This window comes from Leyella stercorea, from assembly GCF_021531355.1.
Classification (GTDB): domain Bacteria; phylum Bacteroidota; class Bacteroidia; order Bacteroidales; family Bacteroidaceae; genus Prevotella.
In genome coordinates this window covers 1-44,501 of record NZ_JADYTS010000014.1, presented here as the reverse complement: position 1 = coordinate 44,501, position 44,501 = coordinate 1, and the positions used below count along the sequence as shown (strand labels likewise).

General features: G+C 50.6%; 24 protein-coding genes and 2 tRNA genes. 13 read left to right on the top strand and 13 right to left on the bottom strand.

Features of this window, described 5'->3' with window-relative positions; all coding sequences use genetic code 11:
- Positions 1-62: 62 nt before the first annotated feature.
- The 8 genes from I6E38_RS05285 to I6E38_RS05250 all read right to left on the bottom strand — a co-directional run bounded on the left by I6E38_RS05285 (position 63) and on the right by I6E38_RS05250 (position 17,224).
- Positions 63-1,187, bottom strand: a complete 1,125-nt coding sequence (locus tag I6E38_RS05285) for a glycoside hydrolase family 88 protein (RefSeq protein ID WP_235393013.1) — start codon at positions 1,185-1,187, stop codon at positions 63-65.
- 192 nt (positions 1,188-1,379) lie between these two features.
- Positions 1,380-4,409 carry a chondroitinase family polysaccharide lyase gene (locus I6E38_RS05280; RefSeq protein ID WP_407936644.1) on the bottom strand — a complete coding sequence of 1,010 codons (3,030 nt, stop codon included), beginning with the start codon at positions 4,407-4,409 and terminating at the stop codon, positions 1,380-1,382.
- 77 nt (positions 4,410-4,486) lie between these two features.
- Positions 4,487-5,506 carry a DUF5017 domain-containing protein gene (locus I6E38_RS05275; RefSeq protein ID WP_235393010.1) on the bottom strand — a complete coding sequence of 340 codons (1,020 nt, stop codon included), beginning with the start codon at positions 5,504-5,506 and terminating at the stop codon, positions 4,487-4,489.
- 44 nt (positions 5,507-5,550) lie between these two features.
- A complete protein-coding gene (locus I6E38_RS05270; RefSeq protein WP_235393009.1) occupies positions 5,551-7,287 on the bottom strand; it encodes a RagB/SusD family nutrient uptake outer membrane protein in 1,737 nt (578 codons plus the stop codon).
- A 39-nt stretch (positions 7,288-7,326) separates the two neighbouring features.
- Entirely contained in the window at positions 7,327-10,521 is a 3,195-nt protein-coding gene (locus tag I6E38_RS05265) for a SusC/RagA family TonB-linked outer membrane protein (RefSeq protein WP_235393008.1), read from the bottom strand.
- A gap of 916 nt (positions 10,522-11,437) precedes the next feature.
- Positions 11,438-15,436, bottom strand: coding sequence for a hybrid sensor histidine kinase/response regulator transcription factor (locus I6E38_RS05260; RefSeq protein WP_235393007.1), 3,999 nt, complete (start codon positions 15,434-15,436; stop codon positions 11,438-11,440).
- A 23-nt stretch (positions 15,437-15,459) separates the two neighbouring features.
- On the bottom strand, positions 15,460-16,170 hold the full coding sequence (locus I6E38_RS05255) for a tRNA1(Val) (adenine(37)-N6)-methyltransferase (protein WP_235393006.1): 711 nt from the start codon (positions 16,168-16,170) through the stop codon (positions 15,460-15,462).
- Between the two features lie 25 nt (positions 16,171-16,195).
- A complete protein-coding gene (locus tag I6E38_RS05250) occupies positions 16,196-17,224 on the bottom strand; it encodes a diacylglycerol/lipid kinase family protein (RefSeq protein WP_235393005.1) in 1,029 nt (342 codons plus the stop codon).
- A gap of 209 nt (positions 17,225-17,433) precedes the next feature.
- Between I6E38_RS05250 and spt the strand changes: the two genes are divergently transcribed.
- From spt to I6E38_RS05230, 4 genes are all read left to right on the top strand, one after another.
- Entirely contained in the window at positions 17,434-18,621 is a 1,188-nt protein-coding gene (gene spt, locus I6E38_RS05245; protein WP_235393004.1) for a serine palmitoyltransferase, read from the top strand.
- Between the two features lie 172 nt (positions 18,622-18,793).
- Positions 18,794-20,215: a 23S rRNA (uracil(1939)-C(5))-methyltransferase RlmD gene (rlmD, locus tag I6E38_RS05240; RefSeq protein ID WP_235393003.1), complete on the top strand. Its 1,422-nt coding sequence runs from the start codon at positions 18,794-18,796 to the stop codon at positions 20,213-20,215.
- Positions 20,216-20,425: 210 nt separating this feature from the next.
- Positions 20,426-21,595, top strand: a complete 1,170-nt coding sequence (locus tag I6E38_RS05235; protein WP_235393002.1) for a porin — start codon at positions 20,426-20,428, stop codon at positions 21,593-21,595.
- Positions 21,596-21,621: 26 nt separating this feature from the next.
- Complete coding sequence (locus tag I6E38_RS05230; protein ID WP_407936643.1) at positions 21,622-23,469, top strand: alpha-L-fucosidase; 1,848 nt, start codon at positions 21,622-21,624, stop codon at positions 23,467-23,469.
- Positions 23,470-23,576: 107 nt separating this feature from the next.
- On the opposite strand, the gene I6E38_RS05225 is transcribed toward I6E38_RS05230, so the two are convergent.
- The 4 genes from I6E38_RS05225 to I6E38_RS05210 form a co-directional block, all read right to left on the bottom strand.
- The gene (locus tag I6E38_RS05225; RefSeq protein WP_235393001.1) at positions 23,577-25,874 is read right to left on the bottom strand and encodes a cytochrome c biogenesis protein CcsA; all 2,298 of its coding nucleotides are present in this window, start codon (positions 25,872-25,874) and stop codon (positions 23,577-23,579) included.
- Between the two features lie 216 nt (positions 25,875-26,090).
- Entirely contained in the window at positions 26,091-27,617 is a 1,527-nt protein-coding gene (locus I6E38_RS05220; RefSeq protein WP_235393000.1) for a peptide MFS transporter, read from the bottom strand.
- 60 nt (positions 27,618-27,677) lie between these two features.
- Entirely contained in the window at positions 27,678-28,394 is a 717-nt protein-coding gene (locus I6E38_RS05215; protein WP_407936645.1) for a porin family protein, read from the bottom strand.
- Between the two features lie 68 nt (positions 28,395-28,462).
- Complete coding sequence (locus I6E38_RS05210; RefSeq protein WP_369681297.1) at positions 28,463-29,839, bottom strand: amino acid ABC transporter substrate-binding protein; 1,377 nt, start codon at positions 29,837-29,839, stop codon at positions 28,463-28,465.
- A 130-nt stretch (positions 29,840-29,969) separates the two neighbouring features.
- On the opposite strand from I6E38_RS05210, the gene I6E38_RS05205 reads away from it, so the two are divergent.
- The 6 genes from I6E38_RS05205 (at position 29,970) to I6E38_RS05180 (ending at position 41,449) form a co-directional block, all read left to right on the top strand.
- Positions 29,970-30,680: a T9SS type B sorting domain-containing protein gene (locus tag I6E38_RS05205; RefSeq protein ID WP_235392997.1), complete on the top strand. Its 711-nt coding sequence runs from the start codon at positions 29,970-29,972 to the stop codon at positions 30,678-30,680.
- Positions 30,681-30,742: 62 nt separating this feature from the next.
- The gene (gene uvrA, locus I6E38_RS05200; RefSeq protein ID WP_235392996.1) at positions 30,743-33,580 is read left to right on the top strand and encodes an excinuclease ABC subunit UvrA; all 2,838 of its coding nucleotides are present in this window, start codon (positions 30,743-30,745) and stop codon (positions 33,578-33,580) included.
- Positions 33,581-33,662: 82 nt separating this feature from the next.
- Positions 33,663-34,364, top strand: coding sequence for an ABC transporter ATP-binding protein (locus tag I6E38_RS05195; protein WP_235392995.1), 702 nt, complete (start codon positions 33,663-33,665; stop codon positions 34,362-34,364).
- 39 nt (positions 34,365-34,403) lie between these two features.
- Complete coding sequence (locus tag I6E38_RS05190; protein ID WP_235392994.1) at positions 34,404-38,477, top strand: glycoside hydrolase family 2 TIM barrel-domain containing protein; 4,074 nt, start codon at positions 34,404-34,406, stop codon at positions 38,475-38,477.
- A gap of 174 nt (positions 38,478-38,651) precedes the next feature.
- Positions 38,652-38,725 (top strand) — tRNA-Pro (locus I6E38_RS05185).
- A 168-nt stretch (positions 38,726-38,893) separates the two neighbouring features.
- A complete protein-coding gene (locus I6E38_RS05180) occupies positions 38,894-41,449 on the top strand; it encodes a glycoside hydrolase family 84 protein (protein WP_235392993.1) in 2,556 nt (851 codons plus the stop codon).
- Positions 41,450-41,553: 104 nt separating this feature from the next.
- Here the strand turns inward: I6E38_RS05180 and I6E38_RS05175 are convergent, their stop codons facing one another.
- A complete protein-coding gene (locus I6E38_RS05175) occupies positions 41,554-43,002 on the bottom strand; it encodes an aminoacyl-histidine dipeptidase (protein ID WP_235392992.1) in 1,449 nt (482 codons plus the stop codon).
- A 142-nt stretch (positions 43,003-43,144) separates the two neighbouring features.
- On the opposite strand from I6E38_RS05175, the gene I6E38_RS05170 reads away from it, so the two are divergent.
- The 3 genes from I6E38_RS05170 (at position 43,145) to I6E38_RS05160 (ending at position 44,334) form a co-directional block, all read left to right on the top strand.
- Positions 43,145-43,339 (top strand): hypothetical protein, encoded by a 195-nt coding sequence (locus I6E38_RS05170; RefSeq protein ID WP_235392991.1) that lies wholly within the window; start codon positions 43,145-43,147, stop codon positions 43,337-43,339.
- Between the two features lie 42 nt (positions 43,340-43,381).
- Positions 43,382-44,002, top strand: a complete 621-nt coding sequence (locus tag I6E38_RS05165) for an OmpH/Skp family outer membrane protein (RefSeq protein ID WP_235392990.1) — start codon at positions 43,382-43,384, stop codon at positions 44,000-44,002.
- Positions 44,003-44,261: 259 nt separating this feature from the next.
- A tRNA-Met gene (locus I6E38_RS05160) sits at positions 44,262-44,334 on the top strand.
- Positions 44,335-44,501 lie beyond the last annotated feature (167 nt).

Here is a 44,501-nt window from a genome sequence, read left to right as displayed (position 1 = left end):
CCCCCTGACCCCTCCCCCGCAGGGAGGGGTCAGGGGGTGGGGCTTTGGGTTTTATTTGTTTATTATCTTCTGTTCAATGCCTCCAAGAAGTAGTAGTCGGCATAGTTCAGTGGAACGTCGATTTCGGCACCGTGAGGAATACTACCTACAGAGTGCATCAGCAACCAGCATCCGTTCTTGCCAAGCTCAGCGAGGTAAGCCGGCGAAGAGAGTGATGTCATGATGCGGTCAGCAAGAGCATGGTAGCCATTCTCGGGCAGATACTTGTCCATCTCGTACAGAGCTGAAGCGATGCAGGCAGCTGTAGAAACGTCGCGCGGCTCGTTGGGGATGTTAGGAGCATTGAGATCCCAGTAAGGAACGAGGTCGTTCGGCATGTTCGGGTGGCGCAACATCATGTTGAGGGTGCGTACAGCCTGGTCAAGATACTTCTGGTTCTTGGTGTAGCGGTAGCAAACTGTGAAGCCGTAGATAGCCCAAGCCTGGCCGCGTGCCCATACACTCTCGTGAGCGTAGCCCTGAGCAGTGTGCTTGTGCAGAACCTCACCGGTGTTGGGGTTGTAGTCGATTACGTGGTAGCAGCTGCCGTCCTCGCGGAAGTGGTTCTTCAGAGTAGCGTCAGCGTGGCTTGTTGCCACCTTCCAGTATGTAGAGTCGCCGCTAAGCTTTGTAGCCTCAAACAGAAGTTCAAGGTTCATCATGTTGTCGATGATAACCGGACAAGTCCATCCGCGCTTCGACTGCCATCCGCGGTCAACGTTCCATGACTGGATAACGCCTGCTCCCTTGCGGAAACGTGTGCTGAGCGACTTGGCTGTCTGAACGATTACCTTCTTGTAAGCCTTTGAAGGATTGATGCGGTAGCCGTTGAGGTAGCTGCTGCCAATCATGAAGCCAACGTCGTGGTGCCATGTGAGGTACTGTATAGAGTCGAGGTTCTCGGTGAATCGCTTAGCCTGGTCTGCCCACTGCTTGTCGCCTGTGAGCTTGTACATTTCCCAGAGGTCGCCAGCGAAGAAGCCTGAGCACCAGTCGTCGATAGGAACACAAACCAGACGGCCCAACTTGTCGATAGTACGTGGGTTGTTCACCTTGCCCTTGCGACCTACCTGGTCGAGCATGAGAGTGTACTGACGAGTAGCGAAGTTAACGTCGTCGCTTGCTATCTTGTCCATGCGTTGCTTCATTTTCTCGCAGCCAGTCTTGCAGCACAATGTCTTGCCACACTCTGTCTTCTCCTTGCAGCATTCTTTCTTAGCTGTTGTCTGTGCAGACATCGGAAGGAAAGTAGCTGCCATGAATAAGGCAGCAATTGTCTTGTTAATGTTATTCATTTGTTTTGTTATTAGTTTTTTATTTCTTTATTTCTTTATTACTATTTATTTCTCCAGCTCTACATTGAAGCTCAATCCGTCGGTGCATACAAACTCGATAGTTGTCGACTTCTTGGTCTGTTCTACGAGTTTGATGGCTTCGTTACCAATGAAGTTCCACTTACCGCGCAGTGTCACGCGAACGGGAATCTCCTGGCTTGCGTTGCTGCGCCATTTGCGGCTGTATACGCTACGCTCCACACGTTTGCCGTCCTTGTATATGTCGTCGTTTGGTCCGCGATAGAGCGCCAGGTCGGGCTGTGTCACGGTGAGCAGCATCTTCTTGGAGTTTATCATGCGTACCATAGCCAGACATGTGGTGTCTGCCTTGAGTAGCGGACCGCCAGGCAGTACGTCCTTCGGAGTCTCGAACAGTACATACGATACGGTGTGAGTAGCGTCAGAGCTTACGATGTGAGCCTCGTTGTCGGCGCGCAGTACCTTGTAGGTAGGAGCGGCAGCGAAGGCGTCAATCTTCTCGCGTGTGGTCTGTGGAATTACAGCATACTCGTACGAAGCGTTCTTCGGAGCCTTACCGTGGTCGAAGTAGAGCGATGCCCACTGTCCCTCGGTCTGCTTGTCGGTGTTCTGCATGCGCGACTCCTGCTTTACAAGTCCGGTGAACTTCACAGGCTGCGGAGTGTAGTATCCCGTTCCGGCGTGGTCGAGCCACGACTTGCCGTTGCCTGCTGTGTAGTTCTTCCAGTAATTCTGAGCCTTGGCGTCGGTAGCAGCCATCTGGAATACAGTAGTCTCAGTGTCGTGCTTAGAGTCGGTATTCTCAATGCCAGTGCCGAGACAAACAATCACGTTGTCGAAGAAGTGGAACGACTTGCGTGCTCTGTGCGATCCGTCGTACTTGTCATGCTCGTGCAGCTTCATTCCAAAGTTGCCGTTTACGCCACGCTGTGAGAGTCCGCCAGCGAAGGCTTCGTCCGACATCAGCATCTCTTCTACACCTGAGAATGTGTCCACGTTGCGCACCTGAGCCTTCAGTTCAGCCCAAGGCAGATGGATTGATGTAGTACCCGGTATGCGGTTCCAGTCAAATCCCGGCTGCTGCCATCCGCTTGTCTTCGGTGTGACATCGGTTCCAGCAGGTGCGGTCAGAATCTGCAAGCTTCCGAAACCGAGGTAGCGACCGTAGAGGTTCTCGCCGATGTAGTGCTCGGCATCCCACAGATAGCGGCTGTGTCCGCGTACCACTGCCGACCAGTTGTTGCGTCTCTGTACTGATACGCAGGCGTAGCCTAATGCCATGTTGCCTTCCGGATCGTTCTCAGGAGTGCTACCCATTGTAACAATCTTCTGCTTGATTTTCTTGTCAAGTACCGTTTTTACGTTGGTTGCGAGTCGCAGATAGGCATTACCCATTTCGCGGTCGAACTGCTGCTTGCCGTCGGGTGTGCCTGAGAGTGCCATGTAGCCATAGTGTATCGGCATGAGCTTGCCCTTGCCGTCGGGATGTCTGCCCGACATTGAGAGCGGGAACTCCAGCTTGTTGCAGTAGAAACGCATAGCCAGAAGCGAGTTCTTTACAGTCTGATGAGCCAGTTCGCCTACAGCAAAATCGGTTCCGCTGAACAGGTATATCATCTGTGTAGCTCCGCTCAGACCTCCGATGGCGTATGCAGGATAGTTGTTGCAGTGATGATAAGCCGAACCGTCAATCTTGAACGAGTCGTTCAGTCCCTGAGCCGGACGGCAACCCCAGTCGAGCCAACGGCTGCAAGAGCGCAGATAGCGCAATTTCTCTGGTGAATCGTCCATGAGCAATATGCTTGCCATGCAACCCTGTGCGGCGGTGTTGAATGTGTCCATGTCCATGCCGTTTTCAACCGGCTTGGTGTACAGCTCGTTGGTCTGCGAGTACCATATCATGGTGTTCACTGCCTCCTCAAGCTTTCCTTCCTCGCGCAGCACCTCCTTCATAAGGAAGTAGGCTGAATACATGTTGCGCAGCGAGTAGCCGTAGTGGTGAACATTGCCCCAGCAGCTGCCCCAGCAAACACCCTGGTCGGTGATGTTGTCGTACATGAGTAGGAACATCTTCTTCAGTTCTGCCTTGTCGGCAGCTTCGGTAGCGTTGTTCCAGGCGAAGGCAATCTTCTGCATGAGGTTGAAATACTCAAGCATTTCAAATCCGGTGCGGGTCAATATGTTCTTGTCCCACGGCTTGATGATGCGCTCGTAAGCCTCGGCGTGGCGTACATACCATATAGGTGTACCGGTGATGTTGCCGTTCTTGCGGTTGATGTTGTACTTGGCAAACTTCGAGCGAATCTCGTCCATATGCTTCGGATAGAGCTTGGCAGGAGTATAAATCAGTTCGCGGAAGCGCTGCTCGATAACCTTTATCTGTTCGCGGTTCTGCTGAGTGAGTTCGGTCAGAGGAATGTCGGGCTGTGTGTTGTAGTTCTTCAGTACTACCAGCCAGTGGGTTTTGGTCTTCTTGTTGACAAACGGAATCTGCATATCGGCAGTCTGCTGACGCGGGTCTACCTTGATGGCAGTGATGAGATGGTCGAAGTAGAGCTTACCCTTAACATCGGGAGCATCGATACGTATCTCGTTCATGCCCACTTCGGGAGTACCCTCCATGTCGCGCTCGTAGCAAACCCATATACCGCGCCAACCACGGAAGTTGATGTTGACAGGGAAAGAGGTGCACTGCTTGCCGTTCTTCAGGAAGTTGAAACGGATTTGTTTGTCCTTTTGAGGTTGTTCGTTGTACACCCACACGATGAAAGCCGACAGATAGTTGTCGACACCGCTCTTGTCGAGCGGCTCAAACTGCAAGTCCTTCTTTATCGACAGCGAGGCACCCGGTTGGAATGTCCACTGCAATGAAGTCTTGCCGTTTCTCCAATGCGCGTCACTCAGTTCAACGGCCGACTTGCTGGTCTTGATATACGAGAGTTCCTGCTTGTTCTCAAACGAGAACATACGAGGGTCGTCGTACATCTGGGCTTGTGCTGTTGCACATACGCCGCTTAAGCCGATGACGGTGGCGAGTATGTTGTTTTTTAGGTTCATTTTGATATCGGATTTCGTTTCTTTTATGAGCTTAAGGAGTTAAAAGGAGGGTGTGATTGACACACCCTCTCTTTATATTACTCAACAACCTTGATGGTCAACTCCTTCATCATTCTTGAATCATGCTTGTAGTTGACTCTTGTTGCGATGAATGTAGCCTTGTATTCGCCCACCTTATTATATGTATGGGTATATGACTCAACATTCTGTGTTATGTTCTTGATGACTGTGCCCTGATCGGGATCGCAGTAGGTAGTGATCAGACCGTCAGAAACGAGCCAGCCGTTCTTGTTGCCAGTATTTTTGCCACCACCAGCGATGTAGAAGCCACCGTTCTGTGCATTTACCAAGTTCCAGATGCCGGCTGTGTTGTTGGTCATTGTGCCATACTCGCGGTTGGTCTTCATGCCAGCCTGGCTCTTGAGGTTGTGGTTGCACATCATGTTGACAGCTGTAAATCCGTACTGGCTCGGCATAAACTTCGACACGATACCATCATTGCGTACGTTCTCGATGTACATCTCCGAGAAGTTGTAGCGCGGCATTGAGTTCTTGGTGTCGTCAATAGCCTGGTAGTGTATAGCCAGTGTCATAGGCTTGCCAAGATACTTTGTTACGTCGACAGTGTATTCCTTCTGAATGCTTGGCTTGTCAGGAAGTTCGCTCTTTGCAACGAGCTCGTTCCATGCAAACTGCTCAACGAGTACAGAGTCCTTCTTGAAGTCGTTCTTTGCGAGGCCTTCGAACTGGTCGCTTACGAACATCTCAAGAGTGTTTTCGTATACCTTGCCGTACTGTGTGCCAATCTTGAAGTGCAGAGTTGCTGACTCGATATCCTCAGGAGCTACTTCAGTGCGCTGACGATGTGCGTATACTGCACCTGGCTCGCCGCTGTAGAACATAATGTTGTCGGGGTCGCCTGAGAAGTTGAACACTACTGGTGTGCCAGCCTTTACCGTTACGACGTCGCCCTGCATTGACACGCCGTCCTGTTCAACGCGGATGCCCATCTTGACGTCTTCTGTCAACTCGTTGTCGCAACTTGTTATCATTGCGGCACCGAGCAGGAAGAATATATAATATTTAATTTTCTTCATTTTTCTGTTTTTTTACTGGTTTCTAATTTCAAGTAACTGATACTTTACCATCCTGGATTGTTCTCCTTGATGAGCTTGTTTACAGACAGCTCCAGGGCAGGGATTGGGAAGTAGTTGTATGCTTCAGATATGTTGAAGTATGTGTGTACGTTGTTAGGACCGAGGTTCCAGTTCTCGCCCGACTGTGCACGCTGTACAAGAGCGTTCATGTTCTGTACATACTCACCCCAGCGAATCAGGTCGAAGCGGCGTGTCATCTCGAAGCAAAGCTCCATAGCGCGCTCGTCCTTGACAGCCTGACGGAAGTCTTCAGTGTTCTTATCCTTCTTGATAAGAGCGATGCCAGCACGTCTGCGTACCTCGTTGATGCACTTGTAAGCCTCGTCGGTAGGCTGGTCGTGTGTCTCGTTCTCACACTCGGCAATCATAAGCAGAACGTCAGAGTAGCGAAGAATCGGGAAGTTGATAGCTGTGAGGTTCTTGTTCTTCTTGTCGGCCTCATACTCGCGGCGCCACTTGCCACAGTTGCGGTCGTAGAACTTAGAAGCTGTCTTCTTCTCACGGTCGCCGATAGTAGCACCCGGCTCTGTCTCGCCATACTGGTATGACTGGTTCCAGTACTGCTTCTTAACCTCTTCCAACTTGCCAACCTCAAACTCACGGCCGTCTACAGCACCACCCTTTTCCGATTGTGTGTACTTGAACGGAGCGATTGACCAGTTCATACGGTTGATGTCGTTGTTCTCAGTATAGAGTTCATAGAGTTTCGGTGTGCTCCAGAAGAAAGCGTAGCCGAAGCCCGGGTCTTTCTTGCCTACAAGTGCAGTCTTGCTTGAGAGGTCCGGACCCTGAATACCGATGATGTTACCGATACGGCCCTCAGTTACCATTGTACCCTTGCCGTCGCCTGCAAACTCAGCCTCCCAGATGCTCTCGTTGGCTGTAGAGTTGTAGCGGTCGGCACACTGGTCGATGAAGTAGTCCCAGTATTTAGGAGCAAGCTTGTGGCCGCCCTGTTCCTTCACCATCTTGGCAAACTTGCCAGCCTGAGTGAAGTACTCCTTTGTCTCAGCCTTGTTCTCAGCCACCTTCATGCGGTGCCACTCACCGGCGCGGAACATATATACACGTGCCAGGATGCCCCATGCTGCCGACTTTGAAACGCGTCCCGGCTCATAGCCCAGTGACGATGCGTCAGGAAGGTCGGTAGCGCTCTCTTCCATTTCCTTGCAGATGAAGTCGTAGATAGTGGCTCTCGGTGTCACTGCACGCTGCAGGTTCTTCACGTCAAGCACAGGCTCTGTGTAGAAAGGAACGTCGCCCCAGCACTCTACGAGGTTGAAGTAGTAGAAGGCGCGGAGGAAGCGTGCCTCGGCTGTATAGCGCTTGAGGTTGGCTGCGTTCATGCCCTGGATATCGTTAATCTGGTCAAGCAGGATGTTGGCGCGGTTTACACCAGCATAGAGTGTATACCAGAACGAAGCTACGTATGAGTCGCTCGATGTAGCGTTGTTGCAAATCAAGCCACCGTTCATCGGAGCACGGTTAGCACCACCGTAGTGTTCCAGGTCGTCACCGCCTACGAGGTAGTAGTAGTTGCCACCGTAGTACGACTGCTGTGTGAGGATGGCGTAGATGCCGGTCAGAAACGAAGCAGCCTCGGTTTCTGTCTTGAGATAGGTGTCCGACGTAGCGCTTGTCGGTTCCTTGTCAAGGAAGTCGCAGCTGCCCAGTGAGAGCAGCGCTGCGAGCAATATGATTGTTGTTTTAATTGATTTCATATATATAATATGTGTTTAATAGTAATGCATTTTAACTTCTTAGAAACCGAGGCTTACACCGAAGCTGAACTGACGGGCGCGTGGATAAGCCGAGAAGTCGAGTCCCGGAGTAAGGGCGCTGTTGCGGATAGATACTTCAGGATCGTAGCCGCTGTAGTTGCTGATAGTCCAGAGGTTCTGAGCTGCGAAGTATACGCGCAGGTTGTCGATGCGGAAGCGTGTGAGCAACTTCTTCGGTACTGTATAGCCCAATGTGAGGGTCTTCAGACGAAGGAATGAGCCATCCTCGATAACGCGGCTTGAGAACACGCGGTTTGAGCTTGATGTTGTGGCACGAGGAATGTCGCTATACGGGTTGTCCTCTGTCCAACGGTCGGCATACGATGCAAACTGGTTGAGCTCGCGGGCCTTGTTCCAGCTTGACTCGAAGAATAGGCGGTTGGCGTTGAGCACGTCGTTGCCGTACGACCACTGGAAGAAGATGCTGAGGTCGAAGTCACCGTATGTGAAGTTGTTGGTGAAACCGCCTGTGTGTACTGGCAGACCATTACCGATGATTGTGCGGTCGTTGTCGTCGATGATACCGTCGTCGTTGAGGTCGCGGTATTTAGGCATACCCGGCTGGGTGTTGTTCTCGCTTGTGTAGTGAGCTACTGTAGGCTTCAATGTGTATGTGTCGCCCGACTTGTCGAAGTCCTCATACTTGTATGTGCCCTCGTAGATGAATCCGTACATAGAGCCCATTGACTGGCCCACCTTAGCGATGTAGCTCTGCTGGGTGTTGAAGTTCTGGTCGAACGATGCTGCTGTAGTCAGAGTGGTCTGACCCTCGGTCAGTGCCAACACCTTATTCTTGTTGAATGCGATGTTGAAGTTGGTCTCCCAAGTGAACTTCTTGTTCTTGATGTTAACGGTATTGAGAGTGAACTCGATACCCTCGTTGCGTACCTTACCGATGTTCTTCATAGCGCTTACGTAGCCAGAAGAAAGCGGCATGTTGGCGTTGAGCAGAAGGTCGCGTGTGGTCTTGCTATAGAGGTCGAGTGTTACGCCGATGCGGTCGTTGAGGAATCCGAGGTCGAAACCGAGGTTCCACTGTTCGGTAGTCTCCCACTTGAGGTCGTGGTTGCGCAGAGTAGAAGGTACTGTACCTACGTTGTTCACGTTGCTGCCCTCAGGGAATACACCGCTCGGAGTAGCGCCGAGGTAAACCTGACCGTTCCACTGCTTAACTACCTTGTAGAGTCCGTATGAGTCGTACTCGCCTACACGGTTGTTACCGGTGAGACCCCACGACAGACGAATCTTTGCATTGTTCACATATTTATTATATGGCTTCATGAAGCCTTCCTCAGCCACGTTCCAAGCTAATGAGCCTGAAGGGAAGTAGCCGAAGCGATTGCCCTTGCTGAACTTTGACGAACCGTCGGCACGCATTGTGAATGTAGCGTAGTAGCACGACTTGTAGTTGTAGTTGAAGCGTCCGAAGTAAGACATCATCGACCATGAGCTCTTCAGTGAAGAGGCACCAGTAGGAGTACCCTGATCCATACCCGACATGCCGAGGCTTTCGTTCGGGATGTTGATGGTCTTGTACGAATAGTAGTCGTAGTCAGAGTTCTGCAATGAGAAACCGAGCAATGTGTTGAAGAAGTGCTTCTTCTTGATGTTGGTCTGATAGGTCAGGGTGTTCTCATTAAGCCATGTAGAGCGCGAAGAGCGTGTGACGCGAGCGTTCACCTTATCATTCGAAAGCGGTCCACCGTAGCGGCTCTTCGAGTTGTTGAAGTTGTCGTTGTTGTAGCCAGTGTCGGTATAACCGCCCGAAACCTTCAGCTTCATACCCTTCATAATCTCATACTCCAAGAAACCGTTGAACTGTACGTAGGTATTCAGAGTATGGTTATAAGCGTTGTTGAGGTCCATGTATGGGTTGAAACGGTAGTCGCTTGATGTGCTTACCGATTCGTCGACACCATTGTTAAGAAGGTATGACAACGGAGTGCTGGGCTGTGTTACCGGACGGTAGCCCCAAACGCTGTAGAACAAGTTGTTCATACCCGAGCTGGCGTTCTGCGAAGGCGAAGCACCCTCCTGGTTTGTACGAGAGTAGTTCACGTTGAGGTTGATGCGCAGCTTGTTCTTCTTGATGTTGGTGCCCATACGACCCTGAACGCGGTTATAGTTTGAGTTGATTACAACACCATCCTGGTCGAAGTAAGACAATGAAGCGTTGTAGCGAATGTCCTGGCTACCACCAGTGAGGCTCACGTTGTGGCTCTGGATAGGAGCCGAGTGGAAAATCATGTCCTGCCAGTTGTACTGGGCGATGTTGCGATAGTCGTCGAGTGTCCACTGCTTGCCCTCATATTCCATAAGATATGTGTTAGCAACAGCGTCGGGATACATTTCGTTCTGGAGCTTAACGAATTCGTAAGCGTCCATCATTTCCATCTTCTTTGATACAGTCTGCCATCCGTAGCTGCCGTCGTATGTTACCTTTTCCTTACCGGTCTGGCCGCTCTTGGTAGTGATGATGACAACACCGTTGGCACCACGTGCACCATAGATAGCCGATGCCGAAGCATCCTTAAGGATGTTGAGCGACTTGATGTCGTTAGGGTTGATGCTGGCTGCTACAGAAGCATTCTCAACTGGGAAACCGTCGATAACATAGAGAGGGGTGTTGGCCTGTGTCAGTGAGTTGTTACCACGGATGGTGATGTTCATCTGTCCGCCAGGCATACCTTCGCCTGAAGATACGTTGACACCGGCAATGCGTCCACCAAGAGTCTGGTCGATTGATGACACCGGAGTGTTGGTGAGCTGGCTTACGTCTGCCTTGGCAACAGCGCCGGTAAGGTCGCGCTGGCGAACCGGCTGATAGCCCACAACTACGATTTCACCAAGAGTCTTTTTGTCTTCTTCCAGTACGATCTGCATTATCTTACCTGGTGTAGCCTTCTCTTCTTTGGTGTTATATCCGAGGAAAGAGAACTGCAGCACAGTGCCGCGCTTCACGTTGATGGTGAATGCACCGTCGATGTCGGTAACGGCTCCAACATTGTTGTTGCCCTTCACCTTGATGCTAACTCCCGGCATTGTTTCGCCGGTATCGTCCTTGACAATTCCCGACACCTTTTCCTGCGCCATTGCAGTGAGCGATGTAGCGAAAATCATCATAAGCAAGAATACCAGAGTCTTGATTGTTTGGATTTTTACTCTAATTTTCATTTCTTGAAGGTTTAAAGATTATATTAATTGTTGTTTGTTTCGGGTTTTCGTTTGCAAATTTATTATAATAATGTCGCGTGTGGGTTTAGTATAATACATATAAGTTCTTTTTGGGTACAACAAATTGTTTTGCTTTGTTTTTAGTATTATTTTGTATGCTCATTGTACAAAATTGAACTCTGTGTTCCGTTGCTTTTTCTGTTTTTTTTACTTCTAGGTTTTAGGTAAGTTAGCGTTGGATATGTATGTGCTCACGTTGCAGCATTTGGATATTGCTTTTCTTGGCTTTATCGTAATGCAAATATACAAAATGTTATAGAAGAAGCAAAAAATCTGGGCATATATTTTTAATCAATCTTCATTTTTAAGAACTGCCTATTGTGTAGCCATGTGTATGATTTTGTAGTTGCTAATATTGCGAAATGGGTTGTAAATTCTGTGTTCTACCACCATTCTTACATGCCGTTCTTGAGTGTATTAGCTCCTTGAAATATAATATTTGTATTTTTTGTCGCTCAATACTATGAGTTGAATGCACGAGAAAATTCTTGGTGCGAAATTCTTGAGTTTTGAGCGTTTTTGCTTATTTGTTTGATATACAGTGGCTTATGTGGGTTGTGAACCAATGCATATAGTGATAGTGAGCCTGCGATGTTTCTATTTTGTTGTAAATGTAGCCCTTTTGCACTCCAACGGGAGTCCTTTTGCACAGCAAATGTAGTCCATTTGCAAAGCAACGGGACTACATTTGCTATGCAAAAGGGCTACATTTGACGTATGAGCCTGTTTAATGAGCATAAAAAAAGCAGTAAAACAGTGTTGCAAATCTCTAGAATGAGATTTTGATTTGTAACACTTTTTTACTACTTGTCTTATATTTGCGTCGGAATTTCAAGTTTTAGTCCGACGCTCGTTTTTATTCCGGTTTTTCCGGTTGTTGGCTGTCGGCATTGCGATAGGCCGACGGCTGAATCTTATATGTGTCCTTGAAGCACTTGCAGAAGTAGCGTGGCGACGAGAATCCGTTGGCGTAGCTTACTTCGGCAATGCTCAGGTCGTGACGTTCGCGCAGCATATCGGCAGCCTTGCGCAGTCGCAGATTGAGTATAAAACTCTTTGGTGTCTCGCCCGTAAGGTTCTTCCACTTATTGAAGAAGGCGGTGCGTGACATGCCGATTTCCCTTGCGAATGTATCTACGCTAAACTCCGAGTCTGAGTAGTAGCGGTCGATGATGGCCATGGCACGGTCGAGCAGGTCCTTGTCCATGGGGTTGGTGGCGAGCATGTCAGCCTCGTGGTGCGGATGCTGGCTGAACTTGCGCTGCAGCAGACGGCGCATGTTGATAAGGTTGTTGCATCGCGACACGAGCACGTCGTTGTTGAACGGCTTTGTAACGTAGTCGTCTGCACCCGTCTTCAAGCCCTCCAGCTTCTTCTCTACAGCTGTGCGTGCCGTGAGCAGAACCACCGGGATATGACAAGTGGTGAAATCGTGCTTTATGGTCTTGCACAATTCCAGTCCGTCGACGTTAGGCATCATCACGTCGCTGAGGATGATGTCAGGCATTTCATCGCCTATCATCTCCAGAGCTTCGGCTCCGTCTACAGCCGTACGTGTGCGGTAGAGTGGGGCGAAGAGCGTAGAGAGCAGCTGACGTATGTCGTCGTTGTCCTCAACGATGAGTATTATCGGACGCTCGTCGTGTCCCTCAGGGGCGTTGTTTGTATTGTCTCCGGATGTGTCATGGCCCGTTGCAGCGTGGTCGGTGGCAGGTGTCAGTTGCTTGATGCTGTCGGTGCGCACCGGTTCGTCGGTAGTCTCTTCGGGTGCGAAGGCATCGCGCTGGGTTGGCAGCGTTATGGTGAACTTGGTGCCCTTGCCCTGCTCCGATGCCACCTCGATAGTGCCATGGTGCATGTCGACAATACCCTTTGTGAGGTTGAGTCCTATGCCGGTGCCTATATCGGCTACAGTTTCGATGTTGCGAGCCTGATAGAATCGGCTGAACAGATGCGGCAGATCCTCCTTGGCAATGCCCGAACCGTTGTCGCTAACTGTTATCACAGCCTTAGTATCGTCGGTTTGCGCTGCTATAGTCACCATACCGCCCTGCGGAGTGTGCTTGATGGCGTTGGATACGAGATTGCTCACCACCTTCTGCATCTGTTTCGGGTCGAACCACATAGGCAGTTGGTCGGGCACGTCAATCTGTAGGGTGATGTCTTTGCCCAATGTATACTCGGTGAAGAGCGTGGCAGTGTTGCGCAGCAGGGCCGACATGTCGGCGTGGCGTGCGTGTATGTGGGTGTGACCCTGCTCCTGCTTACGGAAGTCGAGCAATTCGGAGATGAGGCTGCGCAGCTGGTTGCAGTTGCGGTATATGCCCGTCAGCTTGTTACGTGTGTCGCCCGTGCACTTCATTTCCTTTATCAGCGAGTCAGCCAGGCTGATTATCACCGTGAGCGGAGTGCGTATCTCGTGCGACACGTTAAAGAAGAAGCGCAGTTTCGACTGGTTCTGCTCCTCAATGTCGCGTACACGCTGTTTCTCAAACTTGAGCGATTCGGCGAGGCGTATGCGGTCGCGGTATTCGAGCGTGAGCCACCAAACGGCAGCACCGATACACATTATATATATAATATACGCCCACCATGACAGGTACCAAGGTGGCAGAATGCGTATCTTGAGGCTTGCTGTGGCTATGTCGCTGTCAGGACATCTCAGTTCGAGGGTGTATGTTCCTGATGGCAGACCGCTGAACGACAGTATCTTTTGGCGTGCAGGAATCCACTGGTTTGACAGTCCTTTGAGGCGGAACTCTACCGGACGGTCGTTAGCCTTGACGAAGTTGGTGGTGAAATATTCCACGCTGAACACCGTCTGGTCGTGATCCAGGGTCAGTTCTTTGGTGTATCGCAGGTCGTATTGGAGAATGTCAGTTCCGTCGTTGGGCTCAATCTCCTTGCCGTTGACGTACAGCTGGCTGAATCCTAAGCGGTATGGAGCCGTTGTCTTGTATAGGTCGCGCTCATCGAACATCACCATGCCGTCGATGCCGCCAATGAGCACTTTGCCGTCGTGGGTCACGTACAGACCCTTCTCGTTGATTGATTCGAGCGGAATGCCTACGGCACAGTCGTAGTTGCGTATTTCGCGGTTGCGAGTGTTGAGCACAGCAAAGCCGTGGTTAGTGATGAGCAGCATGCTGTATTTGTCGAGCGATGATGGTGTGGCGGCATATACGCCGTCGCCCTTGAGTCCGTCGGCAGCACCGTAGGTGGTAAACTTGGCTTTAGCCTCGTCGTACATATTGATGTTGCCACTTGCTGTCGACAGCCATACACGTCCCAGGCGGTCGTTGGTGATGTGGCATACGTAGTTGTTGCTGATTGTGGTGGTGTCGCCAGTCTTATGTACGAAGTGGGTGTGTCGACCAGTGCGCATGTCTACCCGGAACACTCCGTCGCCGTCGGTGGCTATCCACAACTGGTTGTGGCGGTCGATGCACAGACTTGGAACTGCCAGCAGTCGCTCTTTGGGCAGAATGCGTGCGAATCTTGGTTTGCCGCCCTCGTCGGGATTGATTGAAGCCACGCCGTTCTGTGTGGCTACAATTATGCGTCCGTTGTATTCTATTATGTCGCGTACAATGTCGTCGGGCAGCGACGTGCGGTCGTTTCGTATGTTGCGATAGTTGCTTACGCGTCCCGAAGCCAGGTCTACACGGTAGAGTCCGTCGAGGTGCGAGCCTACCCACATCGTGTTGCGTCGGCGGTCAAAGTGCAGTGCCTTGATGTTGGCTGTAGGAATACCGCCGAATCGTCTGAACTCTTGGGTCTTGCGGTCGTATATGTTCAGTCCGCCGCCCTCAGTGCTAATCCACAGGCGTCCGCTTGCGTCCTCGGTCATACATCCCACTACGGGGAAGCTGAGTGCGCCCTTCTGCCGGGTCGATGCACGATAGCGTGTGAATATTTCGTATTCGGGGTTGACATAGTTGACGCCGCCGAAGTAGGTGCCTATCCACAGAGTGCCCTGCTTGTCGCGTATGATGCTCCATATACTTGAGTTGGTGAGGCTGCCCACCTGGCCGTCGGCAGTGAACAGACGGTGCTGTCCGTTGGTGGGGTTGTATCGTATCAGTCCGTGGTAGGTGCCTATCCACATGTTGCCCTGCAGGTCTTCGCAGAATGTACGTACAAAGTTGCTCACAAGCCACGAGCCAGCCTTGATGTTGGTTGTCTTGCCGTTGGGTGCAATAGTCCACAATCCGTTGTTCCAGCTGCCCACCCAGATGTTGTGGCGCGAGTCCTCGTATATGGTTGTTATGTGTGCGTCGTTGATGACATGCTTCAGTTTGCCGCCTTGCAGGAGGTACAATCCGCCGCTCACGGTGCCTATCCACAGTCGTTTACGGCTGTCCATAGTCATCGTAGCTACTGTTTCGCAAGCCGGTAGGCGTGCGTACAGCTTCTTTGTCTTGCCTTTGTCGGTGGTGCGGTATACTATGTTCTTGTCCGACATGTACAGAGCGTCGCTGTAGCATATCGACATGTTGCCGCTGCGGTGTAGAGTGGTGAAGCGCTGGGTGTGCACGTCGAGGCTTGCCACGCCTTCCGAGCACGACAGATAAATGGTATGATTGCCGTCGCCAACTACCTGGCGCACGTTGTTGCAGAATAAAGAGTGTGGGTTGTTGGCATCGTAGCTATATACATGTATGGAGTTGCCGTCGTAGCAGTCAAGTCCCATACGTGTTGCCATCCATATCGTGCCTCCCTTGTCGGCAAACACGCTGTTTACCGATATTTGCGACAGTCCGTTGGCTGGTGTCAGGTGGTTGAAGTATATGTTTTGTGCGTGTGCCGTCAGACTGCACACTATACAAATAAGGAAGGTTAATATATGTCTCATAGTCAAAAGTCCCGTTGTAAAGGTTATTTTATGTAAAAGTCAGAAGTCAACTGTTGATACCATTCCGATCGGCTGCCGTCAGCTTCTTGCAGGCAATGTTCTTCGGCGCAGAACTCGTGCTGGCACGAGGCGTGGCGGAAAGCCACAAGGCAGCGTTTGGGCTGTTTGCGTTGTGTGGTGCGTATGTCGCATCGTCTCGACATTGTCAGGTTGGCCATATATGCTTCTGCGCTGAAGGCGCTGAGGCAGTCGCTTGGTATGACAGCGCTGAATTCGCCGTCGGCGCTAAGCAGCCGTGCCACTGTCTGAAACAGTTGGCGGTAGGGTAGGGTGTCGGCATGTCGTGCCACTGCTCGCTGCTGGTTGGGGTTCTTTAGCGAGTCGGTGAAGAATGGAGGATTGCACACGATGGCATCGAATTGTCCGTGAGTTTCGGCGGTGAGTTTTTGTACGGGTGATTCTATAATGCCTATTCGGTCGGCAAAAGGCGTGCGGTTCACGTTGTCGCGTGCCTGCTGCACAGCATCGTGGTCGATGTCTACGCCCGTGATGGCAGCATCAGCACATCGCTGTGCCATCATCAATGCTATCAGAGCAGTGCCGGTGCCTATGTCGAGTATACGCTGTCCGCCATTAGCCCATGCACCGAGTAGCACACCGTCGGTGCCAACCTTCATGGCACACCTGTCGTGCTGTATGTCAAATTGCTTGAATGTGAATCCTTTACTGCTCATTGTTGGGTCAGAATATACACGTATTTCAAATGTTCAGCCTTTTTTGTATTGCCTTGCTCCATTGTTGAAACTTGCGTCGGCTTTGGGCTATGCCGTCACGTATTTCGTTTATTTCGTTAAACAATTCGGCGGCAGCGTTTTGCAGAGCATTGGGCTGTCGTTCGCTGCGGTCGGCCATTGTGTTCACGATAATGTTTATTCCCTTCGGCTTCAGTTCGATGTCTATGTCGGCACCAGTCATTACTGGGTCGCCGTCGTAGTGTATCACGCCCGGCTTGTCGCGGTGAATGTGCAGGTGTCGTGTGCGGAACGTCTTTATCTTCGAGTTCTTGTCGAGTGTCTTGCTGAACATCTCGATGCTTATCTGCGGAGCTTCGAACACGTCAAACGGTTCCATTATGATAACGTCCATCAGTCCGTCGCTCATCGATGCTTGCGGTGCTATGTATGCATTGTTGCCATACTGCGACGCATTGGCGCACGAGATAAGGAACGCCTTGTACTGAAGCGTACCGTTATCGTCCTCGATGGTGTATGTCTCGGGCTTGTATTTCAGTCCCTCGCGCAGCACATTCTCTACATAAGTGATAGGTCCGCGCTTGCCCGCCTCGGCAAACTTCATGCTTACGAAGGCGTCAAATCCCATACCGCATGTGCAGAAGAAGGGATAGTCGTTGATGATACCGTAGTCGAGCTGGCGCACTTCGTTTCTGTTTATTACGTCGATGGCCTTGCGTACATTGAGCGGCAAGAGCAGATGGCGTGCCAGTCCGTTGCCCGAACCGCATGGTATTATGCCCAAGGCGGTGTTGGAGTGTACAATAGCGCGTGCCACCTCATTGACTGTTCCGTCGCCTCCTACGGCTACAACAACGTCAACGCCGTCGTCCTTTGCCTTGGTTGCAATCTCTGAGGCGTGTCCTGCATATTGGGTTATGGCAATCTCGTATTCGAACTTTGTTTTGTCGAGATATTGGTCAATAAGCCCTGGTATGGCAGCCTTGTCTGATGTGCCGGATATAAGGTTTATTACGAAAACGGCTTTTTTCTTCATACGTGTTGTTGAGATTAATTATTGTTACAAAATTAATAATTTTTGGTTTCTTGCACGGATTTCGACAATTAAAAATCTAAAAATAGCACATTTCTTGAGAAAAGCACCCTTTTTTAGGTTCTTTTTTGTAACTTTGCAGCCTGAAATAAACAAATGGAGGTATTTAACACCTTTTTTAATGTATAAGAATACCTTTTTTAATGTATAAGATGGGACAATTACAGGAAAAGTACAAGAGCTATCGTCTTCCACAGAAGTATATGGCAGAAGGCGTGTATCCTTATTTCCGTGAGATAACGAGCAAGCAGGGTACAGAAGTAGAGATGGGCGGACATAAAGTGCTTATGTTCGGCTCAAATGCATATACCGGACTCACTGGCGACCAGCGCATCATCGATGCAGCCAAGGCCGCTCTCGACAAATATGGTTCGGGATGTGCCGGCAGTCGCTTCCTTAACGGTACACTCGACTTGCACGTACAGCTTGAGAGGGAACTCGCCGAATATGTTGGCAAGGACGAGACTTTGTGTTTCTCGACAGGTTTCTTCGTTAACTCTGGCGTATTGGCGGTTGTAGTGGGTCGTGGCGACTATATCATCTGCGACGACCGCGACCATGCGAGCATCGTCGACGGACGCCGTCTGTCGTTCGCTACACAGTTGCACTACAAGCACAACGATATGGAAGACCTCGAGCGTGTGCTCAAGAACCTTCCGCAGGAAGCTATCAAACTGATTGTTGTCGACGGTGTGTTCTCTATGGAGGGCGACCTCGCCAATCTGCCTAAGATTGTAGAACTGAAGCATAAGTACAACTGCTCGATTATGGTAGACGAGGCTCATGGTCTCGGCGTATTCGGCAAGGAGGGACGCGGCGTTTGCGACCACTTCGGACTGACCGACGAGGTAGACCTCATCATGGGTACCTTCTCTAAGTCAATGGCAAGTATCGGTGGATTTATCGCTGGCGACAAGGACACTATCAACTATCTGCGTCACACATGCCGCACATATATCTTCAGTGCATCAAACACTCCGGCTGCCACAGCCGCTGCTCTTGAGGCATTGCACATTATCCAGAAGGAGCCAGAGCGTATCGAGAAGCTGTGGAACGTAACACGTTACGCTCTGCGTCGCTTCAAGGAGGAGGGATTCGAAATCGGCGAGACCGAGAGTCCTATCATCCCGCTTTACGTACACGACGTAGACAAGACATTCCTTGCTACAGCCAAGGCTTTCGAGTATGGTGTGTTCATCAATCCGGTTATTCCGCCGGCATGCGCTCCGCAGGACACTCTCGTGCGTTTTGCCCTTATGGCCACTCACACCGAAGAGCAGGTTGAGCGTGGTGTACAGATTCTCAAGCGCGTATTCACCGAGCTGGGCATCATAAAGTAAAAATCATTTTACATACGCTATACAATGGGCTGCACGCCTTCATCACTTTGCCGTCGAGTGCGGTGAGTATGAGGACGTGCAGCCCGTTTTGTTGTTTTTTGCAGGTGTAGGCTCCTATATATCAATAAAAATGCCTAATTTTGCATTTAGAAAAAATAGAAAAGAAACATATATGTCAAGAAAAAAGAAACCGCTGCCGATACTCGAGAATGTAACCATCGAGGCTGTGGCAGCCGAGGGCAAGTCGTTGGCACACGTCAACGACATGGTGGTGTTCGTACCGTTTGCCGTTCCGGGCGATGTTGTCGACCTGCAAGTGCGCAAGAAGAAGCATAGCTACTGCGAGGCAGAAGTGATTCGCTTCATCAAGAAGAGCGACGTGCGCGAAGAGCCGATGTGCGAGCATTTCGGCATCTGTGGTGGCTGCAAGTGGCAGAACCTTCCCTATGCCGAGCAGCTCAAGGCAAAGCAGCAGCAGGTGCACGACCAGCTCCGTCGCATCGGCAAGATTCCATTGCCCGAGTTCCGCCCCATCATGGGTTCGGTACACATCAAGGAATACCGCAACAAGCTTGAGTTCGGATGCTGCAACAAGCGCTGGCTCACACGCGAGCAGATAGCCGAGGGCACACAGTTTGACAACATGAACGGCATCGGATTCCACATCACTGGCGCATTCGACAAGATTCTGCCTATCGAGAAGTGCTGGCTCATGGACGACTTGCACAACCGCATACGCAATGCCATACGCGACTATGCTTTCGAGACGGGCATGACATTCTTCGACTTGCGTCAGCAGCACGGTCTGTTGCGCGACATCATGATACGCAACTCCAACACCGGCGAGTGGATGGTGCTCATCCAGTTCCACTACGACGAGGAGGGCGACGAGCAGCGTGCCAAGGGATTGCTTCAGCACATTGCCGACAAGTTCCCCGAGATTACCTCGCTCATGTATGTTGACAATCAGAAGTGCAACGACACATTCGGCGACCTCGACCTCTCGGTGTTCAAGGGCAACGACCATATATACGAGACAATGGAGAACCTGCGTTTCAAGGTAGGACCTAAGAGCTTCTATCAGACCAATACCGAGCAGGCTTATCATCTGTATTCTGTAGCACGCGAGTTTGCACAGATCACCGGCGACGAACTCGTTTACGACCTCTACACCGGTACGGGTACTATCGCCAACTTCGTGGCTCGTCAGGCTCGTGAGGTTATCGGCATCGAGTATGTGCCTGAGGCTATCGAAGATGCTAAGGTCAACTCAAATGTCAACAACATAGCCAACACCAAGTTCTATGCTGGCGACATGAAGGATATTCTCAACGACGAGTTTATAGCCGAGCACGGACGTCCTGATGTAATCATTACCGACCCGCCACGCGCTGGTATGCACCCCGACGTTATCGAGACCATATTGCGTGCCCATCCTAAGCGCATCGTATACGTTAGCTGCAACCCTGCCACACAGGCTCGCGACTTGCAGGCTCTCGACGTGGCATATAGCGTGAAGGAAGTGCAGCCCGTGGATATGTTCCCGCATACTCCGCACGTAGAGAACGTGGTATTGTTAGAAGAAAAGGCTTAAGCAATGCAATTTTGAATTTTGAGTTTTGAATTTTGAATTATCGGTTGCACCGATTTTGAATTATCTATTTATGATTTGAGAGTTGTTATATATATAATTCTTAATTGGATAATTCATATTGTGGCTTTGCAGAAATAATTCAAAACTCAAAATCCAAAAAACAAATATAAAAACTCAAAACCCAAAATTAAACAACAATCAATACTAAAAATGAAAAAGCTTTTATCTCTCGCTCTTGCTACGCTTGCCACTACGGGCGCGTTGGCTCAGCAGGACAAACCGAAAATCTCGGTTGTTAGCGACATCAAGTTCAGCGGCTATGTAATGTCGCAGTATCAGTACAGCGACAAGGAAGCCAATGACGGCATCAAGGACATAAACACCTTCAACATCCGCATGGTGCGTATGGCTCTTGAGGGCCGACTGATGCAGGATTTCTACTGGAAAGTTCAGCTTCAGGCCAATGGCAACACAAGCGACCTCGGATCGTCGCCACGTATGGTAGACGCCTTTGCCGAGTGGCAGAAATTTGATGCGTTCAAGGTGAAGGCAGGACAGTTCAAGCGTCCGTTCACATTCGAGAACCCGATGCACCCCATCACGCAGGGATTCATGGGCTACTCGCAGAACGTAAGCAAGTTGTCGGGATTCAGCGACCGTGTGGGCGAGCATGCCAGCAACGGACGTGACATAGGTGTACAGATTCAGGGCGACATCATCAAGAATCAGGCTGGTCGCAACCTCGTACATTATCAGGTGGGCGTGTTCAACGGCCAGGGTACAGGTCAGAAGGATGTCGACCAGCGCAAGGACATCATCGGTGGCTTGTGGCTAATGCCCGTTAAGGGATTGCGTATCGGTGCTTTCGGATGGACTGGTTCGTATGCCCGCAAGGGAACTTGGAATGTTACCGATGCCAATCATAAGCCTGTGCTCGACGAACAGGGCAATAACGTTGTTGAGAGTGGCGTGCGCTCGCTTAAGAAGAACCGCTATGCCTTCAGCGCCGAGTATGCTGCCAACGACTGGACATTCCGTTCGGAGTACATACACAGCCAGGGCTACGGATTCAAGACAACATATAAGACAGGTAAGGAGACCGACTGCAACATCAACTATGCTGCTGGCGACAAGGCCGACGGTTTCTATGCGCTCATGATTGCTCCGGTAATCAGCAAAAAGCTATACGCTAAGGCTCGCTACGACATGTATCGTCCGCGTGCCGAGTGGAACACATCGAAGACCAACTACGAGATTGGTGCCAACTACTGGATAGGCAAATCTATTATGATTGCCGCTGAGTATGTTCGCGTCAACGATCGCAGTCTCAACAAGTCAAACTACAACATGTTTGACCTTGAGTTTGACGTGAAGTTCTAACACTACTTAAATACACATTTACCACTATGAACAGAAAACAAATCAGAAAATCATTGGCCATGTTGGCGTGTGCTGCCATGCTCAGTGTGAATGCGTCGGCACAGAAAAACGTGAAAGCCCCCGAGCCAGTGCTGCCGCTGCCCGAGCAGAAGCAGGTAGACTGGCAGAAGATGGAGACTTACGCCTTCATCCACTTCGGATTGAACACATTCAACGACCGTGAGTGGGGATATGGCGACTCCGACCCTAAGACATTCAACCCTACACGCCTCGACTGCGAGCAGTGGGTGAAGACACTCATTGCTGCCGGAATGAAGGGCGTGATATTCACAGCCAAGCATCACGATGGCTTCTGTCTGTGGCCTTTTGAGGGCAACGACTACAACGTGAGCAAGTCGCCATGGCGTGGCGGCAAGGGCAATGTGGTGCGCGAACTGGCTGACGCCTGCAAGAAGTACGGATTGAAGTTTGCTGTATATCTCTCGCCGTGGGACCGCTCGCGTGCCGAGTATGCTACGCCCGACTATCTGCCTTACTTCTACGCACAGCTGCGCGACCTACTAACCAACTACGGTGAGGTGTTTGAGGTATGGTTTGACGGTGCCAACGGTGGCGACGGCTACTATGGCGGAGCCAAAGACCAGCGCACCATCGACCGTAAGAACTATTACAATTATCCGCGTATATTCGAAATTCTCGACGAGATACAGCCTAATGCAGTGGTATTCGGCGACGGCGGTCCCGGATGTCGTTGGGTAGGCAACGAGAAGGGATTTGCCGGCGAGACCAACTGGTCGTTCCTGCGCAAGGGCGAGGTTTATCCTGGCTATCCAAGACATACAGAACTGACATACGGCCATGCCGACGGCAACCAGTGGACAGCTGCCGAGTGCGACGTATCGATACGTCCGGGATGGTTCTATCATCCCGAAGAGGACGGCAGAGTGAAGTCGCCCGAACAGCTTGTCGACCTCTACTACCGCAGTGTAGGCCACAACGCTACATTCCTGCTCAACTTCCCGGTTGACCGCGACGGACTGATTCACCCCATCGACTCAGCCAACGCTATCGCATATCACAACATCATACAGCGCGAACTGAGCAACAACCTCGTGGCTGGCATGAAGGCACGTGTGAGCAGCGAGCGTGGCGGACAGTTCACAGCTAAGGCTCTGACCGACAACTCTTGGGATACATACTGGGCTACTCCCGACGGTGTGACAACCGGCGACATCGAGTTCCGATTCAAGAAGGCACAGCGCATGAATCGCATCATGCTGCAGGAGTACATCCCATTGGGACAGCGCGTGAAGAAATTCAGCGTTGAATATCTCGACAACAAGGGACAGTGGCAGACTGTAGAGCAGCCTGAGGAGACTACAACAATCGGTTATAAGCGTCTGTTGCGCTTCGCTACAGTAGTATCGAAAGGCATACGTGTACGCATTCTCGACTCACGTGGTCCGTTGTGCATCAACAACATTGGTGTGTACGACGGTGGCAAGGATGCCCAGCTCACATGGAGCAAGGCAGCCGAGAGCATAAAGTCGCTGCCGTTCACAGTTGTGAAGAAGACTGCCGACGAGGTAATCATCGACCTTGGCGAGGCTAAGGACATCACCACACTGCAGTATCTGCCCGACCAGAGCGACCACCGCAAGGGTCTGGTTCATACCTACAGCATCAGCACATGCGACGCTAACGGCAATGTACAGAAGACTCTGAAGAAGGACGAGTTCTCAAATATCCAGAACAACCCGATTCTGCAGACCGTGACATTCCCGACAGTGAAGACACGCTACCTGAAGTTCAAGGCTGAGCGCATGGTGAAGGCTGGCGAGAAGATGAACTATGAGAAATTAGGAATAAACTAATAACGAATAATGTAAAGGTTAAAAAACAAATTATTTAAAACAAAAAACTCGTTGTACATCCTTAATGGAAGTGCAACGAGTTTTTTTGTTTTTATACATATTCTTCTTTATGCGTAGCTGTGCATACCGCCCAACACGTAGTTGACACCGAAGTATGTCATTATAATGGTGAGGAAAGCCACAATCATGAATATGTGGAACACCATAGGGCGGCGCAATGCGGGCAGTGTCTTGGGATGAAGTGCCGCAGCGTATATCATGAATGTGATGAGTGCCCAAACCTCCTTGGGGTCCCATCCCCAGTATTCGCCCCACGACACGTTCGCCCAGATGGCTCCTACGAAGATGCCGATGCCGAGCGCAGCCATTGCCGGATAGAGAAACAGCAGTGACAGCTGTTGCAGCCCGAGCGTTATGGTCGAGGCGTTGCGATTGATGATTCGTACTATGATGGCGGTAATGCCGTTGATAAGCGGTAGCGACAGCAGTGCGAAACCTATCATTATTATCGAAACGTGAATGCTCAGCAGGGGCGAATTGAGCACGGGCATGATGTGCGTTATCTGCGGATCCATCTGGCTGATGTGGCTCACCAGCAGGAAGAATCCCGACATCAGGAATCCACACGTGAGCAGTATGTGGAAGCGCAGACTGAAAATCAGAGCTACAACCAATACTATCCATGCCACGAACAGCATTGTCTCGTAGCCGTTCGACATAGGCAGTGTGCCGCTAATGGTCCAGCGCAGATACTCACAGTAGGTGAGAGCAGCCAGTGTGGCGAGCATGATGATGCGCGACGATGCCGTGACAACGGTGTCCAAAAGCGATTGTTGACCAGCGCGTGTGTCAAGGTTCTGTTCCAGTTGGCACTCGCGGCACAACCTTACTATCGTGTAGAAGAAGGTGAGCACGCCCATTGTGAGGCACACCATAAAGAGTATAGTGGCAAACGGTATGCGGTTGTATGTGCGTTCTGCCTCAGTCTGCTTGGCAGTAGGCAGCGATGTGCCTGCATTCTTGACTTGATACTTCTGTATCTTGCCTATCATCTCGTCCATCTGCTTGTAGTTTTCAGCCTCTGCTTCGTCGTATAGCAGAGTGAAAATGGTCTGGATGAAACGTTGATGCTCAGCATTTATTGTCTTGGGCAGGTTTTCGGTAGGAGCATACCATATTGTATTCCCCTTGACAGTGTTGGGGAAAATCTTCAGAAGCAGACCACGGCGCAGGTCCATGAGCAGCTGTATCTTGTCGTCGACCGATGCCACCTGTGTGTGAAACTTGTCGTGGTTGCCTTCGTAGTATTCCTTTATGTACGGGCCGATTGTGTATCCGCCCATATCGTTGTTGAAGAAGTTGTTGGCTGAAACATAGTCGGGCAGTTGCAGTGTCGACTTCATCTCGCCGTCCTTGATCTTTAGCAACGGTTCGTTCATCCACTCCTCGCCCCAGAATATCCAGCCCGTTAATACCTGCTCGGCGGTGAGTCCCTTGTACGAGCGTGCTCCGTATAGTTTCTTGGTGAAGTCGATGGCTACGGTCTGTACTGGACAGATGCGGCTGTTGTAGAGTATGTTGAGGCGTCCGAACTGTTCGGCTGTAGCTTCGGGCAGATAGTGTGCCTTGACATTGTCGGTAGTACCTGCTGCCCATAGGGTTGAGGCTGGCGCTGTAGCAAAGAGCAGTGTCAGGAACAGAGCGCCCTTCTTGAACACGGGATGACGAAGCAGTTGGCGGTAGGCACCGCGCGGATCAATCAGCATTCCGATGAGCGCGACGAACAGCAGTGCATATCCGGTATAGGTCACGGGTATGCCAATAGGGTCGGAATTGGTCGATAACGTTGCTCCCATGCCGTCGCTGTCGTACGATGCCTGGTATATTCGCATCGGTCCGTAGCTGAAAATGTTGTTCATCGACACCTTACCCTGCGTCTTCTGTCCGTTGTCGGTCAGAGTGAAGTGCGACACGTAGTCTTGCGCAGCGTCTGTTCCGGCGTGATACTGCACGTCGAAGCGGTCGAGGCGTATGCTGAACGGCAACGTGGCGTCATGCGGATTCATGTGGCGGTCGAACACGGTGTAGCGGTTGGTAGTCAATCCTTGACGCAGATGTATCATTCCACGTTCGGAGCTGACATGTGTTATGAAAGCTCCGGTGAGTATCACTACAAACGAAATGTGAAGTGCTGTGCCTGTCCATGAGCGGGTGCGGTGCTTAATGAAATATACTATGGCGGTGGCTGCAAGCAGCGCCCACAGCAGCGTAAACCACCATGCGCCGTATATGTGGCTTCCCACAAAGTCGCTTCCTTGATATTTCTCGACAATGGTGGCAGCTGCCATGCATACTATAACAAGAGCATAGAGTACGAACAATAATTTCTTTATCTTGGTCTGCATAATATATATAATGTGTATTGTATGTTGTGTTCAGTATGAATGTAGTTCATACTGTGCCTATGCAAAGTTACCTAAAAACGTGCAATGTGGTGGATTTAGCGAGGCTTTTTAGTTGACTGAACTTTAATTTTACCTAAAAATAGGTATAAAAAAACGCGGACAGCAATCGGTGTTGCTGTCCGCGTCGATGGTTATTTGTTATATAAATTGGTTTTATTAGCTAACCTTGTTGAGCTTCTTGATGATAGAGAAGATGAACAGAGCAGATACGAGGCAGATGCCGGCAAGAACACCCCAGATAGTAACGAGGTTGAAGTTCTGACCCCACATGATGCCCGGCACCATTACGAGCTGGTTGCCAATGGCTGTTGCACCAAACCAAAGACCCATCATCAAACCTGCATACTTAGGAGGTGCTACCTTCGATACGAACGAGATTCCGATAGGCGAAAGCAACAGCTCGGCGAATGTAAGGATGAGGTATGTAGAGATGAGAAGGTTAGCGCTAACGCGTGTACCCTCAGTAGCAGGATCGCCCTGTGTCAACGGAAGCTCCAAGCCCATAGAGCCTACAGCCATCCATACGAAACCAAGAGCTGCAACGAGCATACCAAGACCAATCTTCTCGGGCGATGTAGGCTCCTTGCCAATCTTGTTGAGCCATGAGAAGAGAGCTACGCTCACCGGAGTCAATGCTACAACGTAGCAAGGATTGAACTGCTGGAAAATAGGAGCCTGAACCTCAACAGTGCCTTCGAGCGTGTTGTACTTGTAGAAAAGGAATGCGATAGCGGCAACGATAACGCCGAGCGAGATGCCCTTGCCCTTACCGGTCTTGCTCTGTGCCAGACCGAAGCTGCCGTATACTACGAAGATACAAGCAACGAGGTTTGTTACGTCGAATGCCATTGACTGTAGACCCTCAGAAGTCTTCTGGGTGAAGTCGCGAGCGAACAATGTCAATGTGTTACCATTCTGGTGGAAAGCCATCCAGAAGAAGATAACCACTGCAAATACGAGGCAGAGGCATACGATACGCTCCTTAGTCTCAGCAGGTGTGAGTTCCTTAACTTCCGACTTAGCGTCGGCACCCGATTTCTGCTGTGTCTCGTTAGCCAAAACGTGCTTGTAAGTGAAGCTGAAGATGTAGTAGATGGCGATACTGAAGATAAGTGAAGCGCATGCAATTGCAAATGCGAAGTGGTAAGCGTCCTCAGGCGATACGCCAAGGCTTGTCTTAGCCCAGTCCATAATCTTGATGGCTGCTGTAGGAGCAAACATAGCACCGATGTTGATAGCCATGTAGAAGAGTGAGAAACCAGAGTCGCGATTGCTTGCATACTGAGCCTCGTCGTACAGACGACCCACCATTACCTGGAGGTTGCCCTTAAACAAACCGGTTCCCAAAGCGATGAGGATGAGTGATACACCCATTGCGGCAATGGCAACGGTGTCCTTGCCGAGCGGAAGCGAAAGAACAAGATAGCCAATGAACATGATGAAGATACCAGTGGTAACCATACGTCCAAAGCCGAACTTGTCGGCTGCGATACCGCCAATGATGGGAAGGAAGTAGACCATCATCAAGAATGTTGAGTAGATAGTACTTGCAACTCCGGTTTCAAAACCGAAGTTAGCCTGCAAATACAGCAAGAACACTGCGAGCATGGTGTAGTAACCAAAGCGCTCTCCGGTGTTGGCCAATGCGAGGGCCCATAGACCTTTAGGTTGATTTTCGAACATAAGAATTTAAATTGGTTATTATTAATGGTTGTAAAAAATCTTTTTATTGGTATAAGTTTGTCACTTCTTTAGACCCTTCGTTCTCGTGATGTCGAACAGATACGACAGCTTGACTACGATGTTCGAATGGTTTGACTTGGCAAAGTAGTCGCGCTTGGAGTCGCCGTATATGTTGCCGAGTCCGTAGTAGTAGCGTCCTTCGAGCAGGAAGTGTCCTACTTTAGGTATTGAGTATTCCATTCCCACGCCGGCGGCAATGCCAAAGTCGAACTTATTCTCCACAGCCATTGTGTCCTGTGCACAGGTGTAGTTGGCGCGGTCGGCTAAGTTAGCTTCCTTGAATTTGAAGTTGGTCTTTGTCGACTCGTTCAGCATATATCCGAACTGTGGTCCAAGTTTGAAGAAGAACTGTACGCCTTTACGTTCACGTCCCCATGCCAAATGGGCGAATATGGGCACCTGTATGTAGTTGATGTCACGTTGGTAAGCTTCAGGCAGTCCTGTCACGCCGTTTATCACCGGCTCGTCGTTGACGGTCAGTATGCTTTCTTTCCATCCTATGCGTGCATAGTTCACCTCGGCTGATATCGAGCATATTGTCTTGAAGTATTTCTCGCATGTGTAACGCATCGACAGTCCGGCTGTAAATCCGGTGTGAGTGCCTTGCGTCACCTTTGGCGTAAATCCAATGCTGCTCATTATGAAGCCGCCATTGAATCCGATAGCCAGGTCGTTGCGGTGGTCGCCTATCTGGGCACGAATCGTAGTTGATGCCATCAGCAACACGGCAAGCAGGGCAACGGTTTTAAGTCTTAATGTTTGAAACATATATTGATTATAGCGTTTTAATATGATATCGACTCCAGTGTTCTGTTAGGCTTGTAGTGAACAAGCATGAAACTTTCGTTCTGCATGCCGCCCGTGCCTACGCGCTTGAATTTTAGTGGAGTCTGCAGCGGAGTGTATGTGTTCTGCTGCTGTGTTCCGTTGAATCGGTCGCCATACTTGTGCAGTCCACGGATGAAGAACTGTGCGTGGTCGAATCCGGTCAGCGCGAATCGAGGCAAAGCTTGACGCATGTCCGACTTGAACCATTGGCGATAGTTGCGCTCTACGGCTATGGTCTTGCCTGCAAACGGATTGTAGTAGAACGTTGTCGGGATGTATGTGTCGTACTTGTAATAGTAGTCGGTATATACCTTGGTATACATCAGCCACTCGGTGTAGCCATACAGCGAGATGCTCAGTCCCTTGTTGGTTGCGGTGAGCGTGTTGAGCTTGGCGAGAGTAGCGTTCAGCTCGGGCGAGCGTCCGGTGTTGAGCACTACCACGTTGGGCAGAGTGGTGCTGAAAGCCTTGGCAAATGATGCGTCAGTCGACTTCAGATTTGTAATGCTGTATGTCGTGCCAGCCTTTTCAAGACGTTTGCGCAGGTTGAAGGTGAACACGCCCTTGCGACTTGTGGTGTCGTTGCAGTCGACAATCACTATGTGTCGACCCTTGAATCGCTGTACGAAAGCGTTGATAGAAGCCTCGTTCTGTTGTGCCGGAGTCTGGAACACCTGATAGATGCGCTCGTTCTGTGCCACGTCGTTGCCGTTGATTGAGAACGGAATGACAAGGCGTATGCCGTTCTTGCGGCAGAAGTCGCCTATGGGTTTCACCTGCTTGGTGTAGAGCGGACCGAAGATGATGTCGCACTGGCGTGCATTGTCGTCGTTGATGGTCTGCTGTACGTTGGCGTCGATAGGCACATTCCAAGCATATACATGTGTGGCAATGCCCTGCGAGCGCAACGAGTCGCACGCCATGAGCACACCTCGATAGTATTCGACCATACGCTGTCCGTCGCCGTCAACATTGTGCAGAGGCAGCATTACGCCTATGCGCACTGTGCCATCGGCTGCACGCTGGTGTGTAGCAGTGCTCTGAGCCTGAGTATTTGTTGCCGCTGTGGCAGGAGTAGTTGTGGCTGCAGGCTTAGCTGCTGGGTAGGGTATGAGCAGCTGGTCGCCCTTTTGCAGAGAGTAGTCGGCTTTCTGCATAGCGGGGTTGGCGCGAATCAGCTCGTCGATGGTGATATTAAACTTTTTGGCAATGCCGTATATGGTGTCTTTCTTCTTCACCTTGTACAGTTCCTGCCACTTTATGGTCTGTCCTGCCACTGCTGTGGCTATCAGCAAAGCGCAGAAGCACAAAATAAGTCTGAAGTAACGTCTCATAGTTGTCATATATTTTTCTGCAAAAGTACATAAAATATATTGTAAAATGAAATGTTTGTCTTATAAATAAAGTTATTAAAACAAAGCCTTGGCTTTGTAGTGTGCAATATAATAGTTAACTTTGCATATTATGAACATCCTTCAATTAATATTGCTTTTAGCTTGCATGGTTTGTGTGGACGCCCGTGCCGACGTGGTGCCCACCATCGACCCATTGGCAACGTTTCATACCCCCGAAGGCGACGATACGGGGCTGAGCTACACCGGTTCGGCGCCACTCACCGTAACGCTCGCAGCCCGTGCTGCTGATGTGGGTGCTTATACAGCCCACTACGAGTGGCGATTCAGAAAGGAAGGAGCGCAGTCGCCCTATCTCACCCGATACGACGAAGACACCGAATACACCTTTGTTGAGGCTGGCACACACATCATCGAGCTGTATGCCACCTTCGTTCTTGGCACTGATACAGTAGCTTACACCGCCGAGTATTGGGCAGATGCCACACCTATCACGGTGTCGATAGCCGAGAGCAAACTCGAGATGCCCAACGCCTTCTCGCCCAACGGCGACGGCATAAACGATGTGTATCGTGTCAAGAGCGGCTACCAGAGCATCGTGGAGTTTAAAGCCACCGTATTCAACCGTTGGGGACAGAAACTGTACGAATGGACCGACCCTGCTGGTGGATGGGACGGCAAGTACAAAGGGCGCGATGTGGCACAGGGCGTTTACTTTGTGCTGGTGAAGGCTAAGGGTGCCGACGGCAGACGATTCAACATCAAGAGCGATGTGAATCTGCTGCGCGGATACACCGAGACAGCCGCTGGCGGAACCGAATGACAGTAGTTCCGCATTTTTTCGAACCATTAAAATCAGATTTAACAGATAATAAATCAATACTTATGGGTAGCTATTCAGAAGAAGGCAAGATAAATGTCTGGGGCGCACGCGTCCACAATCTTAAAAACATCGACGTGGAAATACCGCGCGGTTCGCTCACCGTCATCACCGGACTGAGCGGTTCGGGCAAGTCGTCGCTTGCCTTCGACACCATATATGCAGAGGGACAGCGCCGCTACATCGACACCTTCTCGGCATACGCACGCAACTTTCTCGGCGGACTGGAGCGTCCGGATGTAGACAACATCACCGGACTAAGCCCCGTCATCTCCATTGAACAGAAGACCACCAACCGCAATCCACGCTCTACCGTGGGCACCACGACCGAGATATACGACTATCTGCGTCTGCTATATGCACGTGCCGGCACGGCATACAGCTATGCTACGGGCGAAAAGATGGTGAAATATACCGAGGAGCGCATTCTCGACATGATCAATACCCAGTATGCTGGCCACCGCATATACATCCTCGCGCCACTCGTGCGGCAGCGTAAGGGACACTATCGCGAACTATTCGAGACGCTGCGCCACAAGGGCTATCTGTACGTGCGTGTCGACGGCGAGATAAAGGATATAACGCCGGGCATGAAGACCGACCGCTACAAGAACCACAATATTGAGGTGGTGATAGACAAGATGCAGATGCGTGAGGGATTTGACGACCGTCTGAAGAAGACCATCGAGACTGCCATGCGACAGGGTGACGGTCTGCTGATGATTCTCGACAAGAACACGAGCGAGGCAAAGAGCTACTCAAAGCGACTCATGTGCCCCACAACAGGCATAAGCTATCGCGACCCCGCACCGAATATGTTCTCGTTCAACTCGCCCGAAGGAGCTTGCCCCAAGTGCAAGGGACTTGGCTATGTCAACGAGATTGACCTCAAGAAGGTAATACCCGACGACTCTCTCTCAATACATGAGGGGGCAATTGTGCCGTTGGGCAAATACAAGAACCAGCTTATCTTCTGGCAGATATCAGCCATATTGGAAAAGGCAGGACTGACACTGAAGACTCCTGTGAGCGAGATACCCGAAGACACGATGAACGAAATAATGTACGGTTCGCTCGAAACGGTGCGTATCGACAAAGAGGTGGTGCATACATCGAGCGACTATTTCACTACGTTCGACGGTGTGATAAAGTATCTGCGCTCGGTAATGGAGAACGACGACACTACGAGCGGACAGAAATGGGCTGACCAGTTTCTTGCTACGTGCGAGTGTCCGGAGTGTCACGGCCAGCGACTTTGCCGTGAATCGTTGTCGTATAAGGTTTGGGACAAGAACATATTCGAACTTGCCTCGATGGACATTAGCCAACTCAACGAGTGGCTTAATGATGTAGAGGCGCATCTGGACGACCGCCAACGCACCATAGCTGCGGAAATACTGAAGGAGATACGAACACGAATATCGTTCCTATTGGACGTGGGTCTCGACTATCTGTCGCTCAACCGCCAGTCGGCAACGCTCTCTGGAGGTGAGAGCCAGCGCATACGTCTTGCCACACAGATAGGGTCTCAGCTCGTCAATGTGCTCTATATCCTCGACGAGCCGAGCATAGGACTGCACCAACGCGACAACGAGCGACTCATCCACTCGCTCAAGCAGCTGCGCGACATGGGCAACACAGTGGTGGTAGTGGAGCACGACAAGGACATGATGCTTGCTGCCGACTGGATTGTAGACATTGGTCCGAAGGCAGGTATGCGTGGTGGCGAGGTGGTGTTTCAGGGCACTCCGCAGGATATGCTTAAGCACCATACACTCACAGCCGACTATCTCAACGGCGACCGTAAGATTGCCGTGCCTACCGAACGCCGCAAGGGCAACGGCAAGGCGATAACGATACACGGTGCACGTGGCAACAACCTGAAGAACGTGGACGTGTCGTTCCCGCTTGGCGAACTTATCGTGGTGACTGGCGTGAGCGGTTCGGGCAAGTCGACACTCATCAACGAGACGTTGCAGCCCATTCTGTCCAAGCATTTCTACCGCTCGCTAAAGAAGCCGATGCCCTACGACTCGATTGAGGGAATAGAATATATAGATAAGGTGGTGAATGTCGACCAGTCGCCATTGGGACGCACTCCGCGCTCAAATCCTGCCACCTACACCGGCGTTTTCTCCGACATACGCTCGCTCTTCGTGGCTCTGCCCGAGGCTAAGATTCGTGGCTACAAGCCCGGTCGATTCTCGTTCAACGTGAAGGGCGGACGCTGCGAAACCTGCAAGGGCAACGGCTACAAGACTATCGAGATGAACTTCCTGCCCGACGTGATGGTGCCGTGCGAGGTGTGCCACGGCAAGCGCTACAACCGCGAGACTCTCGAAGTGCGCTACAAGGGCAAGAGCATTGCCGACGTACTGGACATGACCATCAACCAGGCGGTGGAATTCTTCGAGAACGTGCCTGCCATATTGCAGAAGATAAAGACCATACAGGACGTGGGACTGGGCTACATCAAGCTCGGACAACCATCGACCACGCTGTCGGGAGGCGAGAGCCAGCGCGTGAAGCTCGCCACCGAACTGAGCAAGCGCGACACGGGCAAAACGCTATATATCCTCGATGAGCCTACCACGGGACTCCACTTTGAGGACATACGCATACTGATGGACGTGTTGCAGCAACTGGTAGACCGTGGCAACACGGTGATAATAATCGAGCACAACCTCGATGTCATAAAGCTTGCCGACCATATCATCGACATTGGTCCGGAAGGAGGTCGTGGCGGTGGACGCCTGCTCATAGCCGGAACGCCCGAAGAAGTGGCAGAGTCGAAAGAAGGCTATACGCCGAAGTTCCTGAAGATGGAGCTTGAAAACAAGTGATATCAACTACGGCATAATGCTATAATATAGCTCGTAAAATTTGCTGTTGTGCAAGAAAAATGGTAAATTTGCCACAAAAAAGATGCACATACAACTCAATAACCTCAAAAAATGTTTCGGCGAGCATGTCGCTGTGGACATTCCACACTTCACTATTGGCAATGGACAGGTAGTGGGACTTGTGGGAAACAACGGTGCCGGCAAGACGACTTTGTTCAGATTGATGCTCGATTTGGCGAAGGCAACGGAAGGCAATGTGCTCATTGACGGGATAGACCCAGCCACGAGCGAGGACTGGAAACTGCTGACTGGCGCTTTCATCGACAACTCGTTTCTCATCGACTTCCTCACTGCCGAGGAGTATTTTGAGTTTGTCGGCAAGGTGTCGGGCATGACAAAGGAGCAGGTGGAGGAACGACTCAAGACGTTTGAGACCTTCATGGGCGACGAGATAATAGGAAAAAAGAAGTACATACGCGACTTCTCGGCTGGCAATAAGCAGAAGATAGGCATTGTGGCAGCACTGCTCAACAGTCCGCAGCTCGTGATACTCGACGAGCCGTTCAACTTTCTCGACCCAAGCAGCCAGAACCAACTGAAGCGTATACTGACCGAATTCAACCGTTCAACCGGCGCTACGGTAATGGTGTCGAGCCACAACCTGCAGCACACCGTAGAGATATCTACACGTGTGGCGCTGCTTGAGAATGGCAAGATAATAGAGGATATCGACAACTCTGACGGTAAGGCAGAGGAGATACTCGACAAATACTTCAATGTATAATATTTACGAAACAAACACTTATTAAATTTAATAACAACAATGAACAAATCAACCCTGACCCTTTTGGCTGCTCTGCTGGCGTCGCCAATGTACGCCCAGACCACACAGCTTGGAGGTTTCTATTACGGACAGATGCAGGCTCCTACGGGATGGGAGTGGCAGAGTCCTGACTCAGTGGCTTACAACAAGCAGCAGCCGCATGCGTGGTTCTTCTCGTTCAAGAACGTTGACGAGGCTCGTCGCGTGCTGCCCGAGAACTCATCACTCTGGAAGACTCTCGACGGAGAGTGGCTGTTCCATTGGGCAAAGAATCCCGACGAACGTCCGAAGGACTTCTATCGTACCGATTTTGACGCATCGGCTTGGGACCGTGTGCAGGTTCCGATGAACTGGAACATGGCTGGTGCCAAGGACGACGGCACGTTCAAGTATGGCATGCCGCTGTATTCCAACCAGCGTGTCATCTTCCAGCACAGCGTAAAGGTGGGCGACTGGAAGGGTGGCGTGATGCGCACACCCAACAAGAACTGGATGACATACAACAACCGCAACGAGGTAGGCTCATACCGCCGCTCGTTTGACGTACCTGCCGATTGGCATGGCAAGGAGGTATACATCAACTTCGACGGTGTAGACTCGTTCTTCTATCTCTACATCAACGGCAAGTATGTAGGTTTTGCAAAGAACTCGCGCAACCTTGCTCAGTTTGACATTACACCTTATCTTAATAAGAAGGGCGGCAACGTAGTGGCTGTTGAGGTTTACCGTCATAGCGACGGCTCGTTCCTTGAGAGCCAGGACATGTTCCGTCTGCCGGGTATCTTCCGCAGCGTTTCGCTCACCGCCAAGCCTAAGGTGCAGGTGCGCGACTTGAAGGCCATTCCAGATTACGACGATACTTACACCGACGCTTCGCTGCATATCTCAGCCAACGTGAGCAACCTCACTACAAAGGCTGTAAAGGGATATACCATCGACTATAAGCTGTACGAAAACCGTCTATACTCTGACGAGAACACTCTCGTGCCGGGTGTGGGCGCTACTGCTACAGTAGGCGATATCGACAAGAACGGCAATCTTACCGCTTCCGTTACGCTTAAGGCTGGCAACATCGTGAAGCCGTGGAGCGCTGAGGCTCCGCATCGCTACACTCTCGTGGGCGAACTGAAGGACAAGAAGGGCAACACGGTGGAGACTTTCTCAACCAACGTTGGTTTCCGCAAGATTGAAATCAAGGACACTCCTGCCGATAAGGACGAGTTCGGACTGGCAGGCCGCTACTACTATCTCAACGGTCAGCCTATCAAGATGAAGGGTGTGAACCGTCATGAGAACAACCCGGCTACAGGCCACTACGTATCGCGTGAGCAGATGGAGCACGAGGTGTTCCTCATGAAGCGTGGTAATATCAACCACGTACGCGACTGTCACTATCCCGACGCTCCCTACTGGTACTATCTGTGCGACAAGTATGGCATATATCTTGAGGATGAGGCAAACATCGAGAGCCACGAATATTACTATGGCAAGGAGTCGTTGTCGCACGTCAAGGAGTTCCGCAATGCTCATGTGGCACGCAATATGGAGATGGTGCACGCTACGGTCAACAATCCTTCAGTTGTGATATGGAGTCTTGGCAACGAGGCTGGCCCTGGCGACACATTCAAGGACTGCTACGCTGCCATAAAGGCTTACGACACAAGCCGCCCCGTACAGTACGAGCGCAACAACGATATCGTTGATATGGGTTCAAACCAGTATCCGTCGATTCCTTGGGTGCAGGAGGCTGTAAAGGGTAAGTACGACATCAAGTATCCTTATCATATCTCGGAATATGCACACTCAATGGGTAATGCCGTGGGCAACCTCGTTGACTACTGGAACGCCATAGAAAGCACCAACTTCTTTATGGGCGGTGCAATCTGGGACTGGGTAGACCAGGCTTTGTACAATGTAGACCCGAAGACCGGCAAGAAATACTGGGGCTATGGTGGCGACTTCGGCATGGACAACAAGCCTAACGACGGTATGTTCTGTATGAACGGTATCATGCGCCCCGACCTTTCGCCCAAGGCACAGTACTTTGAGGTGAAGAAGGTTTATCAGAATGTGGGCGTTAAGGCTGTCGACATGACCAAGGGCCGCATTGAGATATTCAACAAGAACTACTTTGAGCCGCTGCGCGGCTATCAGATTGTATGGTCGTTGTGGAAGGACGGCGAGTGCATCAAGAGCGAAGGACAGCTCATGGGCGCAAAGAACATTGTTGGTCCGCGCGAGCGTCAGGAGTATACTCTCGACTACGACTTCGCTAAGCTCGACCCGCAGAGCGAATACTTCGTCAAGGTACAGTTCCTGCAGGGCAAGGATATGCCTTGGGCTAAGAAGGGATATGTACAGATGGAGGAGCAGTTGCGTGTGAAGGGTGCCGACGTGAAGGCTACTGCCGTTAAGGCTGTGGCTAATGCCAATGGCAACATCACTTATACCCAGGACGCAAAGACAGTCACTGTGAAGGGCGACAACTTCAACGCTACATTCAGCCTGACTGATGGCGCTCTGAACAGCTTGTCGTATGGTGGCAACACTGTATTTGCCGAGGGCAACGGACCTAAGCTCGACGCTTTCCGTGCTCCTACCGATAACGACGCTGGTATTGGCTATCACAACGCATGGTTCAAATTCGGACTCTACGATCTCGACCATCGTGTAATAGGCAAGCCTACCGTTATGAAGCAGAAGGACGGTTCGCTGCAGATCAGCATGACGGTTGAGAGTCAGGGCAAGGAGGGCTGCAAGCAGGTTTACGGTAACCGCGACCGCGACCCACAGTCGGCTTACAAGTTCGGTGTGGACAAGCAGAAACTTGGCAAGGACGACTTCAAGTTTGTCACCAACCAGATTTACACTGTCTACAAGGATGGTTCTATAGAGCTCAACAGCGCAATCTCTGCCAACCGTAACAGCGTAATCCTGCCACGCATTGGCTACGCTATGAAGTTGCCTAACACATATAAGCAGTTCGACTACTACGGACGCGGACCTGTAAACAACTACAACGACCGTAAGACAGGACAGTTTATCGAGCACCACCGTGGCATCGTAGGCGAGCAGGACATTCTCCTGCCAAAGCCACAGTCGATGGGCAACCGCGAGGAAGTACGTTGGTGTGCACTCACCGAGCAGGGCAAGCAGAGCGTAGTGTTCGTTGCTGACAGCACAATGTCAGTGTCAGCACTGCCATGGAGTGCTCAGCAGATGACAGTAGTGGCTCATGCCAATGAGTTGCCGGTTTCTGACGGAACCTATCTGCACCTTGATGCTAAGGTGACAGGTCTTGGTGGAGCCAGCTGTGGACAGGGTGGTCCGCTCAAGGACGACCGTGCATATAGCCAGAACTACAACTTCGGTTTCGTGATACGTCCGGCTGCCGACGCAAGCGCAAAGGCTATGGCCGATGCTGCCAAGGTGTCGCTCTCAGGCGAACAGCCTATCAGTATCGAGCACAGGCAGACGGGTAAGGTGTTGCTTTCAACTCCGGCAAAGAACCGCACTGTCGTTTATGCCTTGAATGGTGCCAAGAAGCCGACTGTGTATAAAGGTGCAATAGACATGAGCAAGGGTGGAACTATTACCACATGGTATAAGGAAACACCTAACCAGAAGACCACAATGACATTCGACAAGGTAGACTTTGTGCCTCTGCAGATAGCCTTTGTGTCGTCAGAAGAGCCTGAGGAGGGCGATGCCGTTCATCTTGTAGATGGTGACGAGTCAACTATTTGGCATACTATGTACTCAATTACTCTGGCTAAGTTCCCACACTGGATTGACTTCGACGCTTCAGAGCCAAAGACAATCAAGGGATTTAAGTTGCTGCCACGTCAGGATACAAGCTATGGTCGCATCAAGAACTACGAAATATATGTCAGCAACGACGGCAAGACATGGGGCTCACCTATCATGAAGGGTAATTTCGACAGTTCTGGAGAGCTTAAGAAGGTGATGTTCGACAAGCCAGTAAAGGCACGCTACGTACGATTCCGTGCGCTCAATGCACACTACGGTGTCGACTATGCATCGGCTGCTGAGTTCTCGCTCATCGCTGAGTAATCGATATGGTATAATATTCATGCCCTAATTGGGCATAAGCACATAGCCCTGCAAGAATAAAAGCACACATTTTCAATGCTTTTGTACTTGCAGGGCATTTTTTTATGTAAAAAGTGCACTAAAAATTTGGATGTATCAAAAAATATATCTACCTTTGCACTCGCTAAATCGAAACGGGGTGTAGCGCAGTCCGGTAGCGCGCCTGGTTTGGGACCAGGTGGTCGCAGGTTCGAATCCTGTCGCCCCGACACAGAAGAGAGGTTTTCCAATAAAACGGAAAACCTCTCTTTTTGTTATATATTGTTGTTATTTTGTTGTGAACTACATAAAATCGAATAATTTTATGTAAATTTGCATAGATATATTTTTTACTACGCATCAACCATTGATATTACTAAAACAATAAATAAACAATAATGATCAGAAACAAAATCTTACTTACCGCACTGCTTGCTGCGGCTTTCAGCGGCGTGCAGGCACAGGACGACGGCTTCGACCTTAGTTCGCAGCGAGGCGAGAAACAGGATGTAAACGTTGTGCCGGGCAAGAAGCTCGACCACCAGGGCATCGTCGTAAACCCCACACCGCACAACTTAGACATCAACCGCCAGAACTGGATCTCTTTTGAAAACGGACTGAACATTCAGGACAAGCAGAAGCGCTTCGCTGACGACCTGGCTTTCCTGAAGCAGTACAAGAAGGGCTTTCGCCTTACCATCGACTTCGGCGAGAAGCAGGCAAAGAAAGCAGGCTTGAAGAAATTGGTGTCAGGAGCTTATCTCCTCACCGTCAATGGCAAGGGCATAAACATCGTGGGCTATGACGAGCGTGGTGCCTTCTATGCCATCCAGACCATGAAGCAGATTCTGGCTTCTCCGGCTGCGAAGGGCAAGATGCATCTGCCTTACCTCACCTGCAACGACTATCCCGACCTGCCCCTGCGTGGCGTAGTGGAGGGATTCTACGGTACACCCTGGTCGCATCAGGTGCGCCTGTCGCTCATCGACTACTATGGACGCAACAAACTGAACGAATACGTATATGGACCGAAGGACGATCCTTACCACAGCTCACCCAACTGGCGCAAGCCCTACCCTGCCGACCAGGCACGCAATATTCACGAACTCGTTGAGGCTTGCCGTCGCAACCGTGTCGACTTCGTATGGGCCATACATCCGGGCAAGGACATCAAGTGGAATGAGGAAGACTACCAGAACCTCGTCAACAAGTTCAATCATATGTATGACCTTGGCGTGCGTTCGTTTGCCATACATTTTGATGATATCGAGGGCGAAGGAACCGACTCGAACAAGCAGGTTGACCTGCTCAACCGCCTCACCAAGGAGTTTGTGAAGACAAAGGGCGACGTTGCGCCACTCGTAGTTTGTCCTACCGACTACTCACAGCTGTGGGCAAGCCCCAAGGAGAACGGACAGCTCGCTATCTACGGCAAGCGTCTTGATCCGTCTATCAACGTGTTCTGGACAGGTGCTGTGGTTTGCTCTGACCTGACAAAGGAGACTCTCGACTTTGTAGACTCGCGCATCAAGCGCCCGGCTTACTATTGGTGGAACTTCCCCGTGACTGACTATGCCCGCCATATCATCATGCAGGGTCCGGTATACGGACTCGAAACCGACCTTACTACCGAACAGACATGCGGTGTGCTGAGCAATCCGATGGAGCACGGCGAGGCTTCGAAGCTCGCTCTCTACGGTGTGGCTGACTACAACTGGAACGTTTCGGCATACAACGCTATCGACAACTGGGAACGCTCGCTTGTTGATGTTACGCCTGAGGCTCACGATGCCTACCGCACATTTGCCATACACTCGTGCGACACCGAGACAGGCTATCGCCGCATAGAGTCGTGGGAGACCAAGACTTTCCGTCTCGCCGACTACAACAAGAAGGATTATGACAATCTGTATGCTGAGTTCGACCGTGTAGAAAAGGTGCCTGCCATCATGGAGCGCGACTGCAAGAACGCGCTGCTCATGAAGGAACTGCGCCCGTGGCTGGCTGAGTTCAAGAAGCTCGGCACACGTGGCAAGAACACGCTTACGCTGATGAGCCAGTTCAAGGACGGTAAGTATGAGGCTTTCTGGAACGGATATATCAGCAACCGCATGTCGACTGCCGACATGGCTGCTTATCAGGCACACAAGTCGGGAACAATGAAGCTTCAGCCGTTCTACGAGAATGGTATGGACGATATGGCTATCGAGTTCTTCAAGAAGGTGGCTGGCAAGACTCCGGCGTTCTATAAGGGCGTGGGTACATACAAGTCGCTCGGCACCACACAGAACAAGCTGATGCTTGACAACGACTCTACTACGTTCTATCATTCGGGTGCAAGCCAAAACACTGGCGACTGGATTGGTCTGGACCTCGGAGCCGTTCGTCCCGTGCGCGAGGTGCGCATTCTGCAGGGACGCAACTCGGTTGACGACGTCGACTACTTCGACAACGTCATCGTTGAGACTTCTGCCGACGGCAAGACATGGACACCGCTCACTGGCGAATTGAAGAAGACATATATCATCAACTGGAAGGGCAATCCGGTAGAAGCTCGTTATGTACGTATGCGCAAGTTGCAGTCTGACAAGAAGAGCTGGTGTGCAGTTCGTGAGTTTGTCGTAAATCCGGTAAATCCCGAGAATCTTGCATTCAAGGTGGAGTCGGCTGACATGCTCGGCGCAATGAATTGCTTCGACGAGAATCCTTGCTCTTCGTTCAAGAGCGAAGGCAGTCTGGCGTTCGGCGTTGAAAAGGGAACCAAGAGCTACACCATGCTCGTAAACCTGCCTAAGGCTGGTGGAGTAGTGCTCAAGCAGTATAACAAGAAGGACAAGCTCGTGGCAAGCACACCGATTGAGAGCAATATGGCTAAGGTGAATGTAGACGCCAACGCCGTTAAGTGCCAGCTTGAGGGAGCTGTAGAAGTGTTTGAGATTATCCCTAACAAGTAATTGAGGTCTCTCGAATTATATAGATAACAAAAAACGAGGAAGTTTCCAGAACAACGGAAACATCCTCGTTTTTTTTGTTATAGCTTCAAGCGCTTGCTTGATTATTATACATGCTTCATGATGTCGAGAAGGTGATCCCAAACCATCTGTACTGTCGGGATGTAAAGACGCTCCTCAGGAGTGTGAACGTCGCGCAGTGTAGGACCGAACGATACCATGTCGAGGTTAGGATAGCGCTCTGAGAACAGACCGCACTCCAGTCCGGCGTGTATGCCACGTACGATAGGCTCCTTGCCGAACAGCTTCTTGTACGACTCAACAGCCACCTTTGTCAGCTTGCTGTTAGGGTTCATCTTCCATGCAGGATAGCCGTCGCTCTGCTTAACTTCAGCACCAGCCAATTCGAATACAGCCTTGATGGTGTTCGACTCGTTCTCGAGGTTGCTCATTACGTTAGAGCGCTGTGAGGTGATGATATTGATTTCGTTCTCCGAAGAAGCAACGCTTGCAATGTTGTTGGAAGTCTCAACCATGTCAGCCAAAGCCTCGTCCTGGCACATAGCAAATACGCCGTTGTCGGCAGCCTGCAATGCGAGGATTACGCGGCGGCTTGCGTCCTTGGCGATAACTGGCTCTGCATCAATGCTCTCAAGGTGGAACTCCATAGCAGTGTCAGTAACGTGATACTCGTCCTCAACGTTGGCTGTGAATACGTTCCAGTCGACACGTACAGTCTCCTTTTCGGCTGCGGGAACGGCAAATACGATGACACCGTCGCGAGGAATGGCGTTGTGCAGCTTGCCCGAGTTGAACTGAGCCAGACGCACGTCCATCTTGTCCTGCTCGAGGTAGAGGAAGCGGTCGAGAATCTTTATGGCGTTGGCGCGCTTCTTGTTGATATCGTCGCCCGAGTGTCCACCCTTCAGACCCTTGATAGAAGCCTTCATGAAGAAGTAACCTTCAGGAGCCTGCTCGCGGTCGAATGTGAACTTCACCGAAGTAGTCTTGCCGCCGGCGCATGATATGAAGATCTGACCCTCGTCCTCAGAGTCGAGGTTGATGAGCATATCGCCCTTCATGAATCCCGGCTTCATGCCCAGAGCACCGCCAAGGCTTGTCTCCTCGTCGCGAGTGAAAACGCATTCGATAGGACCGTGCTCAATGTCGTCGCTGTCGAGAACAGCCAGCTCGATGGCGCAGCCGATGCCGTCGTCAGCACCAAGAGTAGTGCCTTTGGCTCTGAGCCATTCACCGTCAATGTAGGTCTGGATAGGGTCGTTGAAGAAGTCGATATCAACGTCGACGAGCTTGTCGCACACCATGTCCATGTGGCTCTGCAAGCTAATCATTGGAGCGTTCTCATGGCCCTTAGTAGCGGGCTTGCGGATGATAACGTTGCCAGTCTCGTCAATCTCGGTCTCAAGGTTGCGCTTACGGCCAAACTCTTTCAGATACTCAATCATCTGCTCCTCATGCTTAGAGGGGCGAGGAATTTTGTTGATTTCTGCAAACTGCTCGAATACGCGAGCCGGTTTCAATTCGCAATTACTCATTTTTTCTTAATTTCTTTATGTTGTTACAATAATAATCTGAATTTTCAATAATTTATTTTGTCATGCGACCGATTTACATTACCTTTGCACGTAAATAAATATGTCGCTTTGGGTTTCCCATTTCGATACAAAGTTAATAAAAATGATTAAACTTCTGCTTTTAAGCCTGTTAATTATTGCTATAGCGTTTGCTTTGCTCTCTATTAAGCTTCTGCTGAAACGCAACGGCAAGTTTTCGTCGCAACATGTTCACGACAATCCCGGTCTGCGCAAGCTCGGAATCCACTGCGTTATGGATCAGGACCGCGAGGCACGCAAGCGCAATGGTGCCTATTAAAGTGGATGCGTCAGGTGTGAAATAATTAAATAATAAATACAAATGAACAAGAAAAACTTTTTCCGTACACTTGCTATCGCCGCTTTTGCTGCTGTGGCAATGACATCTTGCGACAAGTCAAAGTCGCAGGTAGACGATAAGGAGCCGGCAGCTCAGGCTACAGCTACTGCAACTAAGATTGCTTATGTAGAGGTAGACAGCATCATGTCGCAGTACAAGTTCTGCAAGGACTACTCACTCATCCTTCAGAAGAAGGGTCAGAATATCCAGAACACTCTCGCACAGAAGCAGCAGGCTCTTGAGGCTGCCGCAGCCAACTTCCAGCAGAAGGTGCAGCAGAATGCCTACACACGCGAGCAGGCACAGTCTATTCAGATGTCACTTCAGAAGCAGAGCAACGACCTTCAGGCTCTCAACCAGCGCTTGAGTGGTGAGTTCCAGACAGAGACCGAGAAGTACAACAACGCTCTCCGCGATTCTATCCAGCACTATCTCGCTTTCTACAACAAGACTAAGAAGTATACACTCATCCTTAGCAAGGCAGGCGACAATATCCTTTATGCCGACAAGGCTCACGACATAACCAACGAGGTTATCGCCGGACTTAACAAGGCATACAAGCAGGCTCCAACAGAAAAGGCTGCAACAGAGAAAAAGAAGTAAAAAAATATATATAAAGCCGTCCGTAGAGATGAAACTCTATAGGACGGCTTTTTTAATGTCTATAATAAGTATTGTATATATACGTCTAATAAAGGGCAAATCCAGCCAAATTAGGCTCAAAACAAAGAATTTTCAAATAAAATCGAAAAAAGTTGCATAAAAGTTTGGAGGTATAAATAAAAAGCCTTACCTTTGCACTCGCAATTCAGAACAATGCTAATCGCTTATAAATCGGAATTGCAAACAAAATGGTTAATATCGCGGAGTGGAGCAGTTGGTAGCTCGCCAGGCTCATAACCTGGAGGTCGCATGTTCGAGTCCTGCCTCCGCAACTAACATCGGTGTAACGAGTTGAAAATCAACAAGTTACACCGATTTGTCGTTTTAGACTGCGACAAATCTGCGCCAAAAAATGGATCAAATAATGGATCAAATAATATTGTTGTGTTTTTAACAATCCAATATTATTGTTTATCTTTGCGTCATGAATAGAACTCAG

Bases quoted from the DNA above. Each gene is read 5' to 3' on its own strand.
- I6E38_RS05285 (WP_235393013.1), bottom strand. From the start codon at position 1,187: ATGAAGCAACGCATGGACAAGATAGCAAGCGACGACGTTAACTTCGCT.
- I6E38_RS05280 (WP_407936644.1), bottom strand. From the start codon at position 4,409: ATGAACCTAAAAAACAACATACTCGCCACCGTCATCGGCTTAAGCGGC.
- I6E38_RS05275 (WP_235393010.1), bottom strand. From the start codon at position 5,506: ATGAAGAAAATTAAATATTATATATTCTTCCTGCTCGGTGCCGCAATG.
- I6E38_RS05270 (WP_235393009.1), bottom strand. From the start codon at position 7,287: ATGAAATCAATTAAAACAACAATCATATTGCTCGCAGCGCTGCTCTCA.
- I6E38_RS05265 (WP_235393008.1), bottom strand. From the start codon at position 10,521: ATGAAAATTAGAGTAAAAATCCAAACAATCAAGACTCTGGTATTCTTG.
- I6E38_RS05260 (WP_235393007.1), bottom strand. From the start codon at position 15,436: ATGAGACATATATTAACCTTCCTTATTTGTATAGTGTGCAGTCTGACG.
- I6E38_RS05255 (WP_235393006.1), bottom strand. From the start codon at position 16,170: ATGAGCAGTAAAGGATTCACATTCAAGCAATTTGACATACAGCACGAC.
- I6E38_RS05250 (WP_235393005.1), bottom strand. From the start codon at position 17,224: ATGAAGAAAAAAGCCGTTTTCGTAATAAACCTTATATCCGGCACATCA.
- spt (WP_235393004.1), top strand. From the start codon at position 17,434: ATGGGACAATTACAGGAAAAGTACAAGAGCTATCGTCTTCCACAGAAG.
- rlmD (WP_235393003.1), top strand. From the start codon at position 18,794: ATGTCAAGAAAAAAGAAACCGCTGCCGATACTCGAGAATGTAACCATC.
- I6E38_RS05235 (WP_235393002.1), top strand. From the start codon at position 20,426: ATGAAAAAGCTTTTATCTCTCGCTCTTGCTACGCTTGCCACTACGGGC.
- I6E38_RS05230 (WP_407936643.1), top strand. From the start codon at position 21,622: ATGAACAGAAAACAAATCAGAAAATCATTGGCCATGTTGGCGTGTGCT.
- I6E38_RS05225 (WP_235393001.1), bottom strand. From the start codon at position 25,874: ATGCAGACCAAGATAAAGAAATTATTGTTCGTACTCTATGCTCTTGTT.
- I6E38_RS05220 (WP_235393000.1), bottom strand. From the start codon at position 27,617: ATGTTCGAAAATCAACCTAAAGGTCTATGGGCCCTCGCATTGGCCAAC.
- I6E38_RS05215 (WP_407936645.1), bottom strand. From the start codon at position 28,394: ATGGCATCAACTACGATTCGTGCCCAGATAGGCGACCACCGCAACGAC.
- I6E38_RS05210 (WP_369681297.1), bottom strand. From the start codon at position 29,839: ATGAGACGTTACTTCAGACTTATTTTGTGCTTCTGCGCTTTGCTGATA.
- I6E38_RS05205 (WP_235392997.1), top strand. From the start codon at position 29,970: ATGAACATCCTTCAATTAATATTGCTTTTAGCTTGCATGGTTTGTGTG.
- uvrA (WP_235392996.1), top strand. From the start codon at position 30,743: ATGGGTAGCTATTCAGAAGAAGGCAAGATAAATGTCTGGGGCGCACGC.
- I6E38_RS05195 (WP_235392995.1), top strand. From the start codon at position 33,663: ATGCACATACAACTCAATAACCTCAAAAAATGTTTCGGCGAGCATGTC.
- I6E38_RS05190 (WP_235392994.1), top strand. From the start codon at position 34,404: ATGAACAAATCAACCCTGACCCTTTTGGCTGCTCTGCTGGCGTCGCCA.
- I6E38_RS05180 (WP_235392993.1), top strand. From the start codon at position 38,894: ATGATCAGAAACAAAATCTTACTTACCGCACTGCTTGCTGCGGCTTTC.
- I6E38_RS05175 (WP_235392992.1), bottom strand. From the start codon at position 43,002: ATGAGTAATTGCGAATTGAAACCGGCTCGCGTATTCGAGCAGTTTGCA.
- I6E38_RS05170 (WP_235392991.1), top strand. From the start codon at position 43,145: ATGATTAAACTTCTGCTTTTAAGCCTGTTAATTATTGCTATAGCGTTT.
- I6E38_RS05165 (WP_235392990.1), top strand. From the start codon at position 43,382: ATGAACAAGAAAAACTTTTTCCGTACACTTGCTATCGCCGCTTTTGCT.